The sequence below is a fragment of the Cupriavidus sp. 01L46 genome, assembly GCF_056399905.1.
On the sequence record NZ_JBFTSF010000029.1, the window covers coordinates 1 to 50,428 of the forward strand.

Here is a 50,428-nt window from a genome sequence, read left to right on the forward strand (position 1 = left end):
CTGTGCGAGGCTGGCGACTTTCGCGGGCTGGTGCTGTCGCGTTATGGCTATGGGCGCTCCACCCCGCGTCCCGCCCCGGAAAAGTGGGGCGTCGATTTCATGCATCGCCAGGCACGCGAGGCACTGCCGGCGCTGTTCGACGCACTCGAGATCGGGCCGGGACGCAAACGTGGCAAGCCCTGGCTGTTCGGCCACAGCGACGGCGGCTCGATCGCGCTGATTCACGCCGCGAGTTTTCCGCAGGCGGTCGATGGCATCACCGTGCTGGCGCCGCACATCCTGGTGGAGGATCTCTCGGTGAGCAGTATCCGGGCCACCCGCGAGACCTATCTGCAGACGGACCTGCGCAGCAAGCTGGCGCGCCATCACGACGATGTGGATTCCGCCTTCTGGGGCTGGAACGATATCTGGCTCGATCCAGCGTTCCGCGCCTTCGACCTGCATCCGCTGCTGTCGCGGATCCAATGTCCCGTGCTGGYGGTGCAAGGCGAGGACGACGAATACGGCACCATGGCGCAGATTGAGGGTATCCATCGATATGCGCCACAAACCGTCCTGCTTAAACTCCCGCGATGCGGCCACTCGCCTCACCGCGACCAGCCCGGGCCGTTGACGGACGCGGCAGTCAGGTTTATAACGGCACATACTTCATACCTAAAATAATTTCGCGCCCCCTGCGCGTTGGCCTGCAGTTCCCCCCCGTCCRGCAGCTCGCGAGGTCTGCGAATGCCGCGCACGGATGGGAGTCCCGCAGGCTGGCGATGCCGGCCCAGGCGACGGAAGTCGGCTTGACCACCAGGAGACATCCATGCATCGCTTCACATCGCGCGGGCTGGCCCCCGCATGCCTAGCCATCGCTGCATCCCTTGCCTTTGCCGCTGGCGCCAATGCCCAGGGTACCGGCAAGATCAAGGTTGGCTTCATGCTGCCTTACACGGGCACCTATGCATCGCTGGGCAACGCCATCGAGAATGGCTTCAAGATGTACGTGCAGGAGCAGGGCGGCAAGCTGGGCGGGCGGGAGATCGAGTATTTCAAGGTGGACGACGAGTCCGATCCGGCCAAGTCGCCGGAGAACGCCACCAAGCTGATCAAGCGCGACCAGGTCGACGTGGTGGTGGGCACGGTGCACTCGGGCGTACAGATGGGCATCGTCAAGGTGGCCAAGGAAAACAACACGCTGCTGATCATTCCCAATGCGGGTGTGGATGAGGCCACCGGCCCGCTGTGCGGCCCCAATATCTTCCGATCCTCGTTTTCGAACTGGCAGCCGGGCTACGCCATGGGCCATGTGCTGGCCGAGCGCGGCATGAAGAAGGTGGTCACGCTGACGTGGAAATACGCAGCCGGCGAGCAGTCGGTCAAGGGCTTCAAGGAAGCCTTCGAGGCCAAGGGCGGCAAGGTGGTGAAGGAGTTGAGCCTGCCGTTCCCCAACGTGGAATTCCAGGCGCTGATCACCGAGGTCGCATCGATCAAGCCCGATGCGGTCTTCGTGTTCTTCGCCGGCGGCGGCGCCGTGAAGTTCGTCAAGGACTGGGCTGCGGCGGGCCTCAAGGACAAGATTCCGCTCTACGCGTCGGGCTTCCTCACCGACGGCACGCTGGAAGCACAGGGCGCCGCGGCGCAAGGCATCGAAACCACGCTGCACTATGCCGATGGCCTGTCCAACCCGCGCGACAAGCGCTTCCGCCTGGAATACGCCAAGGCCTACAAGCTGCAGCCCGACGTGTACGCCGTGCAGGGCTACGACGCTGCGCAGTTGCTGGGCGCCGGCGCCGGGGCGGTCAAGGGCGACATGAGCAAGAAGGCCGAGGTCATCAAGGCGATGGAGCAAACCAAGGTCGATAGCCCGCGCGGGACGTTCACGCTGTCGAAAGCGCACAATCCGGTGCAGGATTTCTACCTGCGCAAAGTCGATGGCCGGGAGAACAAGCTGGGCGCCGTTGCAGTGAAGGCGTTGGCCGATCCGGCGCGCGGCTGCCGGCTCTGAGCGGGTGAACGCAGTGGCCCGCCGCCGCCAAGGCGCAGTGCCGAAGTCCGGCCCGGCGTCAGCCGGGCCGCATACCGCAACCGAGTTGCCGCTTTGCCGCATGGATATCCATGGATATCGTTTCCTTCTTCATTCAGTGCCTCAATAGCATCCAGTACGGCCTGCTGCTCTTTCTCGTCGCGAGCGGCCTGACGTTGATCTTCGGCATCATGGGCGTGATCAACCTCGCCCACGGCAGCTTCTACATGCTGGGCGCCTACCTGGCTTTCACGCTGGCCGGGCTGACCGGCAGCCTGCTGATCGCCATTCCGCTGGGCATTGTGCTGGCGGTGGCGTTCGGCTACGTGCTGGAGTGGGTGTTCTTCAGCTATCTCTACGAGCGCGAGCATCTGCAGCAGGTGCTGATGACCTACGGGCTCATCCTCGTGTTCGAGGAACTGCGCAGCATCCTGGTGGACGACGACGTACATGGCGTGACGGTGCCGGCCATGCTCGACTGGGCTCTGCCGATCGGCAATGACATGACCTATCCGGTCTATCGCCTGTTCATCTCCGCGATCTGCCTGCTGGTGGCCGCGGCCATGTACCTGGTCATTCGCCGCACGCGCCTTGGCATGATGATTCGCGCCGGCGCCACCAATCGCGAGATGGTGCAGTCGCTGGGCATCAACGTCACGGTGCTGTACCGCTTCGTGTTTGCGCTGGGCGTGGCCCTGGCGGTGCTGGCCGGCATGATCGCCGCGCCGGTGTCGTCGGTCTATCCGGGCATGGGCAGCCAGGTGCTGATCGTATGCTTCGTGGTGGTGGTGATCGGCGGCATCGGCTCGGTMAAGGGGGCCATGGTGGCCTCGCTGCTGCTGGGTTTCGTCGACACGTTCGGCAAGGTGTTCTGGCAGGAGGCCTCCGGCGTGCTGGTCTACCTGCTGATGGCACTCATCCTGCTCTGGAAACCCCAGGGCTTGTTCAAGGCGGGGTAGGGATATGCCGAGCGATACCAATGCATTGGAGGGGCCGGCGCGCGCGCGCAGCCAGCCCATGCCCTGGCTGGGCGGCCTGGGCTGGCTGGCTGCGTTTGCAGTGTTGGCGGTGCTGCCGCTACTGCTGAATGCGGATGGGCAGCGTTTTTACATCGAGCTGGTCAGCAAGGTCATGATCATGGCCATCTTCGCGCTGTCGCTGCAGTTGCTGATCGGCTACACCGGGCTGGTCAGCCTGGGCCATGCGGCCTACTTTGCCATGGCCGCCTACGCCACCGCGATGATGGCGCCGCAGGCCGGTCCGGGCAACGGCTGGCTTTTGCTGCTTGGCGCGCTTGGCGCGGCCGCGCTGCTGGCGCTGGTGGTGGGCGCGCTGGTGCTGCGTACGCGCGGCATCTATTTCATCATGGTCACGCTGGCCTTCGCGCAGATGGTGTATTTCGTTTTTCACGACACCAAGATACCAGCTTGGCGCCTTCGTGGTGGCTGGCACCTTCGCCGGCCTGGCCGGCTACCTGTATGCCATCCAGTACGGCTTCGTCAATCCGGAGATCGCATCCTGGCACCAGTCCGGCAACGCCATGCTGATGGTGATCCTGGGCGGGGCCGGCAGCCTGGCGGGCGCGGTGCTGGGGGCCTTCTCCTTCGTCTTGCTCGCCGAGTGGTTCAGCACGCTGACCAAGCACTGGCAGTTGCTGATGGGCGGCTTCGTCATCCTGGCGGTGGCCATGCTGCCGCATGGATTGATCAGCCTGGCCCGTGGTGCCGCGCGCCGGCGCCAAGGRGGATCACGATGAACACACCTGTACCTGCACCTGTGCCCGCACCGGTCTTGTCGGCCCGCAAGCTGACCCGCCGCTTTGGTGGCCTCACCGCGGTGGGCGACGTGGACCTGGACCTGGCCTTGCATCAGATCCACGCGGTGATCGGCACCAATGGCGCGGGCAAGTCCACGCTGATCAACATGTTATCGGGCGAGCTGCCGCCGTCGTCCGGCGCGTTGCAGTTGCAGGGGCGCGACGTGACCGGCTGGTCGCAGCCGCGCCTGGCGCGCGAAGGCGTGGGCCGCAGCTACCAGCGCAACAATATCTTCCTGCCGCTGACGGTGCGCGAGAACTGCCGCCTGGCGGCACAGTCGCGCGCGCAGCGGGCCTGGCGGCTGTGGGAGGGCGCGCAGCGTTGCCGCACCAGCCGCGCGCTGGGCGACGAAGCCTTGGAGTGCGCCGGCCTGGCGGGCTGCGCGGATACCGTTGCCACGGCGCTGTCGCATGGCCAGAAGCGCCAGCTCGAGGTGGCGATGTGCCTGGCCACCCAGCCCACCGTCCTGCTGCTGGATGAGCCTTTGGCCGGCATGGGCGCGGAGGAGTCGGCACGCATGCTTGCGCTGCTGCGTTCGCTGCGCGATGGCCATGCGGTGCTGCTGGTCGAGCACGACATGGAGGCGGTGTTCTCCGTGGCGGACCGGATCACGGTGATGGTCAACGGCACGGTGATCGCCTCGGGCGATCCCGAAGCGATCCGCGTCAATCGCGAAGTCCAGCAGGCCTACCTGGGCGAGGAGGCCGAAGGGCGGGAGGAGAGGGCAGATTCCCGCCAGGCGGCCCTGCATGGGGAGCAGGCAGCATGAGCGCGCAAAGCGAGATGATTGCCGCACGCAGTGTGCATGCCTGGTATGGCAGCAGCMACGTCCTGCGCGGGATCGATTTCAGCGTCGGCACGGGCGAGACCGTGGGCTTGCTGGGGCGCAACGGCATGGGCAAGAGCACGCTGCTGCGTACCCTCCTGGGCCATGTGCGGCAGCGCGAGGGCACCATCCTCGCTGGCGGGCGCGACGTCTCCCGTGCGCAGCCATATGAAGTGGCACGCCTGGGCGTGGCCTATGTGCCCGAAGGACGGGGCATCTTCCCCAATCTCTCTGTGCGCGAGAACCTCTTGATGGCGGCGCGCAAAGGGCCGTCAGGCCGGATGGACTGGGACGAGGCAAGGGTGCTGGACCTGTTCCCGCGCCTCAAGGAGCGCCTTGGCCACGGTGGKCAGCAGCTGTCCGGCGGCGAGCAGCAGATGCTGTCTATCGGACGGGCCCTGCTGACCAACCCGGACTGCCTGATCCTCGATGAGGCGACCGAAGGCCTGGCGCCACGCGTTGTCGCCGAGATCTGGCAGGTCATTGCCACCGTGCGCGCCACCGGCATTGCATCCGTGGTGGTGGATCGCAACTACCGCACGGTGCTGGCCAATGCGGATCGCGTGGTGGTGCTGGAGAAGGGCGTGGTCGTCATGAACGGGCCTGCGGGCGAACTGGCGGTGGAACCCGGCCTGCTGGATCGCTATCTTGGCGTTTGATCCGCACACGATCCCTGTTCAATTGTGACTAACTGCACACAATTTGTGGCGGTGCAGCAACGTGCGTATCCCCCTATTCGTGGGCGATTTGGTGGTCCACCCCGCGCAAGCGCTTGACCGGGCGGGACTTCCCTCGCATGCTTGCCACGTCACCAGCACGAGGCAGGTTCCTCAAGGCGGGATGCTCCCTAGTGGTCGTCACCCGGCACTTCATCTAGAATGGCGCGCGTTTGTGCAATGCAATAGCGGCACGGTGCCGTTGCGCCATCCCGGGCGCACATATCCGTGCGCCGAAGCGGTTGCGCGAGCCTTTCAACCTTACCCTTATCCATGACCCAGCCCGCATCCAGTCATTATTTCGTCGAAAGTCCCAGCAAGCGTGCGCTGGTGATCGGGGCGATCGGCGTCGTCTTCGGCGATATCGGTACCAGCCCGTTGTACGCCCTGAAGGAGTGCTTCAGCACCGAGCACGGCATCCCCTTTAGCGACGCCGCCGTCATGGGGATCATCTCCATGTTGTTCTGGGCGATGATCATCGTGGTTTCGCTCAAGTACGTGATGTTCGTCATGCGCGCCGACAACGACGGCGAGGGCGGCATCCTGGCCCTGATGGCGCTGGCGCTGCGTACCGCGACGCCGCGCTCGCGCATGGCAAAGCTGCTGATGATGTTCGGCATCTTCGGCGCCTGCATGTTCTATGGCGACGCGGTGATCACCCCGGCGATCTCGGTCCTGTCCGCGGTGGAGGGCCTGGAGATCGCCGCGCCCGGGCTTACACACTTCGTCATACCGATCACGCTGGTGATCCTGGTGGCCTTGTTCATGATCCAGCGCAGCGGCACCGCCGCAGTGGGCAAGCTGTTCGGGCCCATCATGATGGTGTGGTTCGCCGCGCTAGGCGCCCTGGGCGTGTATCACATGATGCACGTGCCMGCGATCCTGATGGCCGTCAACCCGTACTACGCGGTGACCTTCCTGATGGAGCATTCGCTGCAGGCCTTCGTGGTGCTTGGCTCGGTGTTCCTGGTGCTGACCGGCGCGGAAGCGCTGTACGCCGATATGGGCCACTTTGGCATCCGGCCGATCCGCACGGGCTGGTTCGCGGTGGTGATGCCTTGCCTGATGCTCAACTACTTCGGCCAGGGCGCGATGCTGCTGCAGAACCCCGAAGCCGTCAGCAACCCGTTCTACCTGATGGTGCCGCAGCCCCTGCTGATTCCTATGGTGCTGCTGGCCACTTGCGCCACGGTGATCGCTTCGCAGGCTGTTATCTCCGGTGCTTTCTCGCTGACCAGCCAGGCTATCCAGCTGGGCTTTGTGCCGCGCATGCGCATCCGCTATACCTCGGACGCTGAAATCGGCCAGATCTACCTGCCGGTCATCAACTGGCTCCTGCTGGTGCTGGTGGTGATCGTGGTGGTGGCCTTCAAGAAATCCGACAACCTGGCGGCCGCCTACGGTATCGCGGTGACGACCACCATGGTGATCACCACGTTCCTGGCCGCCGTGGTCATGCGCAACGTGTGGAAGTGGAACCCGATCCTGGTGACCCTGATCGGCCTGACCTTCCTGCTGGTCGACCTGGCGTTTTTCTCGGCCAACCTGCTCAAGATCGCCGAGGGCGGCTRGTTCCCGCTGCTGATGGGCGGCACCGCCTTCTTCCTGCTGATGACCTGGCACAGCGGGCGCAAGCTGCTGCGCGCACGCAGCCTGGAAGATGGCATTCCGCTCGAGCCGTTTATCGGCGGCCTGCTGGCGCACCCTCCGCATCGGGTCGAAGGCACGGCGGTGTTCCTGACCGGCAACACCGAGTCAGTACCGGTTTCACTGCTTCACAACCTCAAGCACAACCGCGTGCTGCATGAGCGCGTGGTGTTCCTGAGCTTCGTCACGCGCGACGTGCCCTATGTGGACGATGACCATCGCCTGACCTGCAAGGATCTTGGCGGCGGTGTGTTCATCCTCAAGTCCGAGTACGGCTTCAAGGAGACGCCGGATGTGCAGCGGGTGCTGGATCTGGCCCAGCGCAAGCTCAACATGCAGTTCGAGCTGATGGAAACCTCGTTCTTCATTGCCCGCGAATCGGTGATTCCGTCGAAGCTGCCGGGCATGTCGATGTGGCGCGAAAGCCTGTTCGCCTGGATGCATCAGAACGGTGCCAAGCCCTCGGACTTCTTCCAGATTCCGGCAAACCGTGTGGTTGAGCTGGGAACCAAGGTGGAGATCTGACGGCAGCCCCCTCGGTTCGCATGCGGCAGTTGCGGCCGGGCTAGCCTCACTGGCCCGCGGAAAGAAAAAAAGCCCCTGTGCACATGGCACAGGGGCTTTTTTACGTCAGTCCCGCGAGGCTCAGCGCTTGAGCTTGGCGAAGGCTGCCGCCATGGCGCCTGACGGTTCATCGCGGCGCTGATTGCCGCCGAACCCCTTGCCCTGGCCGGGCCGCTGACCCTGACCTTGGCGCGGCGCGTTGCCGCGGTCGGTCTGGCCCGCGCGGACCGGGCCCTGGCCGGGCTCGTCGTCCAGGCGCATGGTCAGGCCAATGCGGTTGCGCTTGACGTCCACCTCCATCACCTTGACCTTGACGATCTGGCCAGCCTTGACCGCCTCGTGCGCATCCTTGATGAACTTGGTGGACAGGGCGGAGATGTGGACCAGTCCATCCTGATGCACGCCGATATCGACGAACGCGCCAAAGGCGGCAACGTTGGTGACCACGCCTTCGAGCACCATGCCCGGCTGCAGGTGCTTGATGTCTTCCACGCCGTCCTGGAAGGTGGCGGTCTTGAACTCGGGACGCGGGTCGCGGCCGGGTTTTTCCAGTTCGGACAGAATGTCGCGCACGGTCGGCAGGCCGAAGGTTTCATCCGTGAAGGATGCCGGCGACAGGCCGCGCAGCGCTTCGCGGTTGCCCATCACTTCCGGCAGGCCCTTCTTGATCTGGTCGAGGATCCGCTTGACCACCGGGTAGGCTTCCGGGTGGACCGAGGAGCGGTCCAGCGGATTGTCGCCGTCGTTGACGCGCAGGAAGCCAGCGGCCTGCTCGAACGTCTTGTCGCCCAGCCGCGGTACCTTCTTCAGCGCGGCGCGATTGGGGAAAGCCCCGTTGGCATCGCGGTACTCGACGATATTGCGCGCCAGCACCGTGTTCAGGCCGGACACGCGGGCCAGCAGCGGGGCCGAGGCGGTGTTCACGTCCACGCCCACGGCGTTCACGCAATCCTCCACCACGGCATCCAGCGCGCGGGCCAGCTCGCGCTGGTTCACGTCATGCTGGTACTGGCCCACGCCGATCGACTTGGGATCGATCTTGACGAGTTCCGCCAGCGGATCCTGCAGGCGCCGCGCGATCGAGACCGCGCCGCGGATCGACACGTCGAGGTCCGGGAATTCCTTGGCRGCCAGCTCCGATGCCGAGTACACCGAGGCGCCGGCTTCGCTGACCACGATCTTGGTCAGCTTGGCTTCGGGCAATGCCTTCATCAGGTCCAGCACCAGCTTGTCGGTTTCGCGGCTGGCGGTGCCGTTGCCAATGGAAACCAGCATGACATTGTGCTGCTTGGCCATGCGCGCCAGCGTGGCGAGCGAGCCGTTCCAGTCGCGGCGCGGCTCGTGCGGGTAGATGGTGGCGGTGTCGATCAGCTTGCCGGTGGCGTCGACGACGGCKACCTTGCAGCCGGTGCGGATGCCCGGGTCGATGCCCATCACGGACTTCGGGCCCGCCGGCGCGGCCAACAGCAGCTCGTGCAGGTTGCGGCCGAACACCTTGATGGCTTCACCTTCCGCGGTTTCGCGCAGCTGGGTCAGCAGCTCGGTTTCCAGGTGCGGCTGCACCTTGACGCGCCAGCACCAGCGGCAGACGTCGGCCAGCCACTTGTCGGCCGGGCGGTTCTGGTTCTGGATGCCGACATGGCGCGCGATCATGCCTTCGCACGGGTGCGGCACCATCGCGTCCTGTTCCTCGCCCAGGCCGAGCTTGACCATCAGCACGCCCGCATTGCGGCCGCGGAACAGCGCCAGCGCGCGGTGGGACGGAATGGTGCGGATGGTTTCGCTGTATTCGTAGTAATCGCGGAATTTCTCTTCTTCCGCGCCTTCCTTGCCTTCCATCACCGAGGAGGTAACCAGGCCTTGGCTCCACAGGTGCTCGCGCACTTTGCCGAGCAGCTCGGCGGTTTCGCCAAACTGTTCCGACAGGATGTCGCGCGCGCCATCCAGCGCGGCCTTGACGTCCGGCACGCCGCCGTCGGCGGTGGGGTTGCCGTTGACGTACTTGGCGGCCTCGGCCTGCGGGTCCAGCGTGGGGTCGGCCAGCAGCGCCAGCGCCAGCGGTTCCAGCCCGCATTCGCGCGCGATCTGGGCGCGGGTGCGGCGTTTGGGCTTGTAGGGCAGGTAAAGGTCTTCCAGGACCTGCTTGGTCTCTGCGCCTTCGACGGCTGCGCGCAACTCAGGCGTCAGCTTGCCCTGTTCCTCGATCGAGGCGAGGATGGTGGCGCGGCGCTCTTCCATCTCGCGCAGATAGAGCAGGCGTTCTTCCAGATTACGCAGATGCGTGTCGTCCAGGTTGCCGGTCACTTCCTTACGGTAGCGCGCAATGAACGGCACGGTCGCGCCTTCGTCGAGCAGTTCTACGGCCGCCGCCACCTGGCGGGGTTGGACGGACAGTTCGGCCGCGATGAGCGACACGATCTTTTGCATGACGGAAGCTGGCAGAGTGGACATCAGGAAAACAGTCGGTCGAAAGCGGGGCATTTTGCCACAAGCTTGCCGCCATGCGGCGAGGCGCTTGGGCAGGGGGTTGCCCGCGTGACCCGGGGCGCCCGCAGGGGCGGTGGCGCCGCGCCGGGATGCCGGTCCGCCCGTATGTCAACAAGCGTGGCGACAAGCACGGCAACCGGCAGGGCGGATGTTAGAATCCAAGCATGATCGTCAAGCCACATCCGACCGCCCTTGCGGCCGCGTTCCCCGACCACCTCGCCACTCCGGCTGTGCTCCGCGCAGCCCGCTTCCTGCGCGCGCAGGTGCGGCTTACCGTGCTTGCCACGGGCCTGGCGGCGTTGTTCCTGCCAACGCTCGGCCAGGCGCAGGCGGCACCTGGTGCCGCGCAGCCTCCTGCCGCTGCCGGCGCGGCGCAAACGCCGCCCCGGGATTTCGCCGCGGAGCGCAAGGCCATCAGCGACTCGCGCGCCTGGACCACCTATCGCTATGGCACGGCCGAGCACGATTGCTACAACAAGTTCTTCGTCACGCATTGCATCGACAAGGCCAAGGACGCCCAGCGTGCCGAGTTGCAGGTGCTGCGCAAGCGGGAGCTTGAGGTCGGTGACGCGGAGCGCGCATTCAAGGCGGCCGAGCGTGACCGCCAGCAGGCGATCCAGCGCGCCCAGTACGAAGCGGAGCAGCCCAGCCGCGATGCCAACGAGCGCGCCAGCCGCGAAAGCTACGAGCGCAAGCAGCAGGAGCAGAAACTGCGCGATGCGCAGCACGAGGCCGATGCGCCGCAGCGCGCCGCCAATGCCCAGGCCTACGACAAGAAGCAGGCCGATTTCGATGCCYGCGTCAAGGCCGCCCAGGAGCAGGGCGCGCAGCAAGCCAAGCAGCGGCAGGAAAATGTCAAGGCTTACKAGCAAAAGCAGCGTGACGCCGAGCAACGGCAGAAAGACGTCGACGAGCGTCGTGCCAAGGCCAAGGAGCAGCAGGGTCAGGCGTCCGCGCCACGTCCCTTCGGTTTCTGAGCGGCTAAGCGCCGCGCCCACAGCCGGGGGCAATACCGGCGACAATAGCCGGTACCAGACGTCGGCGCGATGCATCTGGCCGCGCCCACGTCATTTGCCGTACCGGCCCGCCGGCGCCCAGCGCCGGCTTTGAGCGGGGGAGCCCATGGACCGCAACCTGAACACCTTATCGCGACAGATCATGGAATTGCAGATCGAGCATCGCGATCTCGACTACCTGATCGACCGCATGGCGGCGGATGCCGCGCACGATGAGCTGCAACTGCGCCGACTGAAAAAGCGCCGTCTCAAGCTCAAGGATGCGATTACCTTGCTACAGCTTCAGCTCGAGCCGGACGTGCCCGCCTGATTTCCTGATTCCCCGATTCCCCTTGCCCCGGGCCGCTCTTGAAGCGGCTCGCCAAAAAGCCTCGCCTTGCCCGATTCCGAAGACCTGCCCGCCGCCAACGTAACGTCAGACCCGTCTGATCACGCCGCTACGCCTGACACGCCCGACTCGCCCGAAGCACCGGCGGCCAGCGCTGCCGGGCCGTCCGGGACGGCGGCTTCGCACGCTGCCCAACTGGCCACTATCTTTGCCGAGACCGGGACACTGGCCACCGGCATCGAAGGCTATCGCYCGCGCGCGGCGCAAGAGCAGATGGCCGCCGCCGTGGCCGGGGCGATCGAGCGCGCGGACACGGTCATCGTCGAGGCCGGCACGGGCACGGGCAAGACCTTCGCCTACCTGGTTCCGGCCATGCTGTGGGGCGGCAAGGTGATTCTCTCCACCGGCACCAAGAACCTGCAGGACCAGCTTTTCCTTCGCGATATCCCCACGGTGCGCAAAGCGCTCAATGTGCCGGTGTCGGTGGCGCTGCTCAAGGGGCGGGCCAACTACCTCTGCCATTACCACCTGGAGCGGGCCGAGATCCAGGGCCGCCTGGCTTCGCGCCAGGATGCCGCCTGGCTGCGCGAGATCGCCCGCTTTGCCAAGGTCACGTCGTCGGGCGACAAGGGCGAGCTGGCCTCGGTGCCGGAAAACGCGCCGGTCTGGCAGCTGGTTACCTCGACCCGCGACAACTGCATGGGCACGGAGTGTCCGAACTACAAAGAGTGCTTTGTGATGCGCGCTCGCAAGGAAGCACAGCAGGCCGACATCGTGGTAGTCAACCACCACCTGTTCTTTGCCGACGTGGTGCTGCGTCGCTCGAAACCGCGCTGTCGGAGTTTGTGACCCTGCTGGAAAGCCAGGCCGAACGTGCCGAGCCATTGGAGCAGTGCCATCGCCGCGCGGTGGAGCTCGACCAGCGCCTGGCCGCCTGGCGCAACGATGCCAAGGCGGTGCCAGCACCCGCTGCAGTCGATGGCGATGAAAAAGCCCCGGCCAGCGCGGCCTTCGGGCCGGAAACCGTGCGCTGGGTCGAGGTGTTCTCGCAGACCGTGCAGTTGCACCGCACGCCCCTGTCGATCGCGCCAATCTTCACGCGCCAGCGCGAAGGGCACCCTCGCGCCTGGATCTTCACCTCGGCTACGCTATCCGTGAAGGGCAATTTCACGCACTATGCGGCCCAGCTTGGCCTGGACAAGGACAAGTCGCTGACGCTGCCGAGTCCGTTCGACTACGCCACGCAGGGCCTGCTTTATGTGCCGCGCGACCTGCCGGCGCCGCAGTCGCCGCAGTTCACCGACGCCGTGGTGCAGACCGCGCTGCCGCTGATCGAGGCCGCCGGCGGCCGCGCTTTCCTGCTGTGCACCACGCTGCGGGCAGTGCAGCGCGCCTCCGACCTGCTTTACGAGGCCTTTGCGGAACGTGGCCTGGAGCTGCCCCTGCTGGTGCAGGGCCAGGCCAGCCGTACCGAATTGCTGGATCGCTTCCGCGAGCTTGGCAACGCGGTGCTGGTGGGCAGCCAGAGCTTCTGGGAAGGCGTCGACGTGCGCGGCGAGGCGCTCTCGCTGGTCATCATCGACAAGCTGCCGTTCGCCCCGCCCGACGACCCCGTGCTGGCGGCGCGCATGGAAGTGCTGCAAAAGAAGGGCCTGAGCCCGTTCGCCGTGCATCAGCTGCCGCATGCCGTGATCACGCTCAAGCAGGGCGCCGGACGGCTGATCCGCTCGGAATCCGACCGTGGCGTGCTGGTGATCTGCGATACCAGGCTGGTGGAGAAGCCTTACGGCCGCCAGATCTGGCAGAGCCTGCCGCCCTTCAAGCGCACGCGCGAGGTCGAGACGGTGGTCCACTTCCTGGAGTCGCTGCGCAATGGCGAAAGCGCGCCGGCGGCCGACGGCGCCGGAGGGGAAGCCGCGCCCGATTGACCGCCTGGCGCGGGCGGCGGGCAACAAACAAAAAACCCGATCTTTCGATCGGGTTTTTTGTTGCCAGCGCACTCAAGCGCCGTGCCTGACGTTCAGAACACTTCCCACCAGGACTTGTCCTTGCGGCGTTCCCCGTACTTGATGTAATCGCTGTTGGGGAAGTTCTTTTCCATCACGCGGGCGGTATCGTCGCGCAAGTCCTTCATGCCCAGCGAATCGTACGAGCGGATCATGATGTACAGCGCTTCCTCGTTGGCCGGCGCGCCGTCATAGTCCTTGAGCGCCTGCTGGGCCCGGTTTGCAGCGGCCAGGTAGGCGCCGCGGCGGTAGTAGTAGCGTGCCGCATGGACCTCGTGCTGGGCCAGCGAGTTCACGATGTATTGCATGCGTGCGGCAGCATCCGTCGTGTACTTGCTGTCCGGGAAGCGCGTGACCAGCGTGTTGAAGGCGTCATAAGCAGCGCGCGCGGCCTTGGGGTCACGCTCGCTCAGATCCTGGCCGGAAAAACGGCCAAGCCAGCCCAAATTGTCATTGAAGTTGATCAGGCCCTTCAGGTAATAGGCATAATCCACGTTCGGGTGATTCGGATGCAACTGGATGAAGCGGTCGACCGAGGCAAGCGCGGCGGCGGTTTCGCCGTCCTTGTAGTTGGCGTAGGCGGTATCGATCTGTGCCTGCTGGGCGAAACGGCCGAAGGGATAACGTCCCTCCAGCTTCTCGTACAGCTTCACAGCTCGGGTAAAGTCGCCGGAATCTAGTGCGTCCTTGGCTTCCGAATATAATTTGTTAGCCGACCAGCCGGCAGTTTCGTCTGGTTGATCCGACAGCAGGCCGCACGCCGATAGCATGACGCAGCCGCCTGCGAGCAGAATCGCTCCAATTCTTGCGCGCCAGCTGGCGCGCTTCATGCTCATCAATTGCATGGGCAACGTATCCCGRATGAAAAATAGCGTCAAGCATTATAGCCCAAGCCCCTTGCCGGAAACCGCCGCCAAGGGCATCGAGCAGCAAGCTGCCGATTCAACCGACATCTTGAACGAGGTGGAGGACCTGGAAGACCTGACCGATGTGGCCGCGCTAGGCGGCCTGGAGGCAGGAACGGAGGCATCTCCAATCGAATTGGAAATGCAGCCGGTAGAGATCGAAGTCGATGGCGCATCACACGGCGAGCGCCTCGATAAGTTGTTGGCACGCMACCTCAACGGCTTCTCGCGCAGCCGCCTCCAGCAATGGATCGAGAACGGGGCGGTGCTGGTCGACGGCGAGGTGCGCCGCTCCAAGTCCTCCGTGCAGATGGGCGAGCGTGTCGTGGTCCGTCCGCAGGCGGCGGCAGAGTCGCGCGCCTTCGTGGCCGAAGACGTGCCGCTCAACGTCGTGTACGAGGACGCCACGCTGCTGGTCATCGACAAGCCCGCCGGCCTGGTGGTCCATCCTGCCGCCGGCAATTGGGGCGGCACGGTGCTAAACGGCCTGCTGCACCGCTACCCGGAAGCTGCAAGCCTGCCGCGTGCGGGCATCGTCCACCGGCTCGACAAGGAAACATCAGGGCTGATGGTGGTGGCCCGCACGCTGACCGCCCAGACCGACCTGGTGCGCCAGCTGCAGGCGCGTACCGTCAAGCGCAGCTACCTGGCGCTGGTGTGGGGCGAGACGCCTGAGTCCGGCACCATCGATGCGCCGATCGGCCGCGATCCGCGCGAGCGGATCCGCATGGCGATCGTGCTCACCAACAGCGGCAAGCCCTCGCGCACCCATTTCCGTACCCTTGGCACGGTGCCGCTCGGGCGCGGCCATGTCTCGATGGTGATGTGCCAGCTCGAAACCGGCCGCACCCACCAGATTCGCGTCCACTTCGAGTCGATCGGCCACCCGATGGTAGGCGACCCGGTCTATCACCGCGCCGCCACCCAGCGCGGCCAGCGTCCGGCCATCAAGGCGCCGCTGCCGGTGCCGCTGGCGCGCCAGGCCCTCCACGCCTTCCGGCTTGGGCTGGTGCACCCGGCCACCGGCAAGCTCGCATCTTGGGAAGCGCAGCCACCCGATGACTTGCAGGCGCTGATCGAAGCGCTCGACTTTGACCGTGCCGACGACGAAGACGAGGACGACGGCTGGACGGAAGGCGAGGACGGTGCGTGGGAATACGGCGATGACGACTGAGGCGCCTTGGCTGGTCCCCGACTGGCCGGCGCCGGCGCGGGTGCGCGCGTTGTCCACCACCCGCCAGGGCGGTGTCAGCGAGGGCCCCTACGGCCTGGCTGACGGCAGCCCTGGCKGGCTGAACCTCGGCACCCATGTGGGCGACGATGCCGCCGCGGTCGCGGCCAACCGCTCACGGCTGGCCGCGCGGCTGCCGGCCGTGCCGGGCTGGCTGGAGCAGGTGCATGGCTGCGCGATTGCCACCGAGGACCAGTTTGCCGCCGATGGCGTGGTTCCGCAGGCGGATGCCTGCATTGCCACGACCGCTGGCCGGGTCTGTGCGGTGATGACCGCCGATTGCCTGCCCGTGCTGCTGTGCGACCGTGCCGGCACGGTGGTTGGCGCCGCGCACGCCGGCTGGCGCGGGCTGTGTGGTGGCGTGATCGAGGCAACCCTGGCGCGCATGGGCGAGCAGGCTGGCGCGCAGGCGCAATGGCTGGCCTGGCTCGGGCCGGCCATCGGCCCCGATGCCTTCGAGGTCGGCGCCGAAGTCCGGCAGGCATTCCTGGTCCAGGCGCGGCCTGACGAGACGGCGCAGGTGGATCTTGCCTTCCGCGCAGGCGCAGACGGCAAGTACTTCGCCGATATCTACGCGCTGGCCCGCATCCGCCTGGCCCGCGCCGGCTGCACCGCGGTGTACGGCGGCGACGCCTGCACCGTTGGCGATGCGCAGCGCTTCTACTCCTACCGGCGCGACGGCGTCACGGGGCGCATGGCCAGCCTGGTCTGGCTGGCCGCCTGAAACTCTCCCAGCGTCAGTCCCTGGCAGGCGGCTGTTCCGGCCCCGCGGATTCTGCAGGCTCCGCGGAGCCGGAGGGCGCTTGCGCGCTCTTCGCCTGCCTGGTTTCCTCTGCCTTGCGCCGGCGCAGGCGCCCCGGGGTGCCCATGATGTACACCAGGATCGCCACCGGGAACAGGCCGTAAAAGACGAACGTGGCCAGTCCCGCGACCACGGTATGCTCGGTAATGGCCATCATCAGGACCACATACAGCCAACCGATTGCAACGATGTACATCAGAAAGTCATCCTTCTCGGGCAAGCTAGCCCCGTGGCCGGAGTGGCGCCAAAGGGAGGCTCGCAGGTTCGCGCTGAGCGCATTTTGCCGTTAGCGCCGGTCCGCGCATTTTTCCGCATTGACAGGCATAACATTGCAAGGCAACAATGGCCTCGAATGCACTGCAAGGCTGTGTGCTGGCAGGCATTCGCAGGCTCCGCCGGGACGTTCAGGTCTGCGGCGCGGCGTGTCCGGCAAGCATACCGCATGACGTCACCAGCCGAGGGCGTCAGCGCGGACCGGTTCCGAGGCTGGCGGCGGGGGAGAGCCCCGCGGTGGTGGTACGCCGCCCAGCCAGCTTTCAAATAAGTGACGGCAGAGAGACGAAACATCATGGCAACCGGCAAAGGTGCGGCAGCTTCCACCAAGGAAGACAAGTCCCAACCGTTTTCATTTGCTTCGGGGCCATTTGATCCAGCGACATGGCTGGAATGGTCCCGTCAGGCACAGGCGAACGGTGCGACGACCCAGCAGGGCATGCCTGGCATGCCATTTATCCCCGGTTTCGAGGCATTGAAGGGTTCCGCCATGGCGGGCGTGAAAATCGCGCCCGATCAACTGGCCGACATCCAGCAACGCTACATGAAGGACTTCACCGCGCTCTGGCGAAGCATGGCCGAGGGCGGCGCCAATCCCGCCACGGCCCTGGCCGATCGCCGCTTTTCCGGCGATGCCTGGCGCAGCAGCGCGGCGTTTCACTACGCCGCCGCTTTCTACCTGATCAATGCGCGCGCCATGAATGAGCTGGCGGGCGCGGTCGAAGCCGATGCCAAGACCCGCCAGCGCATCCGTTTTGCGATCTCGCAATGGGTTGACGCCATGTCGCCGGCCAATTTCCTCGCCACCAATCCGGAGGCGCAGAAAAAGCTGATCGACTCCGGCGGCGAATCGCTGCGGGCCGGCGTGCGCAACATGCTCGACGACCTTGGCCGCGGCAAGATCTCGCAGACCGACGAATCCGCCTTCGAAGTGGGCCGCAACGTGGCCGTGACCGAAGGCGCGGTGGTCTACGAGAACGCCTACTTCCAGCTGCTTCAGTACAAGCCCGTCACCGACAACGTGTTTGCGCGCCCGCTGCTGCTTGTGCCGCCTTGCATCAACAAGTACTACATCCTCGACCTGCAGCCGCAGACCTCGCTGGTGCACTACATGGTGGAGCAGGGCCATACCGTCTACATGGTTTCCTGGCGCAATCCGGATGCCTCGATGGCCGAGCTCAGCTGGGATGACTACATCGAGCATGCCGCCATCCGCGCCATCGAAGTCACGCGCGAGATCAGCGGCCAGGACCAGATCAACGTGCTGGGCTTCTGCGTGGGCGGCACCATCGTCTCCACGGCGCTGGCGGTGCTGGCCAAGCGCGGCGAGCGTCCCGCCGCCAGCCTGACGCTGCTGACCACGCTGCTCGATTTCGCCGATACCGGCGTGCTCGATGTGTTCGTCGACGAGGCCCATGTCAAACTGCGCGAAACCACCTTGGGTGGCGCGGCGGGCACGCCCTGCGCGCTGCTGCGTGGCGTGGAACTGGCCAACACGTTCTCGTTCCTGCGTCCCAACGACCTGGTCTGGAACTATGTCGTCGACAACTACCTGAAGGGCAATACGCCGGTCCCGTTCGACCTGCTGTTCTGGAACGGCGACGCCACCAACCTGCCGGGCCCCTGGTATTGCTGGTACCTGCGCCATACCTACCTGCAGAACGAGCTCAAGGTGCCGGGCAAGCTGACCGTGTGCAACGCGCCGGTGGACCTGGGCAGCATCGACGTGCCAACTTACGTCTACGGCTCGCGTGAAGACCACATCGTGCCCTGGATGTCGGCCTACGCCTCTACCGCGTTGCTCAAGAACAAGCTGCGTTTCGTGCTGGGCGCGTCGGGCCATATCGCCGGCGTGATCAACCCGCCGGCCAAGAAGAAGCGCAGCCACTGGACCAACGACAAGCTCCCGGCTTCGGCGCAGGAGTGGTTCGACGGCGCCGCCGAGCATGCCGGCAGCTGGTGGCCGGACTGGGCGGCCTGGCTGGCCAAGCACGCCGGCGCGCGCAAGGCGGCCCCTGCCGACTACGGCAACAAGGACTACCACGCGATCGAGCCGGCACCGGGCCGCTACGTCAAGGCGAAGGCATAGGATTTGTCCGGGCCGGCGCCGTGCGGGGCCGGCCTCTTTCACCCCTTATTTGCATCCAACTCGAGAGGACCTCCCAATGACTGACATTGTCATCGTTTCCGCTKCCCGTACCGCGGTGGGCAAGTTCGGCGGCTCGCTCGCCAAGATTCCCGCGCCTGAGCTGGGCGCCATCGTCATCAAGGCTGCGCTTGAGCGTGCCGGCGTCAAGCCCGAGCAGGTCAGCGAAGTCATCATGGGCCAGGTGCTGACGGCCGGCTCCGGCCAGAACCCGGCGCGCCAGGCAGCGCTGAAGGCTGGCCTGCCCGTGATGGTGCCGGCCATGACCATCAACAAGGTCTGCGGCTCCGGCCTGAAGGCCGTGATGCTGGCAGCCAACGCGATTGCCGCGGGCGATGCCGAGATCGTGGTGGCCGGTGGCCAGGAAAACATGAGCGCCGCGCCACACGTGCTGCCGGGCTCGCGCGATGGCTTCCGCATGGGCGACGCCAAGCTGATCGACAGCATGATCGTGGACGGCCTGTGGGACGTCTACAACCAGTACCACATGGGCGTCACCGCCGAGAACGTGGCCAAGGAATACGGCATCACGCGCGAAGCCCAGGACGCGTTCGCGGCCGGTTCGCAGAACAAGGCGGAAGCCGCGCAGAAGGCCGGCAAGTTCGACGAGGAAATCGTGCCGGTGCCGATTCCCCAGCGCAAGGGCGACCCGGTGATGTTCGCCACCGATGAGTTCGTGCGCCACGGTGTCACGCAAGACGCGCTGGCTGGCCTCAAGCCCGCCTTCGACAAGGCGGGTTCGGTGACTGCCGCCAACGCCTCGGGCCTGAACGACGGCGCCGCCGCGGTGGTGGTCATGTCGGCAGCCAAGGCCAAGGAACTCGGCCTGACCCCGCTGGCCACGATCCGCGCCTACGGCACCGCCGGTGTCGATCCCAAGGTGATGGGCATGGGCCCGGTGCCTGCGTCCAAGCGCTGCCTGTCGCGCGCCGGCTGGAGCGTGGAAGAGCTCGACCTGATGGAAATCAACGAAGCCTTCGCCGCCCAGGCCCTGGCCGTGCACAAGCAGATGGGCTGGGATACGTCCAAGGTCAACGTCAACGGCGGCGCCATCGCGATTGGCCACCCGATCGGTGCGTCGGGCTGCCGCATCCTGGTCACGCTGCTGCRYGAAATGAAGCGCCGCGACGCCCACAAGGKCCTGGCCTCGCTGTGCATCGGCGGCGGCATGGGTGTGGCGCTGGCTGTGGAACGCAAGTGACGATTTGCCGGGCTTGCCGCAGCGAACAAGCGCGCAGGCCGGTCTGAGGGGTGTGCCGGCGAGGGGGGCTTCCCGCCGCCGGCGTCAATAAAAACTAGCCATCAAGGAGTAGATATGACTCAGCGCATTGCATACGTAACCGGTGGCATGGGCGGCATTGGAACGGCCATCTGCCAGCGTCTGGCCAAAGATGGCTACAAGGTCGTGGCCGGTTGCGGCCCCAACTCGCCGCGCCGCGAAAAATGGCTCGAGCAGCAGAAGGCCCTGGGCTTCGATTTCGTCGCCTCGGAAGGCAATGTTGCCGACTGGGATTCGACCAAAGCCGCGTTCGACAAGGTCAAGGCCGAAGTGGGCGAGGTCGACATCCTGATCAACAACGCCGGCATCACGCGCGACGTGGTGTTCCGCAAGATGACGCGCGCCGACTGGGATGCCGTGATCGACACCAACCTGACCTCGCTGTTCAACGTGACCAAGCAGGTCATCGACGGCATGGCGGATCGCGGCTTTGGCCGCATCGTCAACATCTCGTCGGTCAATGGCCAGAAGGGCCAGTTTGGCCAGACCAACTACTCCACCGCCAAGGCTGGCCTGCACGGCTTCACCATGGCGCTGGCGCAGGAAGTGGCGACCAAGGGCGTGACCGTCAACACGGTGTCGCCGGGCTATATCGCCACCGATATGGTCAAGTCGATCCGCCAGGACGTGCTGGACAAGATCGTCGGCACGATTCCGGTCAAGCGCCTGGGCGCGCCGGAAGAAATTGCCTCGATCTGCGCGTGGCTGGCGTCCGAAGAGTCGGGTTTCTCGACTGGCGCGGATTTCTCGCTGAACGGCGGCCTGCACATGGGGTGATGACCGGCAAGCCATCCCTCGTTTTCCTGGATGGTTTCTTGTCTCGGGAAGGTCCTCTGCGGAGGGCCTTTTTTATTTCCGGGGCCGCCCGGGAGGCCTCTCACCCCGCAGCAATATTGCATCGCACACCCCGCACCGCACCAATGCGCGGGCGTGGCGCGGCATTGCTGGCCCCAAACACCCGCAATCCTTTGCCCCGTGCGGGTTTTCCTTAACGGGTCCGGCTTTCAATAGTGCCTTGTTGGGCATAGAATCAGGGCAGCGGCTAGCCCGCACCAAAATAGATCATGCGTTGCAGGTCAACACGTTGTATCCCCCGCTGGCGGTCCCTATTTGCGCACCGCACAGCATGCGGTGCAGCAGCATGCAACAGCGACGATAAAAGGATAGAGCACGATGGCTACCACCAAGAAAGGCGCAGAGCGACTGATCAAGAAGTATCCAAACCGCCGGCTCTACGACACGCAGACCAGCACCTACATCACGCTAGCCGATGTCAAGCAGCTCGTGATGGATACCGAAGACTTCAAAGTGATCGACGCCAAGTCCGGCGACGAGCTCACGCGCAGCATCCTCCTGCAGATCATTCTCGAAGAAGAGACAGGCGGCGTGCCGATGTTCTCAAGCTCCATGCTGTCGCAGATCATCCGGTACTACGGCCATGCGATGCAGGGCATGATGGGCACCTACCTGGAAAAGAACATCCAGGCCTTCATCGACATCCAGAGCAAGCTGGCCGAGAACTCCAAGGGCCTGTACTCGGGCGAGCCGTTCAGCCCCGACATGTGGTCCCAGTTCATGAACATGCAGGGCCCGATGATGCAAGGGATGATGAGCAACTACATCGAGCAGAGCAAGAACCTGTTCGTGCAGATGCAGGAGCAGATGCAAAGCCAGGCCAAGAACATGTTTGGCACGTTCCCGTTCAATCAGCCGGACAAGAAGTAGAGCCGGCGCACGCCGCGCCGGCCTATTGCGCGTTCCCATTCCCCCCCCGGGGAACGCATGAAACCCTCGCGGCGCCGGCGACCTCCTTTCCCGCAAAGTGGCTTCAGGCCGGGCTGTCGTGGAGGCGAATTCCCGGCACACGCATGACCTTCCTTCGCTGACCGGGGCGATCGGTTAAAATCACGCAGATTCGGGTAACGCGCGGAATCACCGCGGCTGCTACCCCTGTCAAATGTGGCGATTCATACTGCGGACTCGCCTGCACAGCGCGAATCCCAATGCCCTCCGCAACCCAAGACATTCGCCAGGCGCTTGCCGCCGAGGCCACGCCCGTTCCGACGGTTGGTTTGGCGTTTTCCCGTTTTCCGGCATCGACGCCAGATTTCGCATGAGCCGGCTGTTTCTTGCCCCCATGGAGGGGCTTGCTGATTATGTGCTGCGCGACGTGCTGACCGGCTCGGGAGGATACGACGGATGTGTGTCCGAGTTCGTCAGGGTGACGGGCTCCTTGCTTCCCGAGCGCGTCTACGAGAGGGACACACCGGAAATCCTCCACGGCGGCCATACCCCAGGCGGCACACCGATGGTGATCCAACTGCTCGGGAGCGATCCCGAATGGCTGGCGGTCAATGCGGCCCAGGCTGCTACCGTGTCGCCGCATGGCATCGACCTGAATTTSGGCTGCCCCGCCAAAGTCRTCAACCGGCACGGCGGCGGGGCCATGCTACTGGCGGACCCTGAACTGCTGAACCGGATCGTGTTGTCCGTTCGCGCCGCAGTGCCCGCAAACATCGCCGTGACAGCCAAGATGCGGCTCGGCGTGTCCGATACCGCGCTGGCGATCGACTGCGCCACGGCGCTGGCGGAAGGCGGCGCAGCCTCGCTCGTCGTGCATGCCAGGACGCGCGATCATGGCTACCGGCCTCCCGCACACTGGGAGTGGATCGCGCGGATCGATGCTGCTGTGGACGTGCCGGTTGTTGCCAACGGCGAAGTCTGGACGGTTGCCGACTGGGAGCGATGCCGGGCTGTCAGCGGCTGTGCCGACGTGATGATCGGGCGGGGCGCCGTGTCCGATCCGTTCCTGGCCTTGCGCATACGCGGCCTGATGGACAGGTCGGCCTCCGGCGAGGAATGGCCGGCCGTGCTCCGTCATATCGCCGACTACCTGAAGAAACTGCAGGCCAATGCGGAATGCCTGCATGAGCACGGGCGCGTCAAACTGTGGCTCAGTTATCTGAAGCGGACCTGGCCCGAGGCCGCCGAACTGCATGCGGCCATCCGGCGCCTGCATGATGCGCTTTCGATCCAGGCGGTGATCGAGAGCGCCCTGGCGGGCATGCCAGCGATGTCATCCTCGTCGCGATAGGTTTACGAAGACATGTCGGGGATCAGGCGCCGAGAAACTTGGGCGAGCGGTTAAAATGCGCGATTGGCTTTGAACCGCCGGGCGGCCATGTCCCGCCCTGCTTGCCCCACATTTGGAAGTAACCGTGAAAAACCCTTCAGAATCAACRATCAAGAAAGACCATATTCCAAATGTGGGATTCGTAAGCCTTGGATGTCCAAAGGCACTTGTGGATTCCGAGCAGATCATTACCCAGCTGCGCGCCGAKGGCTATGCCATCAGCGGCACCTATGACGGCGCCGACCTGGTGGTCGTCAATACCTGCGGTTTTATCGACGAAGCCGTGCAGGAAAGCCTGGATGCGATCGGCGAGGCACTGGCCGAGAACGGCAAGGTGATCGTCACCGGCTGCCTGGGTGCCAAGAAGAACGCCGCGGGTGAGGACATCATCACGTCCGTGCACCCGAAGGTGCTGGCCGTGACCGGCCCGCACGCGCTGGGCGAGGTGATGCAGGCCGTGCACACGCACCTGCCCAAGCCGCATGACCCGTTCATGGACCTGGTGCCGGCCGCCGGCATCAAGCTCACGCCCAAGCACTACGCCTACCTGAAGATTTCCGAGGGCTGCAACCATCGCTGCTCCTTCTGCATCATCCCGTCGATGCGCGGCGACCTGGTCTCGCGCCCGGTGGCGGAAGTCATGCTGGAGGCCGAGAACCTGTTCAAGTCGGGCGTCAAGGAACTGCTGGTGATCTCGCAAGACACCAGCGCCTACGGCGTGGACGTGAAGTACYGCACCGGCTTCTGGGACGGCCGTCCGCTCAAGACGCGCATGACCGAGCTGGTCGGCGCACTGGGTGAGCTGGCTGCCAAGTACGGCGCCTGGGTGCGCCTGCACTACGTGTACCCGTACCCGCACGTCGACGAGATCATTCCGCTGATGTCGCAAGGGCACGTGCTGCCTTACCTGGACGTGCCGCTGCAGCACGCCCACCCGGACGTGCTCAAGCGCATGAAGCGCCCGGCMAACGCCGAAAAGACCATGGACCGCATCCGGGCCTGGCGCAAGATCTGCCCCGAGCTGACCATCCGCAGCACCTTTATCGCGGGCTTCCCCGGCGAGACCGAGGAAGAGTTCCAGACGCTGCTGGACTTCATCGCCGAAGCTGAGCTGGACCGCGTGGGCTGCTTCGCCTATTCGCCGGTGGACGGCGCCACGGCCAACGACCTGCCGGGCGCCTTGCCCGACGAAGTCCGCGAAGAGCGCCGCGCGCGCTTCATGGAAGTGGCCGAGGAAGTGTCCGCCCGGCGCCTGCAGCGCAAGGTCGGCCAGACCCTGCGCGTGCTGGTCGACGAGATCAACCAGGACGGCGGCATCGGCCGCTCGTCGGCCGACGCGCCGGAGATCGACGGCCTGGTCTATATCGACCCGCCGGCGCAGGGCGCGCCGCGCTACAAGGTCGGCGAATTCGTCTCGGTGAAGATCACCGGCGCGGATGGCCACGACTTGTGGGGCGAAGTCTGAGGCTGCCAGCAGCCGTCGGTCCGGATAGGTAAAAGTACGATCGTTCGTTTTGGCGTGCGCGCCGCTATACTGTGCGCTGCAACATCAGCCCAGGAGACACAAAATGACACGTGAAGTGGTGGTGGTGAGCGGCGTTCGGACCGCGATCGGTACCTTTGGCGGCAGCCTGAAGGATCTTTCCCCGACCCAGATGGGCGCCATGGTCGTGCGCGAAGCGCTGGCCCGCGCGCAGGTCAGCGGCGACGACGTCGGCCATGTGGTGTTCGGCAACGTCATCCAGACCGAGCCCCGGGATATGTACCTTGGCCGGGTGGCGGCAGTGGAGGGCGGCGTCACCATCGACGCGCCGGCCCTGACCGTCAACCGCCTGTGCGGCTCGGGCCTGCAGGCCATCGTCAGCGCGGCGCAGACCATCCTGCTGGGCGATGCCGATGTGGCCATCGGCGGCGGCGCGGAGAGCATGAGCCGTGCACCGTATCTGGCGCAGTCGGCCCGCTGGGGCGCACGCATGGGCGACGCCAAGATGCTCGACATGATGCTGGGTGCGCTGCACGACCCGTTCCACGGCATCCACATGGGCGTCACCGCCGAGAATGTGGCCAAGGAATACGACATTTCCCGCGGCCAGCAGGACGAAGCCGCGCTGGAGTCGCACCGCCGCGCATCGGTGGCGATCCGCGCGGGCCACTTCAAGGACCAGATCCTGCCGGTCACGCTGAAGGGCCGCAAGGGCGACGTGACCTTCGACACCGACGAGCACGTGCGCCACGACGCGGTCCTGGAAGACATGACCAAGCTCAAGCCGGTCTTCGTCAAGGAGAACGGCACGGTAACCGCGGGCAACGCCTCGGGCTTGAACGATGCCGCCGCCGCGGTGGTGCTGATGGAGCGTGCCGAGGCCGAGAAGCGCGGCCTCAAGCCGATGGCGCGCCTGGTCTCCTATGCGCATGCCGGCGTCGATCCCAAGACCATGGGCATCGGTCCCGTGCCGGCCACCAAGAAGGCACTGGAACGTGCTGGCCTGACCGTGGCTGACCTCGACGTGATCGAAGCCAATGAAGCCTTTGCCGCGCAAGCCTGCGCAGTCACCAAGGCGCTCGGCCTCGATCCGGCCAAGGTCAACCCGAACGGCTCGGGCATCTCCCTGGGCCACCCGATCGGCGCCACCGGCGCGCTGATCACCGTCAAGGCCTTGTATGAGCTGCAACGCGTGCAAGGCCGCTATGCACTGGTGACCATGTGCATTGGCGGTGGCCAGGGCATCGCGGCGATTTTCGAACGACTCTGAACCTGAGGCTGCCTTGCGGCGCGTAGCGACTCTGTCCTTGCCTTTGTCCATGTCCTTGCCACTTCCCGTTTCCCTGTCCCTGGCAGCCGGGCTGGCCGCGGCAACGCTGGCCGGCGCCGCGCTGGCCGCCGGCGGTACCGAGCTGTCCACCGGCACGCCCGGCACCGCCAATGTCGCCAGCGATGCCAGCCAGGTGCAGGGTTTCGGGATCAACCAGGCCATCCGCGAGGGCGAGTCGCGGCGCGGTACGCAGCTTTCGACCGGGCCCGCGCCCAAGGCGCTCGCGCCGCGGCCGGAGTACGCATCGCTGCCGGTCTACGTGGGCACGCTCGGCGACCAGCCGGTGCGCCTGCGCCTGGGCCCCAAGCCCGACGAGCGCGACAGCGTGCGCGGTGAGTACAGCGTTGGCCGTGCCGGCGGTGTGCGGTTGCTGGCCGGCGAATTCGAGAACGGCGCTTTCCTGATGGAGGAGTCCAATGACGGCACGCATGTCACGGGCAACTGGGAAGGCACCATCGACGGTGCCGGCATCGTGCACGGCAACTGGACCGATCCGGTCAACCCGGCCATCGTGCTCCCCTTCATGATCCGGCCACTGGGCGTGCTGGTGATCCCGCCCTTCGACATGACCCCCAACAGCGGCATTACCTACGCCCCGCCCGCGCCGAAGTCCTCGATTTCCGGCCGGTAGCGTCAAGCCGGGGTGGACAGGGGCGGGCCCGCCAGGTGGGCCAACGCGCACCCGAATGCTGGTAAGCTCGACCGTTCATCGAGTTATCGCCAGACAAGGAATCGCCGTGTCCGACCGCCAGCCACCCGAGCAGCCCGCTTCCCAACCCGCCTACCTGGCGACCATGGCCGTCCAGCCAGAGCTGGATATCGCGCCGGGGTTCGCCTCGTTTTCCCAAGCTACCCATCGTGGTTCCACCGTGGTGTTCCGCAACCTGGCGGAGCTGCGCGCGCATGGCGACGGTGCCACCACCTACTGGCGCTATGGCCTGCACGCCACGCCCACCAGCGAGGCGCTGTGCCAGCACCTCGCGCTGATCGAAGGCGCGCGCCATACGCTGTTGCTGCCGTCGGGGCTGGCCGCGATCTCGCAGGTCTACTTCGCCTTGGTCAAGTCGGGCGACGACGTGCTCGTCCCGGATAACGTCTACGGCCCCAACCGCGAGCACGGCGAATGGCTGGCACGGGACTTCGGTGTCTCCGTCCGCTATTACGACCCCATGATCGGCGCGGGCATTGCCGGGCTGATCCGCCCCAACACCCGTCTGATCTGGATGGAGTCGCCGGGCTCGGTGACGATGGAAATCCCCGACACCGAGGCCATCGTGGCCGCGGCAAAGGCGCGCGGGGTGCTCACCGCCATCGATAACACCTGGTCCGCCGGCGTATATTTCCGGCCGTTCGACAAGGGCATCGACATCTCGGTGCAGGCGCTTACCAAATACCAGTCGGGCGGCAGCGACGTGCTGATGGGCGCGGTGCTGACCGCAGACGATAAACTCCACGACCGCATCAAGCGCACCCGCATGCTGATGGGCTGGGGCGTGTCGGCCGACGACTGCTATCTGGTGCTGCGCTCGCTGCCGAGCATGCCGGTCAGGCTGGCGGCGCACGACCGCGCCGCGCGCGAAGTGGCCGAGTGGCTGAACCAGCGCCCGGAAGTGGTCAAGGTCATGCACCCGGCGCTGCCGGACTGTCCCGGCCACGACTTCTGGCTGCGCGATTTCAGCGGCGCCACGGGCCTGTTCTCGATCGTGCTGCATGCGCGCTACACGCGCGCCCAGGTCGATGCCTTTGTCGAGGCCTTGCGCCTGTTCGCGATTGGCTGGTCCTGGGGCGGCGCGCATAGCCTGGCAGTGCCGTACCACGTCCAGACCATGCGGCCCCAAGGCAGCTGGCCGCCCGTTGGCTGGGAGAACGCCGGCGAGCTGGTACGCCTCTATATCGGGCTGGAGGATACCCGCGACCTGATCGCCGACCTGCGCGGCGCGATGGAAGCCCGCCTGGTGGCATGAAATGAAAAGGGCCGCCCCCGACTGTGTCCGGGGCGGCCCTTTTTTGCCTTTTTGTCATCCTAGCCAGCCGTCGATCCCACTGCGGCAGTGTCCGCCACATCAGGGCGAGGCTTCCTTTGCATGGCCCACACCGAGTTGGGCAGGCCGTTGCGCGCACGGCGCTGCGTCACCCAGGCCAGCGCGGCAAAGCCGCAGGCCAGCGCCAGCGCACCGATATCGAAGCCCGCCACGGCCCAGTGCCCGGCCAGCGCGGCGCGCCACAGGAAGTCCCCTGTCACCAGCGCATTGACCAGCGGCACCAGCAATGCGGCAACGGCCGCGGCCCACAGCAGCTCGATCGCGGCGCGTGCCGGCGCACGTAACAGAGCCCACCCAAGGGCCGCGAAAAAGACCGGGAAGTAGGTGTGGCTGGAAGCCCACGCGGGCCAGAGCAGGGCGCTGCAGAAGGCCGCCGCCACGCCGATGCAGCAACCGATGCACACGCCGACCGTCGCCTGCGCCAGCAGACGGTGCACGCGCGGCTGCGCCTGCTGCCGGGGTTTGCGGCGCGATTCGATCCACAGCAGGTTGCCGGAATAGAACAGGAAGGCCCCTGCCAGTCCCGCCAGCAGGTAGACCAGGCGCAGGGCCAGGTCGCCGTAGGTGCCAAAGTGCAGCGCGTAGATCATGCTGAAGATGGCATGGTTGCTGTCGCGCCCGGCGGCGGTCTGGTCCGCCAGCACGCTGCCGCTGTCCGGCTGGCCGGCGGCAGCGCGTACCGACACCGACCCGTAGTTGCCAAGGACGCGTGCGCTGTCGCCGCGAATCTCGACCAACGCGTTGGCGTCGCCGTAGTGCTGATAGCGCACCGACAGCGGCGTGAACCGCTCACCCGCGCTGGCGCGTGCCGCCGCCAGCAACGTAGCGGCCGGCAGGGGCTGCGCTGCGCGGCCCGATGCCTTCAGTTCCGGCGAGGCGGTGGTCAGGCGCGGCAACGCCTCGGACAGTTTGCCATCGAAGGCCATGACGTTGAACACCATCACCAGCACCAAGCCCAGGCATAGCACCGCGCCGGTGATGGCGAACACCAGGTGGAAGGGCAGGCTGAACAGTCCGACGACGTTGTGCGCATCCATCCAGAAGCGCTTGAGATTGCGCCCCGGCCGGATGGCAAACAGGTCGGGCTTGAGCCGCGGCAGGTGCAGCAGCACGCCCGACACCAGCGCCAGCCCATACAGCACCGCGATAACGCCCATGAAGTAGCCGCCGGCCACTGGCACGCCGAGCGTGTAGTGCAGGCTGTTGATGAATGCTGCCAATTCTTCGGGCGCCGCGTCGAGCGCGATGTCCTTGGGCGTGGTCTTGCCCCCGTCAATCATGGCGGAGGTAGTGATGTGCCACTCGCCGGCCTGGCCCTGCCAGTAGGCCGTGAAACCAGGCTCGTGCTCCGTCGGCAACGTCACGTAGGCGCTGGCTGCGCTCGTGGGATGCGCCGCCACCAGGGCCTGCATGAAGCGGTCGAGCGCGGCAGGGTTGGCCGGCTGGGTGGCCGGGCTATGCGCGGCGGTGCGCTGCGGCGATTGCCAGGCGTGCAGTTCTTCGTGGAAGACGGTGATCGCGCCAGCGAAGAAAGCGATGAAGAGGGCCCAGCCGGCCATCAGGCCGACCCAGGTGTGCAGGGTTTGGTACAAGCGCAGGGTTGCGGCTTTCATGCGGGGTTCCTGGTGCGCTGGTTCATGCCGCGCCGGGGGTAAGCAGCAGGCGCCATGCCCACAGTCCGCCGTAAGCGATCAGGTTGCCAGCCGCGAGCCAGAGCCAGGCCGCGCGGCTGGTGGGCAAGAGCAGGCTGGCGCAGAGGATGGCCACCCAGATCGGCAGGCAGGCGAGGATCGCGCCGATGGCGCCGCTTTGCCAGCCGCCGGGCAGCCAGATGACGCCAAGGGCGGATAGCGCGACCGCCAGCGGCAGGCCCAGCAGGGTGCCGGCCAGCCACTTGGTGCCCATGCCAGGCTTGGGTTTGCGGTTGCTGCGGACGTTTTGGGGAGTGGAGGCGGCTTTCATCAGCCGGCCTGGGCGAGGCGCTGGCGCCGCGCATCGCGGTAAGCACCGGCAAAAGGCCACAAGGACAGGCCGGTGCCAACCGTGGCGAGCGTAGCCGCGATCGCGGCCGGCCAGCCCTGCGTCAGGCTCCATGCCCACGCCGAGGCGGCGATCKAAAGGGTGGCCAGCCAGCACAGGCGCGCACGGCGGCTTCGTGCCGTGGCGGGCACGGATAGCGGCAGCAGCAACAGCCGCTGGTTGGGCGATGCCAGGTACAGGCAGCATGCGCCACCCAACCCCAGCAGCACGGCAAACACTTGCATGGCGGGCTCAGTAATTTCTTACAAAGCCAGATGATAATAATTCGTATTTCAATTCGCAAGCGCGCTGCGTGGAGCCCGCCTGTGCCGGGCGCAGGCAGCGGCAGTTAATGCGGGAAAAGCTGGAGCAAGCCATCCAGCCCAACGTGGTTGAATGCCACGCTGGCTTGCGCACGCACCACGGGCTTGGCCCGGAAAGCCACCGACAGGCCGGCCACGGCCATCATCTTCAGGTCGTTGGAGCCATCGCCCATGACGATGGCCTGGGACGGGTCCGCGCCGATCTGCGCGCACACTTCCTGCACCGTGCGGGCCTTGACGTCGGCATTGACGATCTCGCCCAGCACCTGGCCGGTGAGCTTGCCATCGACGATCTCCAGCGTATTGGCGCGGGTCACGTCGAGCTTCAGGCGGGGCTTGAGTTTTTCGGTGAAATGCACAAAACCACCCGAAACCAGCAAGGTGCGCATGCCCAGGGCCTGCACGGTCTGCAGCATGTTCTCCGCGCCGGGCGACAGGCGCAGGCGTTCTTCATAGACACGGTCCAGCACACTGGCGTCCAGCCCCTTGAGCAGGGCCACGCGGCGGCGCAGGCTCTCGTTGAAGTCGGTGATCTCGCCACGCATGGCGGCCTCGGTAATCGCCGAGACCTCCGCTTTGAGGCCGCAGAAATCGGCGATCTCGTCGATGCACTCGATGGTGATCAGCGTGGAGTCCATATCCATCGCCACCAGCTTGAAGTCCGAGAGCTTGCGGCCGGCGGGCACGATGGCCCAGTCGATGCTGCGCGGGCCGCAGTAGGCGTCCAGCGCTTCGCGCAGGGCGGGCGTCAGCGCGGCGCTGGCATCGGCGGCCGCCACGGACTCGGCGCGCAGCGCGAGCGTGGGAGCCTGGGCGATGGCGCGGATGGCGTCGATATCGTTGGCGGACAGCGGGGCGGGACTTTGCAGAATCAGGGACATGGCGCGAATGCAGGGCCGGGCCGGGCGGCCGATGGCGGTAAATGCGGGATGCGAGCCGCAGCAGCGGCGAAGACCGCTATTGTAGGCTTGTTTCATCATTCCGCAGCGCGAGCTGAGAGTATGAAGTCGCGGGGACTTCGCCTGTTACTGCTCCCCGCTGTTCCCAAATCGGAGGAACGGCCTCCGCCCGTCAACCGAATGGCAGTGAGCCCAAGCCTCGGGCTCACGCGTGATAGCCGGTAGTTCAGGCTCAGCTTACGGTGGTGAGCGAAGCCTTTAAATACCTTTCTCAAAACGTTGAATGCACCATTCACATCCGCATGCACACGCGCCAGGCGTCCGGTTTCCTGGTTATTGACGAACGTATTCCGTTCTTTGTCCTTCAGACGCCGGCCCAACGCAGTTGGCTGGGCCTTGGGTGTGCCGGCTTGCGCCGACAGCGGCTGCGAGGCAGCCTCAAGATTCTTTTGATTCCTCTGCCTTTTCGGCTTTTCCTCTTCGAAACTTCGCAGCGGCTCGTTGCTGACGAAACTCGTTTTGCTGGTGTAGGACTCCTCGGTCGTCACGACAACCATGCCGAGGGCTTCCGCCTTGTAGCGGATCATCTCGATCAGGCGCGTCAGCGGCGCCCGCCCCAAGCGCCGGTTTTGCGTGACGCCCATGTTCGACTCGACCTTCCAGCCCTTGTTCTGCCCCAGAGCAATCACCTGCACGCCGCGCTTAGCGCAAAGGTTCACCACGCCACGGCTCAGCTTATGGAAGTAATCGTTCAGCCAGCGCTCCCGCGCGCCACGCAGTTCCCGATACTCCGGGTTAGCATAGATCGCCTTCAGCCCTTGCGTGAACTCGATGCGCTCGCGACGCGTGAGGCTGGACCCCGCCAACGCCAGATCCTCCTTACGTTGCTGTAGCGCCCGGACCTCTGGTGTGGTCAGCTTTGACTTCAGGTTATCGAGCGCCTCGTCCAGTCGACCCAGTACCTCATCGAGCCTGCCACCGCTGATGACTTCTGCGTTGTGACCGGTCGTGAAGGCGAGCGTCAGGGTATTGTTCAGTCCGCGATCGCCGCCGGCGGCCGGGACATCGACGCTCGCCACCGCACCACGCAAGGCCTCGTTTCGTCTGCTGGCTGAGCCGTCCATCACCTTGCCCAACGACTGCTTCATTTGCGCAAGCAGCGACGTTGACGGGATCCGGCTTTTCACCCGCACCACAACCTCGAACTTGACGGATTTCCCCTTAGGAACCATGCGCAAGTGCTGCGCCGCGCTGGCCAGAATGCCGCGCTTTGCGCAGGCACGCTCCACTTGCTCGCCGACTCGGTAGGCGTTCCACGCCTCCATTTGCCCGGCTGTCAGCGACAGGGATTCCTCAAAGTTGACCGGGATTTTTCGATCACCGAGACCGATCAGCGTTGGCCCGATCTGCGTCAGCGGCAGTTCCAGGACGAAGTGCTCGCGTTTGGCCAGGTAGTTGGGCGGCTTCGGTGCCCCCGTMATGGCAGCGGCGCCAGGCCCCTTGGCCTCATAGACCTTCTTCGCCTCGAAGTATCCGGACCACCCATCCTTATAGCGGGCCACGACAAGTTGGGCGGCTTTGGCCGGCAGGCGGCGATAGACCACGTTGCCATGCTGATCGGGCCAGAGCTTGGCGACGTTGTCTAGCACCGTCAGGTCGATGGCAGTGCGATAGATGTTCTGCACGGTCAGGCCGAGCTCCGGGATGATGGTGAGCTTTGCCTTGTCGGCCTTCTCGCCGCCAGCGTCCTTGATCGCCAGGTACTTCGCTTCGCGGGCGGCGTTTAGCTCTTTGATTACCTGGCTGAAGCAGTCGATCGCCGCCTGTTGCGCGGTGTGAAGTTCGCTCTTCCGCCGCCAGCATTCGCTACTGACATCCCATGTGTAGGCGGTAAGGACATTGCGCACGACATAGTGGATCGTGTTGCGCAGATTCTTGCACTGCAGGGTCAGCGCGAGACAGCACTCCAGCAAGTGGCCAACGGGCTTCGCGAGCACGACAACGCGCTGCTCGATGGAGTCGAACCATTCGTGCGCCGTGTGGTCTGCCTTGCCTTGTGTCATGCCAGAAAAGAGTGCCGTTTGAGAATCAGGACCACATCGTATTCGAAGCGCGGGCTAGCGCAAGGAATTTCTCTGCGACACCTCACGGTCCGTGTAGGCGGCTGTGTTCTATCGTGCTCGTCGAGGTATGGGGCTGGCCCGCAGGCCAGCCCTCATCACACTACGCTACTTGCACGTTAGCCTCGCACTGCGCGGCCAGTTCGCTCAACACCAGCGTCTCATGCGCCAGTCCGGCGGCCAGCGACAGAACCCGGTTCTGGATCTCCGGGTTCAGGTCGCCGAAGACGCCGGATTCGGCATTGTCACGGGTCAGGAAGAGCAGGGCGCAGAGCTGGGCCGATTTTTCGACGGCCAGGCTCAGCGGGGTTTCGCAGAGCACCCGTGAACTCAGGTGGATGTCCGCGTTGCGGTATTCGGCGGTGAGGCCGTAGCGGGTGTGTTGGCGGGGGTTATCCATTGGGCGTCTCCTTGTGCTTTGCTTGCGCTTTGCGGAGGACGGCGATGGAAAGGGGTGACGCTGAGCATGCGGGTGGGAAGCCGGAATGGTCGAATGCAAAGAGGCGCATGGTGCGGTCTCCTGTCAATGAAAACGCCAGGCGGCGGCGCGGTCCGCCTTTGTTCGGGCTTCCAATCCCGGTCGCTGTGGTTGCAGCGACGAGAGAGAGTATAGCGTGAGATCGTCGAGTGGGGCTTTGGGTCGGTGTGGTCGGTACCGCTCTCAGATCCCATGTAGGAAACGTGCAGCACAGACAAAGAAATTTCTCAGTACAAATTCGGACCAGTCTCATTGATCTCCGTGATGCAGTACGCCCAAATGGGGKGGGCGCATTTGCGCACATAACCCATCCCGAGGGAGATCATATGCAGGAAGACAAACAGCACATCGACATTCGGGAGGTCCAACCATGAGGCGAAGAATTGCCTGCGTTGGCGACGTACTGGAGCCCGGTGGGAAGATCCTGCCCTATGCAGGCCCAGCTTGTACCTTTGGTGATCCCGGCCACCAGGCCGCACTGATCGGAGGCCAGGCTTACTGCGAAGCTTGCAAGAGCACCGGCACGATTGCGAAGGCGGGCGGGCCGCGCCGGATGCAGTTCATGGGCGAGGTTGCCCTGGACGGCGATGTTGTCCTGTGCCGGTGCCCCACGCCGCCGCGCATCGTTGCTTTGGTTGCCGGCGAAAAGTGGTTCGAGGATATGGGGGCGCGCGCCGGGGCATCCGGGTTGCGCGGCTCCGGTAATGCGGGATTCACAACTACGGGAGTGCCGGTACCGGAGAGCTTCGACGAACTGGTGATAGCGGTGAGCCCGAGCGGGCCCATTGCCGATTACCCGTATTTTGTGGAAACGTCAGATGGCCGCGGATTGTTTGGCCACACGGATGAGCAGGGCCGGCTGCCTCGCATTGCTACGATGACCACCGGTTCGTTGACAGTCTATTGGGGGGATGAAGCGCTCGCAAAGCACCTTGGAGACGAGGATGGCTAACAAGAAAAAACTGGTGCCAACCAATACAAAAGTGGACTCCCAGGCCGAGGTGCCGCTCAGGAGGGTCACATTTTCCGAATTGTGGGCGGCCTATCCGGGAGGAACGCCATACGTCGATCCCAAGACAGGAGATGTGCCGGCGGGCTTTGAAAATCAATGCGCGATTCGGATGAGCGTCACCCTGCACAAGGTTGGCATCGAGATGAAGTCGTTCCGCGGCAAGGGCCAGATTCGCCTGGAAGGAAAGCGCACAGCCGTTCTGGCTTCCGAGATGGCGAACTGGCTGCGGCTCAAGCCAATGGCTGGCATCGGCGCACCGGAAAACATCAACGGGTCTGATTGGCAAAAGAAGATCGCGGGACGCACTGGTATCGTTGCGTTCAGGAACTATTGGAGGCGCGATGGCGAAACGGCTGGGAACGCTAGCGGCGGTCACATTGACCTGTGGAATGGGTCGCGGCTGACGATCAGCAGTACTCCCGGCGTCGTTTCAACAATCGGCCGCAGCTTGGGGTGGGATGCGTTCTTTCCCGGCACCCGCTATGGATGGTCGGACCTCGGTCGATCAACGGAGATACTCTTTTGGGAAATCAAGTGAGCAGGTGGCGCTTCGTCGTGACGATCGCATTTGTCGGCGTCGGCTTGGCAAGTGTCGTCGGATCTTCCGTCATTGATGCGTACCTCTGTGACATGTTCCTGCGGCTATGCACGCCGCAGCCTGGGACATGCGTTGGAATAGACGTGTGCCCTGCTGATGCGCGGATGCTGTTTGGCTTGATCCTGTTGATACCCGTTCCACCGGTTCTGTTTGGCGTGTTGGGGTTCGTGCTAAGCACGCGCGTCGAGAGAACCGGCCCGCTAGTCGCGGCGTTAATGGCGGCGATTCTCACACATTGGGCAGTGGCATTCGCCGCCACTAGAATTGTTGCGCTGTAGCGGCTTAGGGTAAGGCCCTGTTTACCACTTCTCGCCCACTAATCCGGGGCAGTTCAGTGGCATCTGACCGCACGCGGGAGTGCTGCCTAGCGAGGGCCGGCCATGGCCGGGAGCGGCTGATTGTCGCAACGATGGCAACCGACCCGCCGCCGTCGTTCGCCCCAGCACGGCTCCGGCGTCAGCTTCCGAATGAGGATTCAACCGGTCGATGCAACACCCCTCACTGCTCACGCAGCCTTCAGTGTGTTGCGTTGACCGGTTGAATCCTCACCCCATCTCTGCCGTTCGATCCAGCGAAACAAAGTGGGCGAAGTGAGTCCGAGAACGATCTCGGCGCCGAAGTTCGTATCAGTCTCGAGGCGCTCAATGGTGACCTTCACGCTGAATCCTGTGAAGCTCACCATTTCAGGCGATGACCTCCTACTCTGCGGCAGCCTGCTCGCGCATGCGACGGGCTTCGTCGCGCAGGAACTGCTGGTAGTCGTCCAGATCCCCGTCGAAGGGCTCGACGCCGCCCTTGGTGACCAGCCAGAACTCGTCGCATACGGCGCGCAGCAGGGCCCGGTCGTGACTGACCAGCATCACAGTGCCTTCGAATTCGTTGAGCGCCATGGCTAGCGCTTCGCGTGTGGCCAGGTCGAGGTGGTTGGTAGGCTCGTCGAGCAGCAGCAGGTTGGGGCGCTGCCACACGATCATGCACAACACGAGCCGCGCCTTTTCACCGCCGCTCATCGTGCCAACCGCCTGATGGACCATGTCGCCGCTGAAGCTGAATGTGCCGAGGAAGGTGCGAAGGGATTGTTCGGTGCCACTCTGGCCGGGGGCGCGCATGTGCGCCGGCGTGTCCTTGGCAAGGCGGATCATGTGTTCCATCGGCGTGTCGAGCAGGCGCAGCACGTCGAGTTCCTGCTGTGCGAAGTAGCCGATATTCAGGCCTTTGCCTTCGCTGATTTCGCCGGAAATCGGCGCCAGCGCGTGCGCCACCGTCTTCACCAGCGTGGACTTGCCTTGACCGTTGGCACCGAGAATGCCGATGCGCTGCCCGGCCAGCACGGAACGATTGATGCCCCGCACGATGACCGTGGGCGGCGTGCCCGGCAGTGCGTCGGTCGGCGCCGGGTAGCCGAAGCTCGCGTCCAGCATCGACAACAGCGGGTTCGGGACGTTGAGCGGCTCCTTGAACTCGAAGGTGAACTCTGCGTCGGCAAGCACCGGTGCGATCTTCTCCATGCGTTCGAGCGCCTTGACCCGGCTCTGCGCCTGCTTCGCCTTCGAGGCCTTGGCCTTGAAACGGTCGATGAACTTCTGCAGGTGGGCGATCTTGTCTGCCTGCTTGGCCACCGCGGCCTGCTGCAATATGAGTTGCTCAGCGCGCATGTCTTCGAACTTGCTGTAGTTGCCGCCATAACGCACGAGCTTGGCATTGTCGACGTGCACCGTCACCTGCGTCACCGCGTCGAGGAACTCGCGGTCGTGGCTGATCACTACCAGGGTTCCTGGATAGCGCTTGAGCCAGGCTTCCAGCCAGACCAGCGCGTCGAGGTCCAGGTGATTGGTCKGTTCGTCGAGCAGCAGCAGGTCGGACGGGCACATGAGCGCGCGCGCCAGTTGCAGTCGCATGCGCCAGCCGCCGGAGAAACTGTTGACCGGTTGGCTCAGCTGCGCAGCACTGAAGCCAAGGCCCAGGATCAGCGCTTGGGCACGTGCGGGGGCATCGTGTGCACCGGCGTCGTGCAGGGCCATGTAGGCGTGCGCCATGCGCATGCCGTCGTCGCTGGCCTCGGCGGCGGCTACTTCGGCCTGCGCGGCCAACAGCGCGGTGTCACCCTCGACTACGAAGTCGGTCGCGCTCTGCTCGGTCTCCGGCATCTCCTGCGCGACCTGGCCCATCTTCCATGCAGCGGGAATCGAGAACTCGCCGCTGTCTTCGTGCAGCGTGCCGTTGAGAAGGGCGAAGAAGGACGACTTGCCGGCGCCATTGCGGCCGACAAGACCAATCTTTTCGCCGGGGTTGAAAGTGACGGACGCGAGGTCGAGTACGACATTGACGCCACGACGCAGCGTGACATTACGGACGGAAATCATAGGGGGCCACTTCGGAGAGGAATGGCATGATAGCCGACCGGCGTGCAGGGCTGTCGCTTTTCTGGCTGCACGCGTGAGAGCCGCTTGCGCTTTGCGGCGCACATCGGCCACAAAGCAAGGCGTCTCCTGGCACACGGGGCGTTCCGGCTGCGGGGCCAGCGAACATGGCGGTGAATGACGGCTCCTTCAGTCAGACTGTCAGGCATGGACGCGCTGAGCCATCCAGCGCCGGTATTGGCGGACGCGGCATGCGTTGGACACCTGCTGCAGGATCAGCGCGCGCAGCGGTGACACCTTGGGATCAGTGGCCTTGCCCCGGCTGAGCTTGCGCAGTTGAAACTTGACTGCCGCCATATTGGCCAATGAGGCCAGCGGCTTGTTCTTCCAACTGATCGGCAGCAACGCAGGCGCACTGTCTTTGCCCGCACGCCAGTCGCGCGGCAGATTGGGGTCGATGGCCAGGGCGGTCCCGATGCCAACCATGTCCACGCCGCTCTTGACCACTTGCTCGGCCACCGGCCGACGGCGGATGCCGCCTGTGACCATCACCGGCATCTTCGCCACCGCGCGGATGTCGTGGGCGAACTCGACAAAGTAGGCCTCGCGGGCGAGCGTGCTGCCGTCGCGGGCGTCACCCTGCATGGCCGGGGCCTCATAGCTGCCTCCCGACAACTCGACCAGGTCAACGGCGAGCTCGTTGAGCAGCTTCACAACCTGGCGGGCGTCATCCGCGCTGAAGCCGCCACGTTGGAAGTCGGCGGAGTTCAGCTTGACGGCAACTGCGAATCCGGGCGAAACCACGGCGCGTACGGCCTTGACGATCTCAAAGAGCAGGCGGGCGCGGTTCTCCAGCGGGCCACCCCACGCATCTGTTCTTTGGTTGCTCAGCGGCGAGAGGAATTGGCTCAGMAGGTAGCCGTGCGCCGCGTGAATTTCGACGCCCGTGAAACCTGCCTGTTCCCCCAGTTGCGCCGTACGGGCAAAGCGCTGGATCACGTCCTCGATAACCTCCTGCGTCATCGCCTGCGGCGTGTTGAAGTGCTTGGACATATTGCCCAGGTTCATTGCCACAGCGGAGGGAGCCCAGGTGGGCTGCCCCAGATTGGCAGGCATCTGGCGGCCGGGATGGTTGATCTGCAGCCAGAACTGCGCCTCCTTGGATCGGCCGACCCGTGCCCAGCGCTTGAACCGGTCCAGGTGCCTGGCGTCTTCCAGCACGACGCCGCCGGGCCCTGTCATGGCACGGCTGTCCACCATCACATTGCCGGTCATCAGCAGGCCGGCACCCCCCTCTGCCCAAGCCTTGTACAGGCGCATCAGCGCCTCGGAGGGGGCGTGGTCAGCGTCCGCCATGTTCTCTTCCATGGCGGCTTTGGCGATGCGATTCGGAACGGTTGAACCGTTACGGAGGATCAACTTGTCGAACACGTTCATGGGGTCACCTCGTTTGTCGTGGCTTGACTTTAAGGTTGAAGTCAACTTTAAGGTCAACCCCTTTTTTGAGGTGACGTGTGAGCATCGCCGTGGATGGCTGCGAGAACTGGACGCCGACTGGCGGCTGTTTGGCCCCACAAGGTGACCGAAATGAGACCAACCCGAACTATCCGCATCTGGATGCTTGACCTTAAAGTTGTGTTTAACCTTAAAGTGTTGGCTGCCCACTGTTGATCGGCTTGTCTCAGGTACCGCGTACAGGGTCAATCATCGAGAAAACGCAATGAATATGCATAGGCGGTTCACGCGGATCGAATTCGGACCGACGGAAGGTGAGCCGGAAGGCTTGAATTCCAGCCCCTCGGCAATCAGCGCCGCAAGGAAACGTCCATGACCGCCCCAGGCTATGACGTCGTCGTATTTGGCGCCACCAGCTTTGTTGGTCAGATCCTGACGCGGTACCTGGCCGAATACCTCGCTGGTCAGGCTGAAACCTTGCGCTGGGCCATTGCGGGCCGATCCGAAGCGAAGCTCGAGGACGTCAGGCGCTCGCTGGGCGCGGCGGGGCAGTCCCTGCCCATCATCGTGGCGGACGCTGCTGACGAAGCCCAGTTGCGAGCCCTGTGCGCGCAGACCCGGGTGGTGGTGTCCACCGTCGGCCCCTACGCGCTGTATGGCGAACCGCTGATCAAGGTGTGCGCTGCAAGTGGCACGGACTACTGCGACCTCGCCGGCGAGACCMAGTGGATCAAGCGGATGATCGAGAAATATGAGGCCACGGCCCGGCAATCGGGGGCGCGCATTGTGCATTGCTGCGGCTTCGATTCGGTGCCCTCCGACATGGGCGTCTATTTCTTGCAGCGACAGGCGATGCGGCATTTTGGTGCCCCGGCCGCCCATGTCAAGATGCGCGTCAAGACAATCAAGGGTGGCGCTTCAGGCGGCACGGTGGCCAGCATGATCAATGTGGTCAAGGAGGCCGCTGCCGATCCTTCCTTGCGCAAGGAGCTGGTCAACCCCTATGCACTTTGCCCCAGAGGCCACGGTTTCACGGCACGCCAGCACTACGTTAGCGCCGCCGAATTCGATACTGACTTCGATGCCTGGATAGCCCCCTTCGTCATGGCGGCGATCAATGAGCGCGTGGTTCACCGATCCAACGCCTTGTCAGGCAAGGCCTATGGCAATCCGTTCACGTATGACGAAGCGCTGCTGACAGGGGTGGGTTTCAAAGGCCGCTTGACCGCACTGACGATCGTGGCGGGTCTCGGTGCGTTCATGGTGGGAGCCGTCATCAGCCCCATACGCGGCGTKATGGAGCGCTTCTTGTTGCCCAAGCCCGGTGAAGGGCCCAGCCCTGCGGCACAGTTGGCCGGTCGCTACGATCTACGCTTCCTGGGTCGAACCGAAGGGGGGCAGACCTTACGTGTGAAAGTCACCGGTGATCGCGATCCGGGTTATGGCTCCACTAGCAAGATACTCGGCCAGGCGGCGGCCAGTCTGGCACTGGACCACGTTAAGAACGGTACCAAGATCGGGCGCGGTGGCGGCTTCTGGACACCGGCGACGATATTCGACGAGCGCTTTATCGACCGCCTGACGCGCCATGCTGGTTTGCGCTTCGAGGTGATATGACGAAGCACCTGAAAGATGCCCGCTCATCCAGCCTGCAAGCCAAGATGGCGTTGGCCAAACGCTGAGCCCTGCCGTTAGGTTGGGTAGCGCGTTTTAACTGACGGTTAGAGCCGGAGATTCTTGAGGGCGACTTCAAATTGTTTGAGGAGTGTGGCGAGCATGAAGATCGGGGAACTGGCGGAGCGCACTGGCCTTGCCCCTTCGCGCATCCGCTTTTACGAAGGCATCGGCCTGTTGAAGGTCGAGCGTCAGCCGAACGGTTACCGGACCTATCCGCCTCAAACGGTGCTGGTGCTCGACCTGATCGCGGCTGCGCAGCAGGCCGGTTTTAGTCTCGACGAGATTCGTACGCTGCTACCGCCCGACCTGGCGCACTGGAAGCATGGCTCGTTGATTGAAACGCTCCGCGGCAAGGTGCAGGACATCGAGGCGCTGGAGGCGCGGCTTGCGCAGAGCAAGGCGCACCTCGTCGCACTGCTGGCGGAGATCGAGGCGAAGCCTGAGGATATTGACTGCGCCACCAACGCGAGGAGGGTGCTGTCGCGGATGCGGTCAGGGGAAATGGAAAGCCCGGCCCTGGGGGCGGGCGATGTCACTACACTTCGCAAGGCAAGCCGGCGCCGGTCAGGCAGGACTGGCTAATGGGCCGTCGATGGTCTGCGCAACTGCGCGGCCAACGCGCTCGGCATGCGCGGCAAGCCAGCATGCATTTCGGTAAGGGCAAGGAGATAACACATGGATCTGGACGTCAACCACCAGCCGGTCAGCGTTGAATGCGACCCGGCCACCCCCTTGCTGTGGGTGTTGCGGGACCACCTGAACCTGACAGGCACGAAGTTCGGCTGCGGCGTCGCGGCTTGCGGTGCGTGTACCGTGCATCTGGATGGCGCGGCGGTGCGGTCCTGCGTCCTGCCCGTGGCGGCGGTGGCCGGCAAGCGCATCACCACGATCGAAGGGCTGGCCAGCGCACCGGGCAAGCGCCACGCGCTGCAGCAGGCCTGGATTGACGAACAGGTGCCGCAATGCGGCTACTGCCAGTCGGGCATGCTGATGGCAGCGGCGGACCTCCTGGCCCGGCAGCCAGACCCTGGGGATGCCGACATCGATGCGGCCATCACCAACCTGTGCCGCTGCGGCACCTATCCGCGCGTGCGCACCGCCATCAAGCGTGCCGCGAAGGCGCTGCGGGAGGGCCGCGCATGAACGCCAACGCAACGACCCCGCGCCGCGGGCGGCGCCGATTCCTGCTGGGGGCGCTCGGCCTTGGCGGCGCGCTGGTGGTGGGCTGGGGCGTGATGCCCCCGCGCAGCCGGCTTGKCGATCCCGCAGTGTTTCCTGAAACGTCCGGCCAGATCGCCCTGAACGGCTGGATCAAGATCACGCAGGAAGGCAACGTCATCCTCGCCATGCCGCGGGTGGAGATGGGGCAGGGCATCCACACCGCGCTGTCGATGCTGGCCGCCGAGGAGCTCGATATTCCGCTGGCAAGGGTGAGCATCGAGTCGTCGCCCATCGAGCGCATCTACGGCAATGTCGTCGCCATGGGCGACAGCTCGCTGCCGCTGCATCCGGACGATGCCGACAAGACCTGGGCGCGCGCACTGCACTGGATCATGGCTAAGAGCGCGCGCGAGATCGGCCTCATCATCACCGGCGCCAGCAGCAGCGTGGCCGATGGCTGGCAGCCAGTGCGCGAGGCCGCCGCGACCGCGCGCGCCGCCTTGGTGGAAGCTGCTGCGCGCGAATGGGGCGTGCAGGCGGCGCAGGTGACGGTGCGCGAAGGCCAGCTCATCGGCCCGGGCGGCAAGCAGATGCCTTTCTCCGCAGTCGCGCGGAAGGCGCGCGACATTGCGCCGCCATCGAGCGTCACGCTCAAACCGGCTGCGCAATATCGACTGATTGGCAAGCCTGCACCGCGCAATGACATCGCCGCCAAGACGGATGGCAGCGCACGCTTTGCCATCGATGCGCGGCCGCCCGGCATGTTGTATGCGGCGGTCGTCATGTGTCCAGTGTTTGGCGGCAAGCTCAAGACCTTCCAGTCGAAGGCGGCGCTTGCCATGCCCGGCGTGCGCTATGTCGTGCCGTTCGAGGGATCGACGGGTGGCGCACCGGGCGTGGCGGTGGTGGCCGACCACTACTGGCAGGCACGCCAGGCCCTGGAAAAGCTCGAACCGGCCTGGGACAACGGGCCGCATGCCTCGCTCGATTCCGCGGGCATCCGGCGCCAGCTCGTCGGCGCGCTCGACAGCGACAAGGGCGGCCACACGTACCGTTCGATGGGCGATGGCCTGAAGGCCTTTGACAAGACGGATGGCGCAACCCTCGTCGAGGCTGAATACAGTGTGCCGTACCTGGCGCATGCCGCCATGGAGCCGATCAACTGCACGGCGCAGGTGACCAGGGATGGCGTGCAGCTCTGGGCGCCCACCCAGGTGGCCACGCTGGCGCAACTGGTCGCCGCGCGCGCCGCAGGTGTGAGCCGGGACCAGGTGCGGATCGACATCACGCTTATTGGCGGCGGATTCGGACGGCGGCTGGAGTCGGATTTCATCGGCCAGGCCGTGTCGATCGCCACCAAGACCGAGGGCCGCCCGGTACAGGTGATCTGGGCGCGCGAAGACGACATCCGCCACGACTTCTATCGCCCGCAGGCCATCGCACGGCTGAAGGCACGCGTCGAGAATGGCAAGGTGACGGCCATCGCCTCGCGCAGTGCCGGGCAGTCGATCCTGGCCGGCGAGCTGGAGCGTCTGTTCGGCGCGCCGTCGGCCGGTATTGACCGCTATGMAGCCGAGGGCCTGTTCGACCTGCCGTACGAGATCGAGCACGAGCACATCGCGCACATGGTGGTCGATTTGCCGGTACCGATCGGGTTCTGGCGCAGCGTCGGCCATTCCTACACCGGGTTCTTCCTGGAGGGCTTCCTGAACGATGTGGCGGCCGCTGCCAAACTTGACCCGCTGGCGATGCGGCGCGACTTGCTCAAGGCGCACCCGCGCGAGCTGAAGGTGCTCGACACCCTGGCGCAGGCGGCAGGCTGGGGCCAGCCGCTGGCACCGGCCGCGGACGGCGCACCGCGTGCGCGTGGGCTCGCGCTGCACAATGCGTTTGGCTCGGTGGTGGCGCAAGTGGCGGAAGTATCGCTCAAGGACGGCAAGCCGCGCGTGCATCGCGTTGTCTGCGCCGTGGACTGCGGCACGGTGGTCAATCCGGACATCGTTGCGCAGCAGATGGAAAGCGGGATCATCTTCGGGCTGACTGCGGCGCTGTACGGCCAGGTCCAGATCAAGGACGGGCAGGTCGTGCAGGCCAACTTCCCCGACTATCCGCTGCTGACGATGGCGCAGGCACCGGTGATCGAAACCCACCTCGTGCCCAGCACGGCCGAGCCCAGTGGCGTTGGTGAAATTGCAGTGCCCCCGGTCGCACCGGCCGTGGCACATGCCGTCGCCCAGCTCACCGGCAAACCGGTGCGGCAACTGCCGATCGGGTAAGGCAAAAACAATGTGGATACTTCGCGGCGTCCCTCGAACCTCCGTAGTCGACGCATAAGCCGTCATCCATATTGGATGCGATATCGATCATTGCACTCGCCAAGGATTTCGGTCATAGAAGTCCGATTTCCCTCGCGCGTGCCACGGCCTGCATCCGGTTGCCTGTGCCCAACTTGCCATTGATGCGGCGCAGGTGTGTCTCGACGGTGTTTTCCGAAACAAACAGCAAACGCGCCAGGGCCTTGTTGGAGTGGCCATCGGCGACGCGCCGGATGATCTGGAGTTCACGAGGGCTGAGCAGGCCTTCCTGTTCGCCGCGCACGGGCGTCCCGCGCTGCGATGAGGCCTGTGCGGCCTGTACCAGTCGCTCAAGGTACCGCGGATCGAAGACATGCTGCCGCGATGCCAGTGATGCAAGCAGTGGTTGCAGATGCCACGGCTCATCGGCAAGGATCCGGTGCGCCTGCCACGCCTGGCTCTGTGCCAGGGCACGCTCAAGCCAGATCCGTGCTTGCGCAGACCGGCCCGCGGCATGGTGCGCCTGCGCCAGCAGCCAAGCGAGGCGCACGGCACGCCGCGCACGGCCGCTGCGCTCCGCAAGGCGCAGTGCGGCTTCGATGCGTTCCACATCGGCTTCTTCGCCGGGGGCCACCAGCGCAATGCGAAAGCTGGCGATCTCGAGATCGTCGAGGTCGTCCGAGTAACGCATCAGGGTACCGGAAGGTGGCGCCAATGACGCGGCCACGGCCAATCCATGCCGCGCGCTGGAGACATCGCCCGCCAGCAAGGCAAGACGGCTCCTGTCGATGGCGGCCGCCATGCCCAAGCGTGCGATGCCGCGTGCGTCGCCAAGTCCCTGGAGTGTGTTGAGCTGGTCCAGGGCCTTGCCGGCGTCGCCGCCCAGCCACGCGATGCGGGAAGCCAGCCGATGGGCGACGATCAGGTGGTCCGGCAGGCAGGTGTCGCGGATCAGGGGCAGGTATTCGCTCAGCAGCGCGTCGGCGGCGGCGCTGTCGCCAAGTTCGTAGAGTGCTTCAGCCAGCAGCGTGCATGCAACCGGGCCCGAGCTGGTGTAGCGTTGCCCGCTGGCAACGATGCGGTTCAGCATGGCACTGAAGCGGGCAAGGCCGTCGCGGACATTGCCCTGCAGCATGTCGATCATGCCTTCGATGCAGGCGCTGTAGGTCAATCCGTAGATCGCGTTGACGGACTCGAGCTCGCGCTTTGCCTGCAACAGGGCATGCCGGGCCGGGACAAAGCGTCCCTGCAGCATATCGCCGTACGCCACCGCGTTCTGGAGCAGGCCGCTGACAAAGGGCGATGCGAGCCCCGCGCCCGCCAGGGCCGTGCGCGCCGCCAGGACAGCATCGTCCATCCGGTCCAGCCAGGCTGACAACATGACCCGCAGGACGGTGACGTCTTCCTCGTGGCTGGCTCCGGGATGCTTCTCCAGCGCGCCCAGCAGGCGCTCCGCGGCCGCATACCGGTGCAGGAAAACCATGGCGTACGCGGTAGCGGCCAGCACGGCAGGACGCCGTTCAAGTTCGGCGTGCGGCAGCGTGTCGGCCCACTGCACCACCAGGGCCATTTGCCCGCCACGTACATAATCCATGCCGCAGCGTTCGAGCAGATCGGCGGTCAGCGCGGTATCGCCGGCAGCCGAAGCATGCGCGATGGCCTGGGCGTAACGGGCCGTCGATGCCAGCCAGTTCGCCGCGCGCACATGCAGCCCGGCCAGTTCCTGCGCGGCGGTGCGCGAGAGTTGTGCACGAAGGAACTGCCTGAACAGGGGATGGTATCGATACCAGTCGCCTTCGGCCTCGATCGGCAGCAGGAAGAGATTGTCACGGACGCTCCGCGCAATCCAGTCCGCGCTGTCCGCGCTCCCGAACGCGGCATCGCAGAGCTGGGGGCAGATCGCCTCGAAAATGGACGAGCGCAGCACGAAGCGGCGATGGGGCTCGGACAGCCTGGACAGCACGTCCTCGGCCAGGTACTCCGCGAGGTTCCCGGTTGTGCCGGAAAGCTGCTGCAGCCACGCTCGCGAGTCTGCGCGCCCGGCCAGTGCCGAGGCCGCGAGCTGCAGCGCCGCGGGCCAACCCTCGGTGCGGGCCTGGAGTTCGCCCAGGTCCGCATCCGCCATGCCAATGCCACGGCAGCCCGTCATGTAATCGCGGACTTCGCCGGCGCCAAAGCGCAGCATCGGCGCGTCGATTTCCAGCAGGCGCTGTTGCACGCGCAGGCGCCCGAGCGGCAGGCCAGGCTTGTGGCGTGAGCCGAGCACCAGGCGCTGGCCCGGGCCAAGACTGAAGGCCAGCTCGCTGAAAAGGGACAACACGCTGCTGTCCTTAATCAGCTCGAATTCATCCACGAACAACACAAAGGGTGTCTCTACCCGGGACAGCACGTCGAGCAACTGCCGGGCGGATCCGCCCGGCAGCCCCCGGGAGGCATCGATCCACTGGCCGGTTGATGGTGCTTCTCCCAGCGAAGGCAGTGCCGTGTGCAGGGCTGCCCAGAGATAGGGGGTGATCCGGCCCAGGTCGTTGTCAGCGCTGTCGAGATTGAGCCAGGCAGCCGGCACGCCGTGCTGCCGTGCGGCAACCAGGAGCTGTCGCATCGCCGTGGTCTTGCCAAAGCCGGCCGGGGCGCAGACCAGCGTCACGGCGGCGCGGCTGTCAGCCCAGGTGGCAGCAATGGCACTTCGCTCGACGCCTGGCCCGATCTCACCGGGCGGCGCCAGCTTGAGCGGATTTAGCGCAGGGCCGGAAAARGGATCGTTGCCAGAGAGCATGGGCACGGTTCGACGTTGGCGGCATGGGGGACGGGGCGATCAAGCGATCAAGCGGTCAAGCGGTCACCAGCGTACCGCGTCCCGGCGCTAGCCGCCAGTGGCATATCGGGCACCGCACCGGCAATCACGGATTTCCGTGACACCGCGCCAGCCACCGATTCACGGTTCAGCGTGATGCAGGCGCAAGTCACGGCGCCCTAAGCTTCAGGCACAGAGATCGGACGCACCCTCAGACGTACCGACCGGACACCTGAACACAAGGAGACACACCATGAAAGCCACGGCCACCCCTGACGTCGAACCGCCAGCCATGCCGGCATCCCCAAAACCCAAGCTTGGTCCCCTCGGCGCGCAGCCGGCGCTGTCCGAGACGGCGGCCATGGTCCAGGAGACGGTGCACCGCTTTGCCGAAGAGGTGCTTCGGCCGGTCGGCATCCGGCTCGACAAGATGACGCCCGACGAGGTGATCGCGCCTGACTCRCCGTTCTGGAAGTCGCGCAAGCAGTACCTCGACCTGGGCTTCACCATCGAATCCATCTTCGAACTCGAGCCGTCCGAGCGCGCCCAAGTCCTTTGCGTGTTGTTCGAGGAACTGGGCTGGGGAGACGCGGGCCTGGCCATCTCGATCGGCGCCGGCCTGCTGCCCGCTTTCATGGCGGCCGCATTCGGCAATCGCTTCCTGATGGAGCGCTTCCCCGACACGATGCTTGGCTGCTGGGGCATTACCGAGCCGGACCACGGCTCGGACTCGCTGGATGCGAACCGCATGATCTTCCACCCCCAGGGCAACTATGGGCGGCCCAATTGCGTGGCCACGCTGGACGGTGACGCCGTCGTGATCAACGGGCAGAAGTCCGCGTGGGTATCCAACGGCACCATTGCCGAGGTCTGCATCCTCTACTGTGCCGCCGACTCCGGCAACGGTCCGGACAGCCGGCGCGGCTGCGTGGTCTATGTACCGATGGACGCACCCGGCGTCTCGCGCGGCAAGCCGCTCGACAAGATGGGCCAGCGCGCGCTCAACCAGGGCGAGATCTACTTCGACAACGTGCGCTTGTCGAAGGACTACCTGCTCGCCGGCCCCGATGACTACCTGACGGCGGTCTACGCCATCCACACCTTCGCCAATTCGATCATGGCCACCGTGTTCACCGGCACGGCCAGGTCCGCGTATGAGCTCGCGCTTGACTACGCCCATGAGCGCAAGCAGGGCGGCGTGCCCATCATCCGTCACCAGTCGGTGGCCCACCGCCTGTTCCATCTGGCACGTAAGGTGGAATGCGCCCGGGCACTCGCCCAGCGTGTCGTGCACTACAACCTGACCAACGATCCGCCCGCGCTGCATGCCGGGATGATGGCCAAGGTCACCTCGACGCAGCATGCGTTCGAGGTGGCCAGCGACGCGCTGCAGATCTTCGGCGGCAATGGCCTGACGCGCGAGTACCCGATCGAGAAGATCCTGCGCGACGCGCGGGCATCGCTGATCGAGGATGGCTGCAACGAGGTCCTGGCTATCAAGGGCGGGGCCTACCTGGTCGACGAGGAGCGTGTGTGATGGGCGCGACCGAGGCTGGCGTGGCAGCTGGCACCGCGGCCACGCGCGATGAACTGATCCTGGCCAACCTGATTRCCAACCGTGCGGAATCGGAGCCGGACCGCGACGTGCTGACCTTCGACCACGAGGGCGGCCCCGCCGAGGTCAGGACCTACCGCCAGCTCTGGGAAAATGGCTGCCGCATCGCGGCCGCCCTCGACCAGGCAGGCATGGCGCCAGGCGACAGGTTTGCGCTGCTGATGCAGAACCACCCCGAATTCGTCGACGCCATGGTCGGTGCATCGATCAGCGGCACCGTGTTCGTGCCGATCGATCCCCGCACCCGTGGCGACAAGCTCGCTTACATGCTGCGCCATTCGGGCTGCAGGGGCGTCATCTGTGCCGACTATGCGGTGCAGACACTGATGGCGGTCAGGCAGGACGTCCCGGACCTGCAATGGGTCTGGCTGCTGGAGTCCGATTCCTCGAAGGTACTGCCGCTGCAGGGTGACTATCCGCGAATGGGGGATATCTTGAGCGCGGCGGTTGCCACGCAGACTGTCCGCAGCGTGGATCCGCTGGCCCCGATGCAGATCATGTACACCTCGGGCACCACCGGCGATCCCAAGGGCGTGGTCATGCGGCACGCGCGCTACGGCGCTGCCGCGGGGTGGGCGCCGCTGTTCGGCTATGTACGGGATGACCGTCCCTATACCGGCCTCTCGCTGACGCACGGCAATGCGCAGATCGTGACGCTGGCCGCGACGCTCAAGCTCGGCATGCGCGCGGTTTTCAGCCGGCGCTTCACCAAGTCGCGCCTGTGGGACGTCGCCCGCAGGTATGGCTGCACCACCTTCACGCTGCTTGGCGGCATGACCACCGCGGTCTACAGCGAGCCGCCCAAGGCCAACGATGYGGACAACCCGGTGCGCTTTGTCATCAGCGCGGGCATGCCCGCCGCCATCTGGGAAGCGTTCGCGAAGCGGTTCGGCGTGCGCATCGTCGAGTTCTACGGCGCGGTGGAGGGCGGGCTCTGCGTCAACCTGGGCGAAGGGCCGGTTGGCAGCATCGGCAAGCCGCCGCCTTTCCTCAATGTCCGGGTCGTCGACGATCAGGACCGGGATGTCCCGGCCAACCAGCCAGGGGAACTGATCTTTCAGCTTGCCAACGGCACGCCGGCGGACGTGGCCTACCTGCACAACCCCGACGCATCCGCGAAAAAGACCAGCAATGGCTGGCTGCGCATGGGCGACATCGGGCACCGCGACGAGCACGGCTGGCTCTACTTCGACTACCGCATCGGCGGCGGCATCCGGCACAACGGGGATTTCATCCAGCCCGGCGAGATCGAGCGGGTCATCGCCGAATGCGAGGACGTGGCCGACGTCTATGTCTACGGCGTGCCGGCGGCATCCGGCGCGCCCGGCGAGAAAGACGTGGTCGCCGCCATCGTGCCCGCACGCGGCGGGGCGCTTGATCCGCAGGCCCTGTTCGCCAGCTGCCGCGAGCGGCTGAGTGCCGGCATGGTGCCGTCCTACCTCCAGGTCATCGCGGAAATACCCAAGACGGCTTCGGAGAAGCCACAGGAACGCTTCCTGCTGGAAGCGTTCCAGGCCCGGCGCGACAACGTTTTCCAGGAAGTACCGGCTTAAGCCACAAAACACAAAACGGACAGGGCAAACC

Annotated in this window: 40 protein-coding genes and 2 pseudogenes; 29 read left to right on the plus strand and 13 right to left on the minus strand. The window is 65.2% G+C overall.

Annotated elements, in window-relative coordinates:
- The 7 genes and pseudogenes from AC1DS3_RS07685 to AC1DS3_RS07715 all read left to right on the plus strand — a co-directional run.
- On the plus strand, positions 1-663 hold a 663-nt coding region (locus tag AC1DS3_RS07685), incomplete at its 5' end, for an alpha/beta fold hydrolase (protein WP_477126949.1).
- A 145-nt stretch (positions 664-808) separates the two neighbouring features.
- Positions 809-1,990 carry an ABC transporter substrate-binding protein gene (locus tag AC1DS3_RS07690; protein ID WP_441630658.1) on the plus strand — a complete coding sequence of 394 codons (1,182 nt, stop codon included), beginning with the start codon at positions 809-811 and terminating at the stop codon, positions 1,988-1,990.
- A gap of 110 nt (positions 1,991-2,100) precedes the next feature.
- Positions 2,101-2,967 (plus strand): branched-chain amino acid ABC transporter permease, encoded by an 867-nt coding sequence (locus AC1DS3_RS07695; RefSeq protein ID WP_150987739.1) that lies wholly within the window; start codon positions 2,101-2,103, stop codon positions 2,965-2,967.
- Between the two features lie 58 nt (positions 2,968-3,025).
- Positions 3,026-3,764 (plus strand): annotated as a pseudogene (locus tag AC1DS3_RS07700) (branched-chain amino acid ABC transporter permease).
- Complete coding sequence (locus tag AC1DS3_RS07705; RefSeq protein WP_441630660.1) at positions 3,761-4,594, plus strand: ABC transporter ATP-binding protein; 834 nt, start codon at positions 3,761-3,763, stop codon at positions 4,592-4,594. Before AC1DS3_RS07700 ends, AC1DS3_RS07705 begins: the two are co-directional and overlap by 4 nt.
- Complete coding sequence (locus AC1DS3_RS07710) at positions 4,591-5,310, plus strand: ABC transporter ATP-binding protein (RefSeq protein WP_477126950.1); 720 nt, start codon at positions 4,591-4,593, stop codon at positions 5,308-5,310. Before AC1DS3_RS07705 ends, AC1DS3_RS07710 begins: the two co-directional genes overlap by 4 nt.
- A gap of 330 nt (positions 5,311-5,640) precedes the next feature.
- Complete coding sequence (locus tag AC1DS3_RS07715) at positions 5,641-7,539, plus strand: potassium transporter Kup (protein WP_477126951.1); 1,899 nt, start codon at positions 5,641-5,643, stop codon at positions 7,537-7,539.
- A 120-nt stretch (positions 7,540-7,659) separates the two neighbouring features.
- Here the strand turns inward: AC1DS3_RS07715 and AC1DS3_RS07720 are convergent, their stop codons facing one another.
- Positions 7,660-10,029 (minus strand): Tex family protein, encoded by a 2,370-nt coding sequence (locus AC1DS3_RS07720; RefSeq protein WP_441630666.1) that lies wholly within the window; start codon positions 10,027-10,029, stop codon positions 7,660-7,662.
- Between the two features lie 200 nt (positions 10,030-10,229).
- Between AC1DS3_RS07720 and AC1DS3_RS07725 the strand changes: the two genes are divergently transcribed.
- The 3 genes and pseudogenes from AC1DS3_RS07725 to AC1DS3_RS07735 all read left to right on the plus strand — a co-directional run bounded on the left by AC1DS3_RS07725 (position 10,230) and on the right by AC1DS3_RS07735 (position 13,337).
- A complete protein-coding gene (locus AC1DS3_RS07725; protein ID WP_477126952.1) occupies positions 10,230-11,042 on the plus strand; it encodes a hypothetical protein in 813 nt (270 codons plus the stop codon).
- 145 nt (positions 11,043-11,187) lie between these two features.
- On the plus strand, positions 11,188-11,391 hold the full coding sequence (locus AC1DS3_RS07730) for a DUF465 domain-containing protein (RefSeq protein ID WP_150987726.1): 204 nt from the start codon (positions 11,188-11,190) through the stop codon (positions 11,389-11,391).
- A gap of 84 nt (positions 11,392-11,475) precedes the next feature.
- Positions 11,476-13,337 (plus strand): annotated as a pseudogene (locus AC1DS3_RS07735) (ATP-dependent DNA helicase).
- A gap of 92 nt (positions 13,338-13,429) precedes the next feature.
- Here the strand turns inward: AC1DS3_RS07735 and AC1DS3_RS07740 are convergent.
- Entirely contained in the window at positions 13,430-14,260 is an 831-nt protein-coding gene (locus tag AC1DS3_RS07740; protein WP_183031633.1) for an outer membrane protein assembly factor BamD, read from the minus strand.
- Between AC1DS3_RS07740 and AC1DS3_RS07745 the strand changes: the two genes are divergently transcribed.
- Both AC1DS3_RS07745 and pgeF read left to right on the plus strand, forming a co-directional pair.
- A complete protein-coding gene (locus tag AC1DS3_RS07745; protein WP_477126953.1) occupies positions 14,184-15,494 on the plus strand; it encodes an RluA family pseudouridine synthase in 1,311 nt (436 codons plus the stop codon). The genes AC1DS3_RS07740 and AC1DS3_RS07745 overlap by 77 nt on opposite strands.
- A complete protein-coding gene (gene pgeF, locus AC1DS3_RS07750) occupies positions 15,484-16,275 on the plus strand; it encodes a peptidoglycan editing factor PgeF (protein ID WP_477126954.1) in 792 nt (263 codons plus the stop codon). Before AC1DS3_RS07745 ends, pgeF begins: the two co-directional genes overlap by 11 nt.
- Positions 16,276-16,288: 13 nt before the next feature.
- Here the strand turns inward: pgeF and AC1DS3_RS07755 are convergent, their stop codons facing one another.
- Entirely contained in the window at positions 16,289-16,549 is a 261-nt protein-coding gene (locus AC1DS3_RS07755) for a hypothetical protein (RefSeq protein ID WP_441630674.1), read from the minus strand.
- A gap of 372 nt (positions 16,550-16,921) precedes the next feature.
- Here AC1DS3_RS07755 and phaC point away from each other — a divergent pair, with 372 nt between their 5' ends.
- The 9 genes from phaC to AC1DS3_RS07800 all read left to right on the plus strand — a co-directional run bounded on the left by phaC (position 16,922) and on the right by AC1DS3_RS07800 (position 27,961).
- A complete protein-coding gene (phaC, locus tag AC1DS3_RS07760; RefSeq protein ID WP_441630676.1) occupies positions 16,922-18,715 on the plus strand; it encodes a class I poly(R)-hydroxyalkanoic acid synthase in 1,794 nt (597 codons plus the stop codon).
- A gap of 76 nt (positions 18,716-18,791) precedes the next feature.
- On the plus strand, positions 18,792-19,973 hold the full coding sequence (locus AC1DS3_RS07765; protein ID WP_477126955.1) for an acetyl-CoA C-acetyltransferase: 1,182 nt from the start codon (positions 18,792-18,794) through the stop codon (positions 19,971-19,973).
- 114 nt (positions 19,974-20,087) lie between these two features.
- Positions 20,088-20,828 carry a 3-ketoacyl-ACP reductase gene (locus AC1DS3_RS07770; RefSeq protein WP_043345337.1) on the plus strand — a complete coding sequence of 247 codons (741 nt, stop codon included), beginning with the start codon at positions 20,088-20,090 and terminating at the stop codon, positions 20,826-20,828.
- 396 nt (positions 20,829-21,224) lie between these two features.
- On the plus strand, positions 21,225-21,776 hold the full coding sequence (gene phaR, locus AC1DS3_RS07775) for a polyhydroxyalkanoate synthesis repressor PhaR (protein ID WP_006155938.1): 552 nt from the start codon (positions 21,225-21,227) through the stop codon (positions 21,774-21,776).
- Between the two features lie 388 nt (positions 21,777-22,164).
- Positions 22,165-23,145, plus strand: a complete 981-nt coding sequence (locus tag AC1DS3_RS07780; RefSeq protein WP_477126956.1) for a tRNA dihydrouridine synthase — start codon at positions 22,165-22,167, stop codon at positions 23,143-23,145.
- Between the two features lie 124 nt (positions 23,146-23,269).
- Positions 23,270-24,649, plus strand: coding sequence for a 30S ribosomal protein S12 methylthiotransferase RimO (gene rimO, locus AC1DS3_RS07785; protein WP_477126957.1), 1,380 nt, complete (start codon positions 23,270-23,272; stop codon positions 24,647-24,649).
- Positions 24,650-24,752: 103 nt separating this feature from the next.
- Positions 24,753-25,937, plus strand: a complete 1,185-nt coding sequence (gene bktB, locus AC1DS3_RS07790; protein WP_441630681.1) for a beta-ketothiolase BktB — start codon at positions 24,753-24,755, stop codon at positions 25,935-25,937.
- A 49-nt stretch (positions 25,938-25,986) separates the two neighbouring features.
- Positions 25,987-26,628 (plus strand): hypothetical protein, encoded by a 642-nt coding sequence (locus AC1DS3_RS07795; protein ID WP_441630683.1) that lies wholly within the window; start codon positions 25,987-25,989, stop codon positions 26,626-26,628.
- A gap of 106 nt (positions 26,629-26,734) precedes the next feature.
- Complete coding sequence (locus AC1DS3_RS07800; protein ID WP_441630685.1) at positions 26,735-27,961, plus strand: cystathionine beta-lyase; 1,227 nt, start codon at positions 26,735-26,737, stop codon at positions 27,959-27,961.
- A gap of 59 nt (positions 27,962-28,020) precedes the next feature.
- Here AC1DS3_RS07800 and AC1DS3_RS07805 read toward each other — a convergent pair whose 3' ends face one another.
- The 6 genes from AC1DS3_RS07805 to AC1DS3_RS07830 all read right to left on the minus strand — a co-directional run bounded on the left by AC1DS3_RS07805 (position 28,021) and on the right by AC1DS3_RS07830 (position 33,800).
- A complete protein-coding gene (locus AC1DS3_RS07805) occupies positions 28,021-29,652 on the minus strand; it encodes a PepSY-associated TM helix domain-containing protein (protein ID WP_441630686.1) in 1,632 nt (543 codons plus the stop codon).
- Between the two features lie 22 nt (positions 29,653-29,674).
- On the minus strand, positions 29,675-29,944 hold the full coding sequence (locus tag AC1DS3_RS07810; protein WP_477126958.1) for a hypothetical protein: 270 nt from the start codon (positions 29,942-29,944) through the stop codon (positions 29,675-29,677).
- A gap of 56 nt (positions 29,945-30,000) precedes the next feature.
- The gene (locus AC1DS3_RS07815; protein WP_477126959.1) at positions 30,001-30,303 is read right to left on the minus strand and encodes a hypothetical protein; all 303 of its coding nucleotides are present in this window, start codon (positions 30,301-30,303) and stop codon (positions 30,001-30,003) included.
- Between the two features lie 104 nt (positions 30,304-30,407).
- On the minus strand, positions 30,408-31,262 hold the full coding sequence (serB, locus tag AC1DS3_RS07820) for a phosphoserine phosphatase SerB (RefSeq protein WP_441630692.1): 855 nt from the start codon (positions 31,260-31,262) through the stop codon (positions 30,408-30,410).
- Between the two features lie 95 nt (positions 31,263-31,357).
- Positions 31,358-33,343 carry an IS200/IS605 family accessory protein TnpB-related protein gene (locus AC1DS3_RS07825; protein ID WP_477126960.1) on the minus strand — a complete coding sequence of 662 codons (1,986 nt, stop codon included), beginning with the start codon at positions 33,341-33,343 and terminating at the stop codon, positions 31,358-31,360.
- A 160-nt stretch (positions 33,344-33,503) separates the two neighbouring features.
- On the minus strand, positions 33,504-33,800 hold the full coding sequence (locus tag AC1DS3_RS07830; RefSeq protein ID WP_441630694.1) for a hypothetical protein: 297 nt from the start codon (positions 33,798-33,800) through the stop codon (positions 33,504-33,506).
- A 448-nt stretch (positions 33,801-34,248) separates the two neighbouring features.
- Here AC1DS3_RS07830 and AC1DS3_RS07835 point away from each other — a divergent pair, with 448 nt between their 5' ends.
- Positions 34,249-34,830: a PAAR domain-containing protein gene (locus AC1DS3_RS07835; RefSeq protein ID WP_441630696.1), complete on the plus strand. Its 582-nt coding sequence runs from the start codon at positions 34,249-34,251 to the stop codon at positions 34,828-34,830.
- On the plus strand, positions 34,823-35,428 hold the full coding sequence (locus AC1DS3_RS07840) for a type VI secretion system amidase effector protein Tae4 (protein WP_441630698.1): 606 nt from the start codon (positions 34,823-34,825) through the stop codon (positions 35,426-35,428). The genes AC1DS3_RS07835 and AC1DS3_RS07840 overlap by 8 nt, the downstream gene beginning before the upstream one ends.
- 565 nt (positions 35,429-35,993) lie before the next feature.
- On the opposite strand, the gene AC1DS3_RS07845 is transcribed toward AC1DS3_RS07840, so the two are convergent.
- The 3 genes from AC1DS3_RS07845 to AC1DS3_RS07855 form a co-directional block, all read right to left on the minus strand.
- Positions 35,994-36,146 carry a hypothetical protein gene (locus AC1DS3_RS07845; protein WP_441630700.1) on the minus strand — a complete coding sequence of 51 codons (153 nt, stop codon included), beginning with the start codon at positions 36,144-36,146 and terminating at the stop codon, positions 35,994-35,996.
- A gap of 40 nt (positions 36,147-36,186) precedes the next feature.
- The gene (locus AC1DS3_RS07850; RefSeq protein WP_477126964.1) at positions 36,187-37,851 is read right to left on the minus strand and encodes an ABC-F family ATP-binding cassette domain-containing protein; all 1,665 of its coding nucleotides are present in this window, start codon (positions 37,849-37,851) and stop codon (positions 36,187-36,189) included.
- 198 nt (positions 37,852-38,049) lie between these two features.
- The gene (locus AC1DS3_RS07855) at positions 38,050-39,285 is read right to left on the minus strand and encodes an NADH:flavin oxidoreductase/NADH oxidase family protein (protein WP_441630703.1); all 1,236 of its coding nucleotides are present in this window, start codon (positions 39,283-39,285) and stop codon (positions 38,050-38,052) included.
- Between the two features lie 390 nt (positions 39,286-39,675).
- On the opposite strand from AC1DS3_RS07855, the gene AC1DS3_RS07860 reads away from it, so the two are divergent.
- The 4 genes from AC1DS3_RS07860 (at position 39,676) to AC1DS3_RS07875 (ending at position 44,417) form a co-directional block, all read left to right on the plus strand.
- On the plus strand, positions 39,676-40,920 hold the full coding sequence (locus AC1DS3_RS07860) for a saccharopine dehydrogenase family protein (protein WP_477126961.1): 1,245 nt from the start codon (positions 39,676-39,678) through the stop codon (positions 40,918-40,920).
- Between the two features lie 159 nt (positions 40,921-41,079).
- Positions 41,080-41,562, plus strand: coding sequence for a MerR family transcriptional regulator (locus tag AC1DS3_RS07865; RefSeq protein ID WP_441630707.1), 483 nt, complete (start codon positions 41,080-41,082; stop codon positions 41,560-41,562).
- A 93-nt stretch (positions 41,563-41,655) separates the two neighbouring features.
- Positions 41,656-42,123 carry a (2Fe-2S)-binding protein gene (locus AC1DS3_RS07870; protein ID WP_441630709.1) on the plus strand — a complete coding sequence of 156 codons (468 nt, stop codon included), beginning with the start codon at positions 41,656-41,658 and terminating at the stop codon, positions 42,121-42,123.
- Positions 42,120-44,417: a xanthine dehydrogenase family protein molybdopterin-binding subunit gene (locus AC1DS3_RS07875; protein WP_477126962.1), complete on the plus strand. Its 2,298-nt coding sequence runs from the start codon at positions 42,120-42,122 to the stop codon at positions 44,415-44,417. Before AC1DS3_RS07870 ends, AC1DS3_RS07875 begins: the two co-directional genes overlap by 4 nt.
- Positions 44,418-44,529: 112 nt before the next feature.
- Here the strand turns inward: AC1DS3_RS07875 and AC1DS3_RS07880 are convergent, their stop codons facing one another.
- Positions 44,530-47,211: a winged helix-turn-helix domain-containing protein gene (locus AC1DS3_RS07880; RefSeq protein WP_441630713.1), complete on the minus strand. Its 2,682-nt coding sequence runs from the start codon at positions 47,209-47,211 to the stop codon at positions 44,530-44,532.
- Between the two features lie 271 nt (positions 47,212-47,482).
- Between AC1DS3_RS07880 and AC1DS3_RS07885 the strand changes: the two genes are divergently transcribed.
- Both AC1DS3_RS07885 and AC1DS3_RS07890 read left to right on the plus strand, forming a co-directional pair.
- Positions 47,483-48,766: an acyl-CoA dehydrogenase family protein gene (locus AC1DS3_RS07885; RefSeq protein WP_441630715.1), complete on the plus strand. Its 1,284-nt coding sequence runs from the start codon at positions 47,483-47,485 to the stop codon at positions 48,764-48,766.
- Positions 48,766-50,397 (plus strand): AMP-binding protein, encoded by a 1,632-nt coding sequence (locus tag AC1DS3_RS07890; protein WP_477126963.1) that lies wholly within the window; start codon positions 48,766-48,768, stop codon positions 50,395-50,397. Before AC1DS3_RS07885 ends, AC1DS3_RS07890 begins: the two co-directional genes overlap by 1 nt.
- The last annotated feature ends 31 nt before the right edge of the window (positions 50,398-50,428 follow it).

Coding starts and splice junctions, on each gene's coding strand:
- bktB (WP_441630681.1), top strand. CDS start 24,753: ATGACACGTGAAGTGGTGGTGGTGAGCGGCGTTCGGACCGCGATCGGT.
- AC1DS3_RS07835 (WP_441630696.1), top strand. CDS start 34,249: ATGAGGCGAAGAATTGCCTGCGTTGGCGACGTACTGGAGCCCGGTGGG.
- serB (WP_441630692.1), bottom strand. CDS start 31,262: ATGTCCCTGATTCTGCAAAGTCCCGCCCCGCTGTCCGCCAACGATATC.
- AC1DS3_RS07805 (WP_441630686.1), bottom strand. CDS start 29,652: ATGAAAGCCGCAACCCTGCGCTTGTACCAAACCCTGCACACCTGGGTC.
- AC1DS3_RS07730 (WP_150987726.1), top strand. CDS start 11,188: ATGGACCGCAACCTGAACACCTTATCGCGACAGATCATGGAATTGCAG.
- AC1DS3_RS07840 (WP_441630698.1), top strand. CDS start 34,823: ATGGCTAACAAGAAAAAACTGGTGCCAACCAATACAAAAGTGGACTCC.
- phaR (WP_006155938.1), top strand. CDS start 21,225: ATGGCTACCACCAAGAAAGGCGCAGAGCGACTGATCAAGAAGTATCCA.
- AC1DS3_RS07690 (WP_441630658.1), top strand. CDS start 809: ATGCATCGCTTCACATCGCGCGGGCTGGCCCCCGCATGCCTAGCCATC.
- AC1DS3_RS07865 (WP_441630707.1), top strand. CDS start 41,080: ATGAAGATCGGGGAACTGGCGGAGCGCACTGGCCTTGCCCCTTCGCGC.
- AC1DS3_RS07740 (WP_183031633.1), bottom strand. CDS start 14,260: ATGCAATTGATGAGCATGAAGCGCGCCAGCTGGCGCGCAAGAATTGGA.
- AC1DS3_RS07810 (WP_477126958.1), bottom strand. CDS start 29,944: ATGGGCACCAAGTGGCTGGCCGGCACCCTGCTGGGCCTGCCGCTGGCG.
- AC1DS3_RS07870 (WP_441630709.1), top strand. CDS start 41,656: ATGGATCTGGACGTCAACCACCAGCCGGTCAGCGTTGAATGCGACCCG.
- AC1DS3_RS07770 (WP_043345337.1), top strand. CDS start 20,088: ATGACTCAGCGCATTGCATACGTAACCGGTGGCATGGGCGGCATTGGA.
- phaC (WP_441630676.1), top strand. CDS start 16,922: ATGGCAACCGGCAAAGGTGCGGCAGCTTCCACCAAGGAAGACAAGTCC.
- AC1DS3_RS07795 (WP_441630683.1), top strand. CDS start 25,987: ATGTCCTTGCCACTTCCCGTTTCCCTGTCCCTGGCAGCCGGGCTGGCC.
- AC1DS3_RS07830 (WP_441630694.1), bottom strand. CDS start 33,800: ATGGATAACCCCCGCCAACACACCCGCTACGGCCTCACCGCCGAATAC.
- AC1DS3_RS07755 (WP_441630674.1), bottom strand. CDS start 16,549: ATGTACATCGTTGCAATCGGTTGGCTGTATGTGGTCCTGATGATGGCC.
- AC1DS3_RS07705 (WP_441630660.1), top strand. CDS start 3,761: ATGAACACACCTGTACCTGCACCTGTGCCCGCACCGGTCTTGTCGGCC.